Source organism: Nitrosopumilus sp. (genome assembly GCA_029862745.1).
Classification (GTDB): Archaea; Thermoproteota; Nitrososphaeria; order Nitrososphaerales; family Nitrosopumilaceae; genus Nitrosopumilus.
In genome coordinates this window covers 1-57,188 of record JAOTWS010000008.1, presented here as the reverse complement: position 1 = coordinate 57,188, position 57,188 = coordinate 1, and the positions used below count along the sequence as shown (strand labels likewise).

The window sequence follows — 57,188 nt, the reverse complement described above, 5'->3', positions numbered from 1 at the left end:
TAGGTGACAACTCTTTCTCCACTTTTCTTTACCAGTATTATTCAACTCACAAAATTCCAAAATTCGTTTTAGTAAGTGAACTTCCAGAGAACCACATGTTGCTAGAATCACTCTTGTCTGAACAATCTGGGTTTGAAGTAAAGATTATTGTTCCAAACAAAGGGAAAAGAAAAAACATCATAAATCTTATAATGAAAAATATCCAATTAATTCATTCTACAGGTACAGATCCTGGATTGGTAGAGTTAAAAGATATTCTTAACCTTCCTGTAATTCCAAACATCATTGAATGTTTTGATATCTCAAATCATGGTGAGGATTTTGCTGTGGGGTCCATGTCTAGATTTGTAGGTGGCATTCCTGATAAATCTGGATATAGAAAATTTAAGATCAAAACCGTATCTGGACGAGATGATTTTGCAATGATTGGTGAAATAATTAAAAGAAGATACTATAGGTTGTTGGAAGAAAACTCTGAACTTCCTGACTTGGTTGTAATTGATGGTGGCAAGGGACAGCTTAATGCTGCTATGAAGTCATTAGAGTCACTCGGATTAAAGTTACCATGTATCTCTCTTGCAAAGGAAAACGAGGAAGTCTACACTCCAAAAAATAAAACTCCTATAATAATCCCAAAAAACAAACCTTCGCTAAAAATTTTACAGTATGCACGAGATGAAACTCATAGATTTGGTGTGGCATACAACCGGACAATAAGAAAAAATCAAATAAAATAAGAAAAAAGGAAAAAGTTTGGTTAGTTTACTGTAACACTGCCAACCATCCAAGGATGTACCATACAGAAGTACTTGTAACTGCCTTTGTCATTAAAGGTAAATGTATAATCTGCATTTGCCATGACTAGACTACTATCAAATACACCAGAAGGTCCGTCTGCTGGACTTCCTCCAGTTACTGTATGTGCTGCTGTGTCTACATTATTCCATGTTACTTTATCCCCAGCTTTGATCGTGATGTCTGCTGGTGTATAACATGCATTGTTGCTTTCACATCCTGGAACTGCAGTCCCTACTGGGATTGCCACTTTGTGTGTTTGTGGTGCTGCTGGTTCTTTTGCTATTGGTTTAGTTTCTTTAACTTCTACTTTTTCTTCCATTTTTACTGGTTCTTTTGCAGGCTCTTTCATCTTTTCCTCGTTCACCATTGGAGCTTCTTGTTTTACTTTGTTTGCCAAATCTGCAAATGGGTCTTCTTGCACTTTTGGCTCCACAGTTTTAGCTGAAACAGTTGGAGTAGAGACTACAGGACCTGCATCTTGAACTGCACTCATAGAGAATGCAACAGCTACGCCTACGACAACAATTGCAATTGAAAATGCTATTGCTGCCTTGTCCATACTTGTCATAATTGATTTCACACTTCATGTATGCTAAATAAATCTAATCGTTTTTTTCAATTATTTCCTGCTTTATTTTTAAGATTTTCATATGTGATGCTAAATTCGTCATTAAATACTGATTTAGAATTTGAAATTTTTTTTACAAAAATTACAAATTTTCATTGAAATTTTCATATGATCGCAATAATTGTTGATTTAGTATTTTTCATGTTATTACGTAATTATTTTTTTTCATGTATATACTCCGTACTGCTATTCATGTATTATAATTAAGATATCCTCTGTTTCTTCTCTTGTTTTTAGTGTTGTCTCTTTTGTGATTAGATCTTATTTCTGGCAATGTTTTCATCTTTACTAATTACTTCAAATTCAATTTTTAATTTTCTCTGATCAATTAACTGTTTAATAAATCGTAAACGTTTTTGTATAAACACATCTTCAATTTTTAAATCAGTTGTAAACTGATCAAACATTATTTTTTCATCTAATTTTATTTTGACATTGTCTTCATTTTTTATTATGAATGTTCCAATCCCCCAAAACAAACCAATATGCAGTGCCACATATTTTGATTGTAAATTTGTCACTTTGTCTTTGTACATATCTATATGTTCTCGATTCTCAATAAACGATGAATCATCATTTTGAATGATCCATGTGATTTTTTGAGCATTCCCATATGAATAAAAAACATGGTTCAATTGTCAATCAAAAAGTGGTCTTTTGTTAATATATTTTGAATCCTTCACTTATGATCAAAGATTGAAAGGTTTACGTATGCTTGAGTCACATGCATTCTTCTCGAAAATGGTTGATGAACTAGTAGAATTCTCTGAATATGATCCAGAATTAGCAGACGGAATTAAATGGCTGGATGATCAGGCACAGAAAAAAGGTATTACATTTTATGATATGGTGTTTGAAGTGTTGTACAAACATGATGTAAATTCAAAAGCAAAAGAATGGCTTAATACCAGAAATTAAAATTATTTTCTCAAGTCCAGTGTTTTGTATTTACATCCCTCGGGCCCACAATATTTTCCAACATAGGTTGCTTTTGGTCTGTATAATGCAGGCTTTGGTGCCGCCTCTGCAAATTTTTCCTCAATAATATGAGCTGCCCATCCAACAACCCTTGCAATTGCAAAGATTGGTGTGTTAAGATCCATTGGAATTTTTAGCATATAGTATAAGGATGCACTATACAAATCTACGTTTGGATATATGTCTCTGCCTTTTTGTGATTTCATCTCAGCGATGGTCACGGTTTCAATTTTTTCTGTTATTGCAAACCATGGTTCTTTTGTTTTTTCAGCAAGTTTACGTGATAGTTTCTTTAGCACTTGTGCTCTAGGATCATAAGTTTTGTAGACTGCATGACCCATTCCCATAATCCTTTCATCCTTGCTCAATTTTTCTTTAATCATCTCTTTGACTTTACTGATATCTCCAATCTCTAGAAGCATTTTCATAACTTCTGTGTTGGCACCTCCATGAAGTTCTCCACTTAAGGCGCCAATTGCAGCACTGCATGCAGAATACATGTGTGCTCTAGTTGATGCAACTTGTCTTGCTGTAAATGTTGACGCGTTGAAAGTGTGGTCTGCATGTAGAATCAAACAAACATCAAAAATTCTCTCAACTTCTGGATCAGGTTTTTTGCCTGACATCATGTATAGAAAGTTAGCTGCATGACTTAACGTTGGATCAGGGTCTACTATCTCTAATCCATTTCTTATTCTATTCCAGCTTGCAATGATTGTTGGGACTTTTGCAATAAGGTTTATTGCCTTTTCATAACTTGCCTCTTTATTTGCAAATTCTTCGTCATAATATCCTGCAAGCGCTGCAACAAATGCCTGAAGCATATCCATTGGATCTGCGTCTTTTCTCCAGTTTTTCATATTTTTTTGCATCTGTTTTGGGATTAATCTTGCATCAATCAATTTTGTATTGAATTCGTTTAATTGTTGCCTGGTTGGCAGGTCATCATAAAGAAGCAGGTATGCTGTTTCTTCAAATGTTGATTTTGTGGTTAGTTCTAAAATATCATATCCTCTGTAAATGAGCTTGCCTCTTTCGCCATCAATGTTTGAGATCTTAGTATCAGCTACTTCGATTCCTCGCAAACCAATATTTTTGGTCTCCATAGCAAGTATGTAGGAATTCTTCTATTATATTTCTTCCAAAATCATATCTATGGGGTTTAGTAATTAGTTTAATATGCATCCAAATTTGGTAATACCCAAGCTTAACTAGAATGAGACAACCCAAGTTAACTTTGAGGTAAAAAAAATAGAAATATTATCATTTTAGAATTATGAAAATATTATATGCACCCTAATAATCAGTAATAATACATTTTGAAGGGCATAATGTATTTGCAATTTATCTGATTAGACATTGAAAAAATAATTTATTTTTCTGGAAAGAATAATTGGAAATAATGAAAGAAATAATTGTTTCCACGGGAAACAATGGAAGAAATAATTAGAAACTATTTTGCTTCCTTGGATGATTATCCGAAATACCAAAAAACTTCAGTGTAGTATAGTCAAACTGGAATTTAAGAATTTGAAAAAGAATACTTTTCATTACATTTCCCACATCTATCATGAACACCTAATGCAGGTTTTGTTAATCCACATAGCCCACAATAACGCATTATTCCCATCTCCACTAATTTTTCAGAACACTTTCGAATCTCATCTGAATCATGATGATTTTTTGCTTTACCACACATTGGACAAATTTCGTCTCCAAAAACAGATTCTGGTGGCTCACTCATCAATACTGTGAATTGGCAATGATTTAATATTATTTCTATCTGTGTTATTGCTAAAACAAAGATGATTTATTTTTATTCAAAAGATTTGAAGTACTTATGAATATCACGATTTTAGCTTGATTTATTGAAAATATCCTACATTAAACATTTTGATGATCCTACAAATGAGAAATTCACAGAATTTCATAGATTACTACATGACATGGTGGTGCTGCAAGTAACTCAAAGAACACGATAAACATTTCCAGTTGTGGAATGTAAAGGAGCAAAATTTCACCTTAAGGACATCAACGCATGTATACCTGAACCTAATTTTATCCTCAGAACTAGTTGGTAGATTCTCTACAAGTACATTCCATGCTAATAAGATTCTTCATGAACGTCCAATATGGTTTAACCAATATTGTGATTTTTTTGATAATTTTCTTTATTTTGATTGGATTTACAGTATCTACAATTACCGATGATCCTATCTTTTCAGATAAATTATCTGACGCCATCTGCTAATATTTTGCAACCCCGTTAGTCTAATATGACAACTTTCGGTCATAAATGAGAATTTTTAATCAAAAATTAAATGACTCCCAAAGAACGAGAACGTCTAAAAAAATTAGATAACTTGGTGCTTGGAGCATCATCTGAAGAACTAAAAAAAATTCAAGAAATTGATCAGCAAACTCAGATGGATGGGTTGTCTTTTTATGATATTTATCTTGATTCCAGCTCACTGATAAATCGACCTATTCGAAAGTCTTTCAGAGAACTTTGATTTCTCATTCTTACTTTAAATGAGGGTCTGTAATTTTTATGAATATATTGGTAGCATCAAAAATTAAAACAACAGTAAAGAAAAAAACAACACCTACCACTAAAAAAACAGTAACTAAGAAACCTATTGTTAAAAAAACACCTAAAAAAATACCTAAAAAAACAACGGTCAAAAAAACTACTCCCTCACAACGTACTAAAGTAATTTGTATATCTCACAAGGAGGATGCAGATGGAATCAGCTCAGCTGCTTTGATTAGACAGGCTTTTGGCGGTGACGCCATCCTTGTTGATTACCCTGGCCAAATGGAGGCATTACACCAGGTAGCCTCAGATGAAAAATTAAAATCATTATTTATCTGTGATTTAGGTTTAAGCAAGAAAACACAAGATGAGTTTATCGATATTATGAAGGCTTTGCGAAAAAATAAGGTCTCTGTAACTTATATCGATCACCATGACATTGATCCTGATGTTGTCAAGGCTCTACAGAAAATTAAGGTCAAAGTAATTCACGATATCAATGAATGTACCACCGTTCAGGTTTACACTGCTTACAAATCAAAATTAAATGATCATGCCTCTTTTGTTGCTACATGTGCTGCTATTACTGATTACATGGAAGATAGACCTCTTGGTTCAAGATTGCTTCAAATCTATGATCGACAATTTGCTTTGATTAGTGCAACTGTTTTGACTTACAATATTGTGGGCCATCAAAAAGAACCTGATTATTTATTGTATCTAGTTGAGGAGTTAGCCGAATCAAAATTCCCACATGATATTCCTAACACCTTTGAATTTGCACAAATCCAAGTAGAAAAACTATCTCAAATGATTGCCAAAGTTAAGAAAGGAATGAAAACTATGAAGAATCTTGGATATATGGAAATTTTGGATGCTGGCGCAAGTGGAGCTGTTAATTTTGTAATGGGTTTGTCTGGAAAAGACGTTGGCGTTGCATACAAAGAAAGAGTTGATCATGGTATTTATGCTGTTTCAGTTAGAGGTTCAAAGAATTGTAAAGTTCATTTGGGCAAGATTGTCAATATCTTGGCAACTGATCTTGGTGGTTCTGGAGGTGGTCATGATAAAGCATGTGGTGCAGTAATTCCAAAACCAAAGATAAAAAAATTCATTACAGAATTAAATAAAAAAATCGCTTAATCTAGTTTAATTATAAAAGTCACAAAATCGTTTTTGCTTTTAGATGCAAATTTAGTAATTACAGCAATCAATATCTCTTAACTTTACTACATTGATAATCCCAACATTTGTTAAATTCCTACATTGCCTGACATCTACTCAACCGATTTATTCTCTTATGGTCTGCTATATCCTATTTGTTGCTTGTCTATGTTAATTTCAATTTACCTATTTTCTCTCTTGTGACCACTTGAACGAAATTATTTCTTATGATATCATATGCTGTGGTTCTAATCGTCTCTGTTTTTTTATCTCTCTCCAATAAAATAATTTTTCTCTTTGAATCTTTTAATGTATCTCTGTTTTTTTGGATCTAGTATCTAGATAAAATACTAATTTTTGATTTTGATGAAATCATTATCATTGTAAATAATGAAATACCTAAAACCAATGATGCAACTACCCCAAACTCTGGGATTACCAAACCATCTTTGATTTCAACTTGAATTGATTTTTTGTATTCTGATGATGTTCCTTGGTTAGCAGTAATTGTGTAAATTCCATCTTCCTTCCATAGTGATCCTCCTGCTTTAATTTCTAATTCAAAGTCTCCGTGTATTCCCGGTGTGATCTGACCAATTGATATTAAATTACCTGCCGGAGAATTTACAATGAAAGTAATGTCTGTTCCTCTGTAACTAGTATTTCCTTTAATCTTGATAGTATCTGAGCCGTTTACTGCATCAGCTTCCAATGTGATCCCTGTTTTTGGTGAACTACCATTTTCAACAATTTTGGGTTCTTGGGTTGGTTGTATTATACTCCTTGGAATTCCATCCTGTGTTACTGTAAACTGTGTCTTTGCTATAACTTGTGTTTCTTCATGACTTGCAGTTATAGAATATGTCCCATCTTTGAAACTTGGAAGGGTTGGCTGGATTATCTTTCTGAATGATCCATCATCCTTTATTGTCACTAATGGACTGTATACAACAATCCCTTCTGGATCTGTTACCGTAAGTTTTACTGGTTTGTATTGAGACACTTCTGTTATTTTTCCTGTGATCAAAACTGCGTCTAAAGACTTGATGTTTTCCTCAGAAACGCTAACCTCTATTGTTGATTCTGCAAAAGCCGAGGATGAAAAGATTGAAACTGCAATTAACATCAAAAATGGAATTTTTAACATGAAAATTCTAAATATTGTCGATATATGAATGATATCTATGATTTTGCGGTAATATTCATAAAATTGAATTTATTTTTGATTTGAAAATTCAACTATTGCATCAATTTCTGTCATAGAATTTAATGGTAAATTAGCTACACCAACTGCGATTCTAGAATGCTTTCCTTTCTCTCCGAATATTTCAAAAAACAAGTCCGAAGCTGGATTGATAACTTTGGGTTGCTGAGAAAATTCTGGGGCTGAATTTACAAATCCTGATAATCTTACTATTTTTGTCACTTTATCCAGATCGCCTAACTCTCTTTTTATCTGAGCCAAGAGGTTGATTGCACACATTCTTGCAGATTTTTGGGCTATTTCTAAATTTTCTTCAGATACTTTGCCTGTAAAAATTACCTTGCCATTCTCCATTGGAATCTGTCCTGAGATGAACAATAAATTACCTGTCTTTACTGCAGGAACATAAGATCCTGCAGGAGTTGGTGGGGTTGGAAGTTTAACTCCTAATGAATCGAGTTTTTCTTCTATCATAACATGATGCTGTTTTTTGGTGATTTTAGTTTTTACTTATAGAAAATGGTAAACGCTATCTGTACATAAGGAAAAACACAACTAAAATCAAGAATTGTATAAGATTGGGTTATACATGCAACTCTTTTATTAATTCTAATACATCATCAATAATTTTTTTGTGGTCTGTATTGATATCAACTGTTATCATTACGAGATGTTTTTCGTCAACAGGAAAGCTTATCCGCTTTAATTTTTCATATTCTGCCATTGCATATTTTGTTGCACCCAGTTTGTGCTCTACATTTTTTCTAGTACCCATCTTTGTACGGCATAAAAATGCATCATCTTGATCTCCTCATCATTTAATATTGGTACTACATTTTTTTGAAATCCACCACAAATTTTTTCACCAGTACTGGATAAAATTACGGAATAGCGAATAGAATCAATTCTCATTAATTTATTGTAAAATGAGTCACAGTCCATTTGATATTTATCAAATAAAATTACTTAAGGCTTTTACTGTCATAAAATCAAAAATAATTGATTTATCCATGACTTTAAGACACAATCTTTTTTTTTGATTTAGTTTTTACTTATCTTTATGTGAACTTTTTCACCTTTGCTTGAATTATTCTGATAAATAGTTCTGGTCTTATATCCCTGGCTTTGTAGACATCCATCTAGAATTGATACCCATGGCAATGAATGGCCACTGTTTAGTTTTGATTCAATTGTAATGTTTTTAGTATTTGCTTCAAAGTTAACATGCCCAGAACATGTAATTTGCATTACTGCATCAATTATTTCTATAACCTCTTCAAGTGATCTTGATTTCAAAGAGATTCCATTTTTTTCTAGCATTTTGAAAATTCCTAATTCTGGTTTTTTTGATATTATTGATGCACTAAGAATATGTGACAAACCTGTCTCGTTAACCGTTTTTATTATTTTGTAAATCTCTTGGGCGTCTGTTTTTGACATGTCTGCAAGAGCTTTAGTTTTAATTGCATTTTTCCAAATATTAGAAAACATTCTTTCTTGATTTATTCCCAGAATCTCAGTTGATGAAAAAATTGCACCTTTGCCATTATTATTATTTATCATTAACAATTCTGTCTCATCAAAAATAAAGCAGTTTTGACTAATTTCAGATACTCTAATTTCTACCCCCTCTGGAATTGCTCTGAATGCATCTGAACCAATTTGTATTGGGGTGACAAGTACTTTAACATCCAAACTACGACGCAAAACTGCTAGCATCTGCTCCTTGCATTCGGCGAGCAATCCAAATCCCCATTGATCTGTCATTATCTTGATTGATGATTTTGAACCTTCAATCATCGTTTGAAGTTGAGTTACTACATTGTTTGCGCTCATGTGGAAATATCTTCTCTCTTCAGAACCCCTTGATTTTCTACTTTCTTCACTTGCCTTCTTTAAATTTGAGATTAATGCATTCATTGCATTTACCTTGTTGATTTGCTCGTGGATGATTTCATCAAATGCATCTTCTGGTGCAATTGCAGTACACATGATTGGCTTGCTTTTTGAAATTATTACCAGTTTTTTGCTTTCTAATTTTAACAAAGTTGGATAGACTTTTGTTCGTGGGATCTCTGAGTGATATGCCAGTTCCCCAGCTGAAATAGATCCTTTGGAAATTAATGCCACATATGCCTGTGCCTCGTATTTACTAAGCCCAAATTCTTCCAAGCTTACTGTTAAGACCTTCTCGTTTACCATGTATTCCCTTGATTAGTTATTAGGTAAAATTGAGAGCTAAATTCCTTTACACAAATACTCAAAAATAATCCAAATTGTATCTGCATACAGGTGTAACTATGGTTACTAAATTAGATGATACATTGTCCTGATATACAAAATCTAGAATGACTATGTAATGTTGGTAAAATATAGTATTCCATTACGACAAGAAACAATCTCCCATTCCGTTACACTTGTTCCTAGATTAGAATACTCACTTAATTTGCTAAATAATATAATTGAAATCCTTGAGGAAAAACGCAATGAAATAAAAGAGTCAAACAAGTTGCTCCTTTTAGATTTTGATGAATATAATAAAACTCATCTTAGTGCCATAAAACTAGAACAAATAATGGTTTGTTCACTTGATATTATATTGCACATAAAACATAGAGCAGAATATATCTCTGGAATTGGTAATATTCCTGAAGTTCTTCCTGTATCTATTCATATGATTAGAACTGTTAGCGCACAACTTTTTGATATTATCCCTCTTTGCAGCCAGAAATTATCTGAATTATCTGTTCACCTTGGTAGTATTGTACTTGATTCAGCTGTTCTCACAAATGCTAGATTTGATTTTAGTCAATCAAACAAAGAATCTTCCATAATACTTGATGAAGTAAAGTTGATGGCAGACTCTAAATTAAGTAAGCAATACCCTAATGTTGATTTTTCTAAACTGTGAATAACTAATCATGTTAAACTCTATTCGTCATTTCTCAAAGGACGTTAACATCATAAAGACAATCTCTTCAAAAATTGACAAGAAATTATCTAATACCAAGCCATCCGAAGATCATACCATTGATAATCTCACTTTTGAAGAGTTACAGGATTTAAACAAGCTTGTCAGCATTGCTGATTTTATGCTATACAAATATTCAGAGAAAAAAGAACTCCACGCAATTTTACAATATTTCAACTCTGTCATCTCTGATACTGCAAACTCGATAGTTGAGATAGACGATGAGGTATCTGAACTAATACTGGCAGCTGAGGATTCTATAAACAAAGTCAAGGACATGCATACCAGTATCTCAGAGAAATCTGATTTTAAGAAAAAATATCATGACGGACCTGACTATAATGAGTATGAAACAAGTGCAATAAATTTAACAACTTTTGTTAGACAGATTCACACCATAGGATACCTAGAAAAATATCAAATGGATACTAAGTAGGTAATTAAGATGAGTTTAGCGCCACAAGAATTAGAAAACACAGCAAGCAAATATGCTTCTGAAGCCATCAAATGTGACTCACAAGGTGCTCGTGGTATGGCAATTACTCACTATCAAAATGCCATAGACACTCTGGTTAAACTATTACAACTTTATCCAAACAGCAAACTAAATCAAATTTACAAAGACCGATGTAACTCTTACCATAACAGAATAGGTGCACTGCAGCAGACACATGGTGTAGAACCTGCAGTTGATCCAAAGGCCACCGAATCTGAACAAAAGGAATCTGTTCAAAGACAAGAAAATGAAAATGACTTTGAAGAATTAATCATGAAAGAAAAACCTGATGTTACTTGGGACCAAGTAATTGGATTAGATGATGCTAAAAGCGCGCTTCGCGAATCTATTGTATATCCTACAAAGAGACCTGATTTGTTTCCTTTAGGCTGGCCAAAAGGAATGCTACTTTATGGTCCTCCAGGCACTGGTAAAACAATGCTTGCAGCCGCAACTGCAAACGAGATGGATGGTTATTTCATTAATGTTGACGCATCATCAATGATGAGTAAATGGTTAGGTGAGGCAGAAAAGAACGTTTCAAAACTATTTGCAATGGCAAGACAACATGCAGAAAAAGAAGGTAAACCTGTAATTTTGTTTGTAGATGAAGTTGATTCTTTGCTTGGTTCTAGAAACAGTGAAGTAGGTGGAGAGGTGAGAACTAAAAATCAATTTCTGACTGAGATGGATGGTGTAAACAGCAAAGGCAAACAACTGATGTTGTATGTGATAGGTGCTACAAACAAACCTTGGAGTCTTGATTGGCCTTTCCTTAGGAGATTCCAAAAGAGAATTTATGTATCTCTTCCAACACAAGCAGCAAGAGAAAATCTGTTTAAACAATACACTGAGCCACTTAGCAAAAATTACAATGTCAATAACACCGAACTTGCAAAATTGTTTGACGGATACAGCGCAAGTGATATCAAGGATGTTTGTCAGGCAGCGCAAATCAAAACAGTCCATGAAATTTTCAATGATCCAGATTATCATGAACCAATTGAAGGTGAGACGCCTAGACAACCAAGAGAATTGACAACAGCTGATTTCAAAGATATTATGGCAAGACGTAAACCCAGTGTCTCACTTGAAATGATTCGCGCATATCACAAGTGGAGCGAAGAGTTCCAGGCACTTTAGACGCTTACTATGATCGCGATCAATTTTTTCAATTTTAATTCTCGCATAAAACTTAAATTCGCTTTCTAGCGGACTTATCGAGGGTCACAATTACTACAAAGAAATCAAACCACGCAAAAAAGTTTGGAAAACTGATTTTTGCTGATGGAACTGTTCTTGACGGTGAAGGTTTTGGTTATTCTACGGTTATTTTTGGTGAAATTGTCTTTAATACTGGAATGGTGGGATATACAGAAGCTCTAACAGACCCTTCATACAGCGGACAAATACTTACCCTAACGTATCCGCTAGTTGGGAACTATGGTGTTCCTGACTCTTCGATTACAGACATTGATGGAATCCCAAAATTCTTTGAATCTGATAAAATCCAAGTTCGGGGGTTAGTAGTGCATGAATTGTCACTTACTGCAAGTCACTGGAATCTTGCCATGACTCTGGATGAGTGGTTATATAAAGAAAAGATTCCTGGGATCTCTGGAATAGATACTCGCGAACTAACAAAGAAGATTAGAACCGGCGGTGTCATGATGGCTGCATTGGTTGTCTCTGACTCTCAAATAGATACTAAGGATATAAAAAAACGGCTTGCGACTGCCACTAAATATGAATCTGAACAATTCATGGATGATGTTTCAACAAAACAAGAAAAAATCTATGGCAATGAAAGTAAGTCCGTTGTTGTAGTTGACACTGGTGCAAAAAATGCAATAATACGAAATATTCGAGAGATTGGTTATAAGGTAATTCGTGTGCCATGGGACACTACATATGAAAAGATAATGTCATATCATCCAAAAGGAGTTGTACTTAGTAGTGGTCCTGGCGATCCTCAAAAATGCCCTGACACAATTTATACTGCAAAAAAATTAATTGATAATAATATCCCTACGTTAGGGATTTGTTTAGGTGCACAAATTATTGGAATCGCAGGAAACACTGATACTTACAAACTAAAATATGGGCATCGTGGACAAAACAAACCTTGTGTCAACTTGGAGAACAATCAAGTTTATGTTACTAGTCAGAATCATGGATATGGAATAACTCCAGAATCCCTTGCTAAGTCTGAATTTAATTTATGGTTTACAAATGCGGACGACAAAACAGTTGAAGGAATAAAACACAAAAAACAAAAGTGTATTGCAGTACAATTTCATCCCGAAGCTGCACCTGGTCCTTATGATTGTAAGTTCGTCTTTGAAGAGTTAAAACATCTTATGGAGGAAGGAACATCTGCCAAAGAATGAATCGTTAAAGAAAATTCTTGTACTTGGAAGTGGGGCAATAAAAATCGGAGAAGCCGGCGAGAGTCGCTAAAAACGACCGTCAATTTGACTACTCCGGAAGCCAATGCCTCAAAGCCATACGAGAAGATGGACTGAAGAGTGTTTTAATTAATCCAAACATTGCTACAATCCAGACAGATACTAGATTCGCAGATCAAGTGTATCTCCTTCCTGTAAACAAAGAGTACGTTGAATCTATTATCGAAAAAGAAAGACCAGATGGAATTATGCTGGCATATGGTGGTCAAACTGCTCTTAACTGTGGGGTTGGTCTAGAGCAATCTGGCATACTTCAAAAGTATGATGTAAAGGTACTTGGAACGCAAATCAAAGGAATACAAAGAACCGAAGATCGTCAACTCTTCAAGGACTCTATGTCAGAATGTGATGTCCCTGTTCTAAAAAGTAAAACTGTCACAAATTTTGAGGATGCAAAAAAGGTAGCTGAAGAACTGACATACCCTGTGATAGTTCGAGTCGCATATACTTTGGGTGGACGAGGAGGCGGAGTTGCATATAATGAAATTGAACTACACGAAATTGTTGAACGAGGCTTCAAGGCAAGCATTGTTGGTCAAGTTCTAATTGAAGAATACATTGGACACTGGAAACAAATAGAATATGAGGTGATGCAAGATTATGATGGAAATAACGTAATTGTCTGTAACATGGAAAATATTCTTTCCATGAAAGCACACACTGGTGATAACATTGTAGTTGCACCGTCTCAAACAATTGACAATCATGAATATCATATGTTGCGTTCTGCTGCATTGCGTGCAACAAAGCATGTTGGAATTGTTGGAGAATGCAACATCCAATATGCCCTTGAACCATATTCTGATAAATACGTTGCAATTGAAATAAATCCAAGGCTTTCACGTTCTTCTGCACTTGCAAGTAAGGCCACTGGATATCCGCTTGCATACATGTCTGCAAAAATTGGACTAGGTTACAATTTGTCTGAACTAGTAAACAGAATTACAAAAAATACTACAGCTTGTTTTGAACCCTCACTTGATTATATTGTATGCAAACATCCTAGATGGGATTTTGAAAAATTTGAACTCGTAAACAGAAAACTTGGACCTACAATGAAATCCGTTGGTGAAGTAATGGCAATCGGAAGAACCTTTGAGGAATCATTTCAAAAAGCAATTCGAATGTTAGATATTGGAAATGATGGATTAGTTCTTAATCGTGCAAACGGAAAAACATATTCTGAAGAAGAAATCGAATACAAACTATCTCACCACGATGATCACATTATGTATCATGTTGCAATCGCACTGAAAATGAAAATCTCTGTTGAGAGAATTTATACACTTTCAACTATTGATCCTTGGTTTATTGAAAAAATAAAAAACATAGTAGATATCGAGTCAAAACTAAAGCAGTCAGATCTTGACGAATCACTTCTTTGGGAGGCAAAAAAAATGGGTTTCTCAGACAAGCAAATTGCTCGAGCTAAAGAAAAATCCCCTGATGAAATACGTTCATTGCGCAAGAAATACGGAATTTTGCCCTCTGTAAAACAAATTGATACCTTGGCAGCAGAATGGCCTGCAGTAACAAACTATCTGTATCTCACATATGGGGGACACTCGAATGACGTCATAATACCTCCTGACGAAAAAGGAATAGTTGTACTTGGTGCTGGTCCTTACCGAATTGGAAGTAGCGTTGAATTTGACTGGGGCACTGTCAATATGGTGTGGGGGTTGCAAGAAAATGGTGAGAAAAGTGTCTCTGTTGTAAACTGCAATCCTGAAACAGTATCAACTGATTATGATATCTGTACTAGACTTTACTTTGAGGAATTAACTGAAGAGAGAATTTTAGATATACATGAATTTGAGCATCCAAGAGGAATAATCACATGTGTTGGTGGACAAACTGCAAATAACCTGACACCTGGACTTGCAGAACATGGAATCAACATCTTGGGAACCACTGCATATGATGTTGATAGGGCCGAGAATCGCTCAAAGTTTAGTGCAGAACTTGATAAACTTCACATACAACAACCGCAATGGCAAGCATTTACAAATCTTAACGAGGCAAAAAGTTTTGCACAAGATGTCGGATTTCCAGTAATTGTAAGACCCTCATATGTTTTATCTGGTGCTGCGATGAAAGTTGTCTGGTCACAAGATCAACTAAAACAATATGTTAAGGAAGCAACAGATGTATCTCCTGATCACCCTGTAGTGATTTCAAAATTTATGTTAAATTCACTTGAAGTAGATGTTGATGGAATTTGCAATGGAAAAGAAGTAGTAATTGGTGCAATAGTTGAACATATTGACAGTGCAGGTGTTCACTCTGGTGATGCAATGATGTGTATTCCACCTTGGCGTTTGAGTAACAATATTATTGAAATCATTAATGATTACACAAAAAAGATTGCACTGACATTTAATATCAAGGGTCCGTTTAATTTACAGTTCTTGATTCATGATGATCACGTTTATGTAATTGAGCTAAATATCAGAGCATCGCGTTCAATGCCTTTTGTATCAAAACTAGTCAAAACAAACTTGATTTCACTTGCAGCCAAGGCAATTTTGGATAAACCCTTGCCTAAAATACCTGAAAACAAGTGGCAGAGAATCCAGAATTATGGAATAAAGGTACCACAGTTCTCCTTTATGCAATTGCAAGGAGCAGATATTGCACTAGGAGTTGAGATGCAATCTACTGGTGAAGCCGCATGTTTTGGAAACAGCTTTTATGATGCACTATCAAAAGGCCTGATATCAGTAGGATATACTCTTCCAGAATCTGGCACTGCACTTGTTACAGTTGGTGGTTCACAAAATAAAGAAAAACTAGTATCTACAATTGCAAGACTCAAACAACTTGGATTTGAAATTCTTGGAACTGAACACACTGCTGAATTCTTTAAAGAAAAAATCGGTGAAGTTCAAATAGTTCACAAAATTTCAGAACCTACAAGAAAACCAAACATTGCAGATCTTCTATATCAGCGAAAGATTGACTTTATCATAAATATTCCAAGTACCTCAACACTGGAAAAATATGTTGGAATGCTAGATGATGAATATCAAATAAGACGCAAGTCTTTGGAATTAGGGATTCCAGTATTAACTACAATTGAATTGGCAGACTCTTTTGTAAAAACTCTGGAATGGCTAAAGAATAACAAACCTACCATTGAACCAATTGAGCCTTATGATAATTACACATGATATTAAACTGGAACCCTAAGATATCTTTTCAAATATCTTATGTCAAAATGGGCTATGTTGTCTAAATTGTATCATTTAAGGTTAAATTGGACAAAATCACAATGTTGTCGTTACTCATTGACGCCTGCATAAAGTATGTTTGATTAAATCACTTGATCTATGATTGATTCATTCCCAATAATTACTCCATCAAGTGTAACTATCCTCGCAGATAAAACTGGTTTTATCTTGTCAATAATTGGCGAGATTGATTTTTTGTATTGTTTTCTATGTGTTGCATAAAAATATCTGTTAAATGATGGGATGATAGTGATTTCAATCTCTCCTGATCTATTTGGAAATATCTTTTCTTTCTCTGTCTTTATTGATACCCAGACCCTTTGGCCATTCATTATAGAGTCTTCCTGGAAAAATACTGGATGAATATGTCCCATAATTATTTTGTCTACGTGTGAAAAATTCTCTGAAGGCATTGTATGTCCATGTGTCAGCAACATATTGTCTTCTACCATTCCAGCTGAACTGATCATTGAGATGTTATCTGGAACTAATCTCTGAATGTTTGCATCATGATTTCCTGGAATTAGTATGACATCACACTTTTCTTTAACCTCTTTGAAGAATTTTGGGATTTCATCCCATTCATTTCTTGAAATACTTTTAATGCTCGACTTTATGTCTCCTAATAAAATTACCGAGTCCGGCTTTTCAGATTCTATCATCTTTGATAATTCTTGAATCGTTTCATTTATTGTGGAATTTTTTCCTACAAAAATTTTATTTGATGTCATGCTATTTTCAAACCCAATATGTAAATCTGTGATCACTAGATTTTTTTTCTTTCCTTCTATTATCAATGCAGGTCTTGCTGGAAGTATTCTGATTTGTGGCATCAAAGTTATACCTTGGATACATGATTAAGTCTTTATGACTCAAGATCTAGGACGCATTCAATCAATAGTTTCTGAAAAGCGGGTCAAACTACATGTTTTTGAGCCTAGTCAAAGAAAAATCTGGACTGTGGTTGGTGTGGGTGATGAATACTGGTTAGATCCGGATGATCATTATTGTTCTTGCCCTGGATTTTATTTTGGACAGTTGGCAGGAAAGATTACTTGCTATCATCTCGAATCTGCAGAACTTGCAAGAAAAGAGAATCAAGTTGATAAAATTATTTTTTCTGATGAAGAGTTTTCTGATTTTCTTTCAGGATTAATTTCTGATTTGTAATGATTTGTTATTCGAACGTGTTAATTACTAGCAAAAACATACAAAATCATGGATGATGACCAACAAAATTCTGAAATTGAAAAAATAGCAAACCTAATGGTTCATGATAATATTTCATTTGATGAACAGAATGCTTCTAAACTAGAAAAATACAAAAACCTAATCAAAAAAGACTGTGGTATTGATGATGAAGAAGCAATGAAGTTGGTTTTTGAAGCCCTGCTGTATAGAAAATTAAAAAGCTCTGACTCAGGTGGTCTGCTTGAGAAAGGTACTGATTTTGGTGCTGGATTCAGCTAACTATAACGGAACAGTGTCTATATCGTCTTTTGATACGCCTTTCCAAAGGCCGATCATTCCTTCCGGCTCTACTTTTTCTACCTTGGTAATTTGTTGAATTTTTATATGATCTGGATTTGGTGGCATCCATAACATTGCCATATAGTCGCCCACATTCCCAACCTTACTTGGTAATGCCATCATAATTTTCTCATTTGCAAACCCCTTTGAGGCAAGAGCCTTGCTTGCTTTTTCTTTAAGATCCATTCTTCCATGCAGGAACAAATAGATGTCCTTTCCAGTATCAATTTTTGTCATAAATTGACTAGTTTTTTCAGAGTAAATCAATCTTTCCTGATCTCATGTGCCAAAAAGGGTTAAATTAGAATGAACGAAATTCATAACTGTGAAAATCTTTACTGTTGGCAGCAAATCCTTTGTTACAAGTTTCCAATTGGCCGGGATTCCAGGTATTATCTCTGATACTCCACAAAAAGCATTGACTCAAATCAGAACACTAACTGATGATTCTGATGTTGGTCTGGTATTAGTAAGTGATGATATCACAGAATCAATCGGTGATGAATTGACATCACTGAGGGCTGAAAAGTCGACTCTTGTATTTTCACTTCCTGCAGCAGGAAGTGAAAAAAATGAAGTCGACTATAGATTAATGCTTAAAAAAATTCTTGGTGTATAGTTCTTTTAATCTACTTATAATCAGCACTTTAATACTCTACCATGAAAACTGCATCTGTAAAAGAATCAGGTATAATTTCTATTGATAATGTAGAAACACCCAACCTAAGATCTGGAGATATTCTAGTTCAGATGGAGTCTTGTGGTATATGTGGCTCTGATTTGGAAAAAGTGTTTGGTCACTATGGTCAACCATCAATGCGTTTAGGTCATGAACCTGCTGGCATAGTTTTAGATGTTGGCTCTGGTGTAACTCAATTTAAAAAGGGTGATAGAGTTTTCACACATCACCATGTTCCTTGTTATGATTGTCATTTGTGTAAGCATGGAAATGAAACGATGTGTGTAAAATACTATGAAACTAATCTATCTCCATGTGGTTTATCAGAAAAATATGTTGTTCCATCTTGGAATGTTTCACATGATGGTGTCTTGAAAATTTCTGATAAAACTAGTTTTGAAGAGGCAGCTATGATTGAGCCACTAGCATGCTGTGTTAGGGCTTGGACTAAATTCCAATACAAAGAAGGCGACTCAACTGCAATATTTGGTGTTGGTCCTACAGGTATGATGCATGTAATGTTGGCTCACGCAAAAAAGTTTTCAAAAATTTTCTGTTTTGATGTAAATAACTTTAGACTAAACTTTGCAAAAAAGTTCAACATAACACTGTCCATTAACTCTATGGATGAAAACAGAAAACAAAAGATTCTAGACCACACTGATGGACAAGGTGTAGATGTAGCAATTGTAGCTACAAGCAGTCTTAAAGCACTAGAGGATGCAATTGGAATGGTTCGTAAGGGAGGTTCTGTCATGATGTTTGGTGTTCCATCAAAAGGCGCAATGATGAATTTGGATATGAGTGTAGTTTACTCTAAAGAGATCACTTTAGTTACTAGCTATGCCGCATCTGACAAAGATACTGCTGAAGCGTTGAATCTAATAGAATCGTCTCAGATTGATGTGAGGCAATTAATAACTCACACTTACTGCATAAATGATTCTCAAAAAGCATTTGATCATGCACGTACAGGTGAGAATGCAATGAAAATAATTATTACAAAATGAGAAAGGCTTAAGAAAGGTATTTCGTTTCAAAAAAAATTGAAGATATATGGATTGGGGATTACAAAACAGATTATCTAGTATAATTAAACCTCAAAATAACCGAGCACTGATGCTTGCAGTAGATCACGGCTATTTTCTTGGTCCAACTGAAAAATTAGAAAATCCAAAAAAAGTCATTGCGCCGCTTTTGAAATATTGTGATTCCTTGATGGTCACTCGTGGTGTTCAGCGAACATCTGTTTCTGCAACCACTGATACTCCAATGGTGTTGAGAGTTTCTGGTGGTTCTAGTATTATTGGTGAGGACTTATCTCAAGAAGACATCACTGTCTCAATTCAGGATGCAATTAGACTTAATGCAAGTGCACTTGCAATGTCTATCTTTGTTGGCTCAAAATATGAATATCAAACTATTGTGAATTTGGGAAAATTAGTGAGTGAGGCTGAACAATACGGAATTCCAGTTTTGGCTGTAACTGCTGTTGGGAAAGAACTTGGAAAGGATGCACGCTATCTCTCACTTGCCTGTAGAGTTGCAGCAGAACAAGGGGCACATATTGTAAAAACATACTATTGTGAGAATTTTGAAAAAGTTGTTCAATCATGCCCTGTACCAATAATTGTTGCAGGTGGAAAGAAGATTCCTGAACGCGATGCTTTGCAATTGACATTTAATTCTATCAAAGATGGTGCAGTCGGTGTTGACATGGGACGAAATATCTGGCAATCCGATCACCCAGTTGCAATGATTCGTGCAGTAAGATCAATTGTACATGGAAACTTAAATGTTGATCAAGCTTTCAAGCTGTACCAAAAACTAGTTAGCGAGGAACCAAAAAATAATCCTAATCAAAACAAATCAAAGAAACCAAAGAACAATCCTAATCAAAACAAATCAAAGAAACCAAAGAACAATCCTAATCAAAACAAATCAAAGAAACCAAAGAACAATCCTAATCAAAACAAATCAAACCCTAAAAATAAATAGAATATATCAATTAATTTTTGATAAATGAATATGTACAATTTTCCATGTTGGTTGCTTGGCTAGTACAAATGTTGCTCGACCATTAACTATCATGTGCTCACCAGTGAATGCTTTGTTATCTACTAACATTCCTTTCTGAATTAATTCAAAAGCTACTACTGCTACATCTCCAAATATACTAAATTTTGGATTTTTGATTTCATAAGTATAGTCTGATATGCTTACAAATCTTAACTCTTCTAATTCAATTGTATTTTGATAATCTTTCAGATCATAAGGTGGTAAATCACTAAAGCTTGAAAACCTAGGGTCGTTTAGATGAATGTCTTTTAGAACCTCTAGATTCTTTGTTACTCCTGCTTCAAATAACGATTCAATAATTCTTATGATTTTTTCATTATCTGTCAAACCAATCATTCAAAATATAAAAATTCTTGGTTTAAATCTTCTGTATACTTGTAAATAAAATTATGATTATTTTAGATAATCTTTATTAGTTGTAAATTGATGGTTTTTGTTGATTTCAATGAGTATCAAATTAACTGGATTTCTTCGCAATTACTTACCTCATCTAGCTTCACTGTAATAGGTGCTCAAATTTACTAACTTAAAATTATGGAGATTGATTTAATGAATAAAATGGAAAAAATGACAGGCGCAAAGGCCTTGATGGTCGCAATGGAAAAAGAAGGCGTCAAAGAAGTATTTGGATTACCTGGAGGTGCAAATCTTCCAATGTATGATGAATTTGCTAGATGTAATATTAGACATATTTTGGTAAGACACGAGCAATCAGCTGCTCATATGGCAGATGGTTTTGGTAGGGTCAGTAGAAAACCTGGTGTCTGTTTTGCAACGTCAGGACCTGGTGCAACTAACATTTTAACAGGGATTGCAACAGCTCAAGCTGATTCTTCTCCAATGATTGCAGTGACTGGCCAAGTACCCGTGGCAATGATCGGACGAGATGCATTTCAGGAAAGTGATATTATTGGAATGGCTAATCCTGTTGTAAAGTATGCATTCCAACCAAGAACAGCTGCTGAAATTCCTGAAGTTGTAAGAAAAGGATTCTTTATTGCAGAAACTGGTAGACCCGGACCTGTACTAATTGACATTCCAAAAGATGTTCAACAAAATGAATCTGAAATGATTTTTCCAGATGAGTTTCAAATTCGTGGTTATCATCCATGGGCTGATCCTGATATTGCTAGTGTTGAAAAAGCAATTGATATGCTTGTTAATTCTGAAAAACCAATTATTTTAGCTGGTGGTGGTACCATTATCTCATCTGCATTTGCTGAACTCCAAGCAATAGCTGAAACTTTGATGCTTCCAGTAGTTACTACTTTCAAAGGCAAGGGTGCATTTCCTGAGAACCATCCTTTGTCATTAGGTCCAATTGGGATGCATGGACATGCAGAGGCAAATAAAATGATGTCCGAAGCTGATTGTGTATTGGCAATTGGAACTAGGTTTTCTGACAGATCGGTTGGAACATTTGAGGCTTTTGAAAAGAGATTAAAAATTATTCATATGGATGTTGATCCTGCAGAGATTGGCAAAAATCAAACCGCACAAATTGCAGTAGTAGGTGATGTTCGTGCATCCCTTAGAATTATGGTAAAATTACTTTTACAAAAGTCAATGAAAAAATCTGAAGAAAGTACATGGATTAAACATGTTAAAGAGACCAAAGCATACTGGAGCGAAAATTTGAAACTCCATCCAGGTGAGCTTGGTGCTGCAAAAATTTTGAGAAAACTTCGAGAGCTATTACCAAAAGAATCTATTGTAACTACTGAAGTAGGACAACACCAAATGTGGGCATCTTTGTTTTATGATGTAATTCAACCTGGAACTTTCTTTAGCTCTACTGGTCTTGGTACGATGGGTTGGGGATTTCCTGCATCTATTGGTGCCAAAGTTGCAAAACCTGATGTTCCTGTTGTTGATATTGCAGGTGATGGTAGTTTTAGTATGACTGAAAACTCGCTTGCGACTGCAGTTTTAGAAGATATTCCAGTAATTGTACTTATTTTAAATAACTCTTCATTGGGTATGGTTGCTCAATGGCAACGAACTTTCTATGATAGACGTATGATCGGAGTTGATCAAGGTCATTGCCCTGATTATGTTAAACTTGCTGAATCATATGGTGCTCAAGGAATTCGTGCACAGTCAATGGATGAGCTTGACAAGGCAATCAAAAATGCATTGAGCAGTAATGTTGCAACTGTTATTGACATTCCAATTGATCCTGAAGAAGATGTATTGCCATTTGTTGCACCAGGAACTTCTCTTTCGGATATGATCTTACCATCTTAGTGATTAACAATGTGGGCAATTCTTTCTATTCTTGTTGAAAATAAACCTGGAATCTTGTTTAAGGTAACTCATCTTTTTAGGTCTAGGAACTTCAATATTGACAGCATCTCAGTAGGAGTAACTGATAATCCTGAATACTCTAAAATGACCATCACCACCATTGGTGATGAAAAACAGATCGAACAGATTGTAAAACAGCTTGATAAAATGATTGATACTGTTAAAGTTGAACACTTGGATAAGCATAAAACCGTATATCGAGAACTTAGCCTTTTTAAGATAAAACTACGTAATGCTAATGATAGTATGGAAATTAATAAAATGGCAAACGCATATGGTGCCAAAGTTCATGATGCAAAAAAGGATTCAATCATGGTTGAATTGACTGCAACTCCTGACCAAATTGCAACATTTGAGGAATTGGCAAAACCATTTGGAATCATTGATGTTGCACGAACTGGTGTTGCAGCTTTGCAAAGGAGCGAAGAATGAAGATCAGAATATTTGATACCACCCTAAGAGACGGAGAGCAAACCATTGGTGTATCGTTGTCACCTGATCAAAAACTTGCAATTGCAAAAAGACTTGACGAATTAGGTGTTGATGCAATAGAGGCTGGATTTCCAGTGATATCTGAAGGGGAATCAAAAGCAGTCAAGATGATATCTGATGAAGGACTGTCTTGTGAGATTGCAGGATTGGCAAGAACAAACAAAAAAGATATTGATGCTGCAGTTAATGCAGGGCTAAATTACATTCACACATTTATTGCAACTTCTGACATTCATTTGGAATACAAACTCAAAATGACTCGAGACCAAGCACTTGCAAAGGCAGTTGATGCAGTAGAATATTGCAAGTCACGAGGATTACAAGTAGAGTTTTCAGCTGAGGACGCTACTCGAACTGACCGGGAATTTTTGAAAAAGGTATTTGGTGAGGTTGCAAAAGCAGGAGCTGATAGAGTCAACATTCCTGATACTGTAGGATATGCAACTCCTGAATACATGGCAGAAATTACTCGAGATACAGTAATTGCAACAAAACTCCCAGTAAGCGTTCACTGTCATAACGACTTTGGATTGGCAGTTGCAAACTCATTGTCTGGCATTCATGCTGGTGCAACATGTGCACATGTTACGGTAAATGGAATTGGAGAACGTGCGGGTAATGCATCCCTTGAGGAACTTGCAATGGCATTACAGTGTTTACCACATGAGCAAAAATATGAAACTAACATCAAGTCTGAATTAATCTATGACGCATCCCGTTTTATCTCGAAGACTGTTGGAATTAAGGTTCAGCCAAATAAGGCAATTGTAGGAAATAATGCGTTTGGTCATGAGTCTGGCATTCATACACACGGTGTATTGAGTAACCCTCTTACCTATGAGCCAATCAGCCCTGAACTAGTTGGAAGAAAGAGACAACTACATGTTGGAAAACATGCAGGAATTCATGGAATGAATGCAATGCTTGAAGAATTTGGAATAAAAACCACTGAGGACCAATCAAAACAGATTCTTGAGAAGATCAAAGTACTAGGTGATCAGGGGAAGCAGATAACCGATGTTGAGTTGTTATCCATTGCAAGTGATGTCTTGGGAGAAAAAGGAATCAAGAGAATTGTTCACCTAACTGGCTTTTCAGTATCAACTGGAATTGGAACAATGCCTTATGCATTTGTAAAGCTAAACATTGATGGGAAAGACTATATCGGAACCAACTATGGTGTTGGTCCAGTAGATGCAGCACTCAATGCAATCCAAAAGATTACTGGGAAGATTGCTGAATTGACAATCAAAGACTATGGCTTGGCCTCAATCTCTGGAGGCTCTACTGCATTGTGTGAAGTAACCGTTACTATAGAGGACGCAAATAGAAACAAGGTCTCATCAAAATCAGTCGGCGAGGACATTGTAACCACAAGTGTTCAAGCAGTGATTGATGGAATTAATAGAATGATGCTCAAAAACATACTTCATGAAAAGCAGTATAGCTAATTCTTTTGTGATGGTATGGTGTACAAAATCTCGTTAATTACTGGGGATGGAATTGGTCCTGAACTCTCTGAATCTGCAGTATCTGTACTAAACACTATTCATGACAAACTTGATTTGAAATTTGACGTTACAAAATTATCTGCCGGTGACAAGGCTTTATCTGAGACAGGCAAGGCATTGCCTGATGATGTTGTTTCTACAATAAAAAACTCTGATGCGTGTCTTAAGGCACCAGTTGGTGAGAGTGCAGCTGATGTAATTGTGGTATTAAGACGAACCCTTGACTTGTATGCTAACATCAGACCTGCAAAGTCATACCCACACATGCCTGCATTGCGTGATGATATTGACATGGTGATAGTTAGAGAGAATACTGAGGATCTTTACACTGGAAAGGAATTCAGTCTGGGTAATGCAGCAGTCGCATTGAGAATAATCTCAGAGACTGCATCAAAGCGAATTGCAAAGTATGCATTTGAGACTGCCATGCAGCGTGACTCTATGAGAAAGGTAACATGTGTTCACAAGTCAAATGTCATGCGCGTAACTGATGGCTTGTTTGCAAAGACATGTATTGATGTATCCAAGGGTTATCCTGATGTTACATTTGAGCAGATGTATGTTGATGCATGTGCAATGAATCTGATTCGTCAACCCGAACAGTTTGATGTTATTGTCACAACAAACTTGTTTGGTGATATCTTGTCTGATGAATCGTCCCAAGTGGTTGGGGGATTGGGAATGGCCCCAGCTGCCAACATTGGAGATAACTTTGCACTTTTTGAGCCAGTTCATGGTGCTGCATTTGATATCGCAGGACAAAATATTGCAAACCCCTCGTCTTTTTTACTGTCAATTAAGATGATGTTTGACTGGCTTGGTAATAGGCATAATGATTCCAAATGTATTGAGGTAGGCAAACGACTGGAATCTATCATCTTTGATTTGGTAAAGAATGGTGTAAAGACTAAGGATATTGGAGGCAACAAGACCACTTTGGAGTTTACAAGACAGATTACTGACAATCTCTAAAAATGGTATCCTCTCTTTTTACGCCTAGGTTTGTGCTATGTTTTGAAGGTGTACTGAACATTCAGCAACACAGTTTGATGAGTAAATAAAATGATATTCTTGCTGTTGTTTCTAGCCTGATGGTGAAATTATTTTGATTTTTGTCATTTTGTGCACATTCAGTACGATCAGTTGATGACTGCGGTAGTAAAATGTAAGATTTGTAATGCAATTCACGAATCACCAATACAATCCGTTTTGACCACAATGGAATTCATCAAGGCCAAAGAAAAATCAGAACTTTTTGAAAATATGTGGAAATGTCCAAAATGTGGAAGAATGTCAATGTACAGTAGTTTTGATTATTTTTGGCAAGAAGCATGAAAATCAAATTTTTGATTTAATTACTAGAAAATCAAACACTGGAAAAATATTCTACTATGGAATGTTGATTACTAACGACAAAATATTTTTTCAACAATACATTTGAAGAAATTAAATTCAAAATAAAACAAACAATAATTTAGTCTTTCAATCAATGTTTACCATTGATTAAGAAATGAAGAAATCTATATTTTTGCAATATAGAAATAATTGATTGGATCATGAGGAAGTTGTTTGACTTCAACTTTTGAGAACCCTGCATCATGAAGCATCTCTGTAGCCTTTTCTCTCCCCCACATGGCTCCTAGTCCTTTACCGTTAAGTGCTAATGAGACAGTCATACAGTGTAAACAGGAGATGGTGTAAAGAAATGGAGCTAATGTATGCTGCATGTTATTTTCAAGTTTTGAAGAACCTGCAATATCTTGCATTAAAAATACTCCGTCTGGTTTTAGAGAACGACAAATATTCTCAAGAACTTTATCTGGATGAGCTTGATCATGAATTGCATCAAATGCAGTGATAAAATCAAAGTAATCTGCATGATCAAAATGTGTTACATCTTGCTGTTCAAATGTTACATTTTTTAATCCAAGTTTTGTCATCTCGTCTCTTGCATTTGCTATTCCTTCAGCTGAAAAGTCATACCCGTGAAAATGAGAACTAGGAAAATTCTTTGCCATGAGATTAATTGCTCGTCCACTACCACATCCGACATCTAGTACTTGAATGCCTTGAGAAAGCTTATTTGTGACTCCCGAAACAATTGGTAAAATACCATCGATTAATTCAGCAATAACAGTCTGATTACTTTCTTCTGCCATCACATCATGAAATCGGTGATATGATTCGTATGGAACCCCACCACCATTTTCAAAACAATGGATAATTTCATCCTCAACTCTTGCCATAACTGGAATGAATTGCATCGATGTTGCAAAATTAAATGAACCATTTCGAGTTAAAAAATCTGCTTTTTCTTTAGGCAGGGAATATAGTGCTAATTGAGGGTCATAATCAACAATCTTGGAAGTAACTAAAGCCCCTAGCCATTCTCTCACGTATCTTTCATTAAGCCTTGCTCTTAATGCAATGTCATTACTGGTAGAGGGGGGAATCTCTGCCATCACATCAAACAATTTTGTTCTATGGCCAATTGAAAGCATTAATGCTAATGCAGATTTATTCATAATGTCTAACATTTGTTCATCAAAAGTAGTCATCTTGTTTTGTTAGACATTAAACATTTTAATCATTTACTATGATAAAATAAAATACTCTTAATCTAGCAGTAAGAATATGATGATTGCTGTAACATTTAAGATCTAAAAATAACTTGATTCAAATTTGATTAGGAATATAGCGTGCGTGGGGGATTAGTTATGGTATTCAGAATAAGACTTACGTGGAAATATTTTCAATATGTAATTATTCACGAAAAATAATTTCAAATAATTCTCTAGTGTAAATTAAAGATTAATTCAAACTAATGTGATCTTAAATATTAATTCATGATTAAAATGAATTTTTGATACTTGAAAAAGGAACAATATTTTATTGAACTGTAGAATGTTTGGCTCCAACCGGAGTAGGAAAGCAACTTGTATCTAGAAATGCTCCTGATTTTGAGGATTAAATTAAACTCATGAGGCTATCCGGTCCCAGTGACGTATGCGTTAAGGATACTGTTTATTTCAAAGGTATCTCAGAATGGATTGAGATTGGTTCTTAAGATGTGCTGCATTATGTTGCGGATCACCAAGAAAAGTTTGATACGTTAGAGGTATACTTTAGTAGTTCAGAGTAAAATAATTAAAAAATTTACAACGCTATTCTCCAATCCCATTGATCTTTTCATCTATTTTTGATATTTCTTTGAAAATTTCTTTGGTGTGTGATGATTCAGACTTGTGGTCTATCATAGGTTTGGGATAATTCAGCATATTTTCAGGATATTTTGTATCTAATCTGTGAATAACTTTAGATGAGATATTTTCTAGTTCTGGAATCTCTCTCTTTATGTAGATGCAATCCGGATCAAATTTTTGTTGCTGAAGCCATGGATTGAATATCCTAAACCATGGTTGGGCATCGCATCCAGTGGATGCTGCCCATTGCCAATTCCCGATATTTACACTTGGATCGTAATCAATCAGTTTTGATGCAAAGTACTGCTCGCCCCATCTCCAGTCAATATGCAGATCTTTTGTGAGAAAGGATGCCACAATCATTCTCACTCTATTGTGCATAAATCCGGTTTCGTTCAGTTCCCTCATTCCAGCATCTACGATTGGGAAACCAGTTTTGCCTTCACACCATTTTCTAAATGCCCTTTTGTTTCTACTCCATGGAATTTTTTGGTATTTTTTGTTAAATTCATCTGAAAAACTATGCGGATAATGATGCATTATATACGTGAAAAAATCCCTCCAATGAAGTTGTGCAATTAGTGTATGGGTTGACCCCAAATCCTGTAAAATTCTATGATAAAATTCCCGTATGGAGCAGGTTCCAAATCTATTATGAGCAGATAACATCGAGGTGCCGTTTATTGCAGGATAATTTCGATCAACGTCGTAATTTTTTAGATTTTTTAGATTATTCAACAATGACACGCATGATTCTCTTCCTCCTCTGAATGAGGCTTTGTGATTATTTTTTTCCATATGACTTTCTAGGTTGCCACTTGAAATCTCTAATTTTATCTCTTGATTTGAAAGATTAGAAAAATCATGGTTTTGTGGTTTTCTTACTGATAATCCTCTTGAAGTTGAGAAATATGATGTGAAAACCTTGTATGGCTCTCCTTTTAGAGTCTTGATCTCATCTACATCATGCAAGAGTAGGTCGTCTGTTGAAATAAAATCAACCTTGTGTTTGCTGCAAACTTTTCTAATATCTCTGTCTCTCTTTTTACTAAATTGCGTGTAATCAGTATTTACAAAAATCGCATCAATTTTTATCAGATTAATTAGATTTTCAATAATTTTTTCTGGTTTCCCTGAAAGAATATGCAAGTATGACTCGTTGTTTTGTAATTGTTTATCAAGATCCACCAGGCATTCTCGAATAAACTGAAGTCTGAACTTGCTAAATTTTGGATTAGATTTTTTCAATAATTTTGGATCAAGGATAAAACAGGGAATTGTTTGGTTAGAGGACCTACTAGCCTCAATCAAACCAGTATTGTCAACTACTCTCAGATCCCGTCTAAATAAAAATACAGATTTTTGATATTTTTTCATGATAAAGTATATCTAATATTTTTTATCGATAAAGTTACAGAAATATTAAATGACAAATTTTATTCTACCTTTACTCTTGATGTCATCCAATTACTATAAATTTATTCATTAAATAAAGCAAGTCTATTAAATTTCAACTTTGTATTTTCTCACCAATTATTTCAATTTTCTTAGTTCCCCGGGTAAAGTTTACAGTCACCTTGTTGCCCTCTATGTAGGAATCCATCCATTCTTGACCATCGATCAAAATCATAAATATTTCACTTATGATCTGTGGAGAAATACCAATCACCAAAGTACCATCGTTATATGGATTTACCTGTATAATTAGAGAATTGAATTCTTCATTGACATATGCATTATTCACAAAAGTTTCAGAGACTTTGTATGCAACACAATAATTATCTCTGATTAAAATTTCACTGTCAGTGCAGTTTACTGTTTGCCTGATATCCTGTGATTGCAATTTCATATTTGAAATATATTCTGATTCTTCATTTGGAATTTCAGAACAGAGTCTGTCACCACAAACAATTCTTGATGTTTTAGAGTCATATTTTCAACCTTCTTTTCCTTTAGCCTTCATTGGAAAAGAATCTTAAACTAATTGGATTCCAATTAATGAATTCAGAATTATTGTGATAACTAGAACTCCGAAAGTGCGTTTATTGTCAGAAATTGAAATTTTAAATCCTACAAATCTTTTCTTGTTTCATCATTTTTAATACTTTAGAGAAATTAGATGTGGTGCTAAGTAAAATACAAAATAACAGATAAGTGCATGTTGTTTTTTGATTTCAACAAAATATTTCCATATGATTCAAAAGTCGTCTGCGCCTTATTTATTGGCACTAGAATTAATCTTACCACTAGAATTAATCTTACCCCTAGGTTAAATACCATAAATTGATTAAAATAATCATGGCAGAAGAACAAGAATGGGCAAATTTACTGGCCGAAATTTTTGACAAGCTTACGCAAAAGCATGCCTCAATCACTTATGATTTTGAAAATCTTGAGATGCAAGGTAAGATCGAAAAAGACGGCAAGACAATCCCTACAGGCACGGTTTCCTTAACTGGAAAACTGACTATTACAGCAAAATGAGGTGTGGATGAAAATGAAAGATTTTGATATTCCCGCCAATTTTTTATCTTTTATACAAAGTGGAAGTCTAAAGGTTGCATGTGATGGTGCCCCATCAATTACCTTTCTTGCCGAAGGCAACTCTCGAATTATCGACATCATTGACATTCCAATTGAGATTGAAAAAAGACCTGGTCTGATAAAACAATTATCAGAAGCAAAGGATCTTGCAAAAAATCTAAAACAGCAAAATATTACACTTGAAATAAGATTGCATGGAGAACCTGTGCTCAAGCTCGGTGAGAAGGCAAATCCAAAACTTGCAAAGATTGTAACGCTAAGTAATAGTATTGAAATAACTGACTTGAGAAAACTGAAAAAACTCAGTGACGTTTTCTAAGAATGGGTTAGCAGATATGTCATACAATGAATCACAGATAGAAATATCTCGGTAGTATGTATACTCTGCTGCAAAAAACAAATCTTACAAGATAATAGTTAACCTTCGTATTCTGACTCTTTGACAACTTTTACGTCGTGTTTGAAACCTCACTTATTATTGACAATCAAAACGAATTGATAGCAATAAGAAATTTCATCTGTGCTTTATTATCATCCATATATGTAATCGCATCACACAATACGTTCCATAAAATAATCAACTACAGGTACAATGGGAAATTCATTTGATGTTCTATTATTTTTCAATATTTTCAGCATACCATTTTTCAACCAAATCAACACATTCCTCATACCTGTTTTTCTTATCTAATGCATCAGACTTTCCATAATTGTTTTCACAGTGATTTAATCCTGCTTGGTATGTTTGTTGTAAATTCTGTGACTCATCAAATGGTGTTTCTATAAACATTGGGAAGGTCTCTGAGATAATTCCGTTTACTATAAACAACGCTGCAAATAACAGCGGTACTCCAACTGCAAGTATTACAAAAATTTGTCTCATGTTGTTATAACGTCAGTATAGGTAAAATAGAACTCTTTTGTTTCATATTTAAAATTAGCACTAGTTGGACAGGTTATCTTTATAGTAAAATATGGATAGCAGTAACAAACAAGCCTGAATCCCATTCGGGTTGGTTGCAAAAGACATTCGAGATAGAGTGACAGGGGGTTCTTTTCAATTAATCCAGTAGTGATTACAAAAGTGATTTAAATTATCAATAATATTTTGAAAATTAGCAATGATTTGTTAAAAAAAGAATAGATTTCAAAACTTGATAACTTTTAAGAAATAATCTTTACTAATTTTTTTTAAAAACTAATTTATGGTGAACATTATTACCACCAGAATTATTATTTACCACTAGTTAAATATCACAATCAAAAACAAACTATGAACGGCTGGCTGTCGCCTGATTACAATAGTTTCAGGCCTTAAACTGATACTGAGAACAAAGTTGGCTTCACTGCATTGGAATCAGAGCAAAACTGTCACTAGAATACCCTTGTTTCTGGCCTTAAGTTTTGAAAACCTTTTTACAATTTTTTATTGCCTCACATGACATTTTTCAACTAGAAAAAATCTACCACTATTCTACTGGGTAGAAGTTTCTGATGTTTCACATTCTAGAGGAATTCAGATATAGATGGAAAAATCTGCAATACTACAATAAATCTAGAAAAAAGAAATCACATCAATTTCTTGCTTGTGTGAATGTTGAAATTTATGATTATAGAATATTTCTGTTCAAATCAGTAAAGCATTTGTGCTGTCATTCCTAGTCTTGATGTTTTGTAGAACTGAATTGGTTGTTACGTGCACTTTCTAATCTAAACAAATATTGAATGAGTTATTGATTTTATAACATCGAAACATTCCTAACGCCAGTCATCTATGGCATATCTATCTGCAATATTATATGCATCATTGTTTGGCTTATGCAACGATACGCCTAGAAAATCAATTGAGAAATTTTGCTTTAACATATACTGGTATGCATTATAGCGGCCTGCATTGACTCCTCCTGTCAGAAAAGAAAGTCCTTTTGCGATGGTTAATTCTTCACATGCTTTTAAAAGATTCATGAAATTGCTTTGTGATTCTGAATCTGCCTTTACTGCACCAAACTTTACATAACACTTGTCATTTCCAGCTTCGGTATTGGTTCCACAATGACAAGTGGCAAACCCTGCAATCTCTTTATTTCTATCAAAGAGAATCACTGTATCTCCATAATTCATCTTGTCTACTGCCTTTATTTCTAATTCTAGCTCAAGACCAGGGTAAATTGTATTTGTAACTTGATTGCATCCCTCAAGATACTTGTCTTGATTTTCCTCACAGTCTGAATATTTTACCCATGTAAATTTGGAATTTGAAATAACAGATTTGGGTTCTATTTTTTTTGACATTACTGGAATTAAAAATCTGGGATGGTATCCAAACTTTCTGTATAATCTGATGTGTTTTGGACTGTTTGCAAAAGTCATGGCTCCTGAATGGGTCACCTTCCATTTCTCAAAACATTTCATTACAGACTCCATTAGCATGCTTCCTGCCTCCTTGCCCCAATATTCAGGATGAACGGTTAGAGGTCCAAATATTCCGACACTACCCCAGTGAAGCCCAAAATTAGAGCCTATCATTTTACCATCTAATTCAGCTACAAATGCCGCAGAAGGATCAGCATTGTATCGTGTATTGGCATATCTTGCATCTAAACGATAGTCTTCAGGATTATCGTAACCCAAAAAAGTCCCAAATGCTAATCTGATTATCCTATCTGCTTCTTGTAGATCTTCTTTGATCATATGACGAATTATGATGTCACTCATTTGCTATGACTAATTCAAACAAAGAGATAATATCTATTAATGGAATATATCTCCACCATTTTTAGTCATTGTGAAACTTATTACTTGACATAAAGTAATTTTTTGTTGTGTTGCTAAAGAATATAGTTATTGCAATAGTGCCGATTATTACTGTCTTGGTTTTAGGAAGCGTGTTATGGCAAAATAGTGGATTACCTAATTCTAATTACCCATGTGCTTTAACAGAAAACAATGTTGAGGGACCCTATTACATTGCAGATGCACCTCAAAAGGAAAAACTAGGTGAATTACTAGAGGGAGAAAAACTGATAATTTCAGGACACGTGTTTGATTACAATTGCAATCCCGTACCAGGTGCAATAATAGACATCTGGCAAACGGATTCAAAAGGTAATTATTATTTTGAAGATTTTACTCTTCGAGGAAAAATACATGCCGATGAGAATGGATTATATCATCTTGAAACGATATTTCCTGGAAAATATTCTGAATCAGGTGTAGTCAGACCCTCACATCTTCACGTAAAGATTTCATCTCCTGAAGGAGAACCACTTACAACACAACTCTATTTTGCTGGCGATGAACACCATGATTGGTTAGTAAAGCCTTCCTTGATCTTACAGATAAATGAAACAGATGGAATAAAATACTCTGAATTTGATTTTACTATTACCCCCTGATTTTTCTATGAATGTTAAATTCATTTTTTTGACTAGAGTAATTATGATATCTAGTTGAGATTTCAGACTTTAAAAATGGTTCAAAGATTACTCAAGGGCATTAATTGTTGCTTGTTGTCTGTGTGCAAAGATTTTTTTGAGTTTGTCTAGAGCATACCATCCAAACATTTTTCCAATAAAACCATACTGTAGTTCAAATTCAATCTCATCTATTACCTTGGTCTGCGTCTCGCTTATTTTATGAAAAACATGAGTGTGTCTCCAGTGTTTGAATAACGCATTACTCATTTCATCTACATATGTGTATGGTTTACATGCAGTGATCTTGGTTTTCCAAGTTATTCTGGTCATTATCTTGCTTGAAAAATAAGCAGTCTGGCCCTGTGTAATCTTATTGTTGCTTGATTCTATTATCTTCAAATCCAATCTTTTTGGGGTAATTATTTCTAAATGGTGTAAATCCGTATAAAAATCCCATACCTTGTCAATAGGGGCGTTTAAAACAAAAGAGTGGTAAAAGGTATTCAACAGTATTGAAATTTTTTACTCATAATATATCTCCAAGAGGCAGTATTACCAGTATATTCATCAATTATTCTTCAGTTATGATTAACCTTGTGATGATGTGATTCTAGTCTTGTACCTCTTGTTTGTTTGTGATTATCCGTTTTCTTTTGTCAATATTGGTTGAAATTCCAAAAACCTCTGATGGATAAAGGATTCAAAGCACATATTATGTCATTTTGTAATGAAGTCACTTTGTAGAATTGTTAATCATATATTGGATATGAGACTCCGACAGACTTGATCTTCACATTATCAAAGATATCTTCTACCTTTTTGATAATTTTTCTATCATCAGAATCGGATTCCGCAATTATAACTATCAATAAATCTCCTTTTTCTGGAACAGTGATTAACAAAAAATTTGTTCGTCGTAACGTGGCATAATCTGTTTCGCCTAATACACTGTCTAGTTCTTTTCTTTTTTGGAAAATGTTATTCATTAATTCATAAATGATTTTAGATTTGTCACTATCAATTAGAAATTCAACACTATCTTTGAATCCCCCTGCCACTAATTTACCATATCTATTAAGTACCCCCACATGAAATACTTTTTTTTCTTGTGCAAGTTTTGCACATGCACGCTCTAATGAATTCACTTCATCTTCAGTTAATTCAGTCATTGATGGTTTTCTCTCTTGTTATGATTTATTTCTTTATCTTTATTCTAACTTTTAACTAGAGTTTTGCATGTATGTCATTCTTAAAACTTATCTTAGTAAAAACAATAATCTTCTGCTATTACATCATCTTTGTAACATCAAGATGAAATTCAATCTATAAATTATTTTTTTAATTATGTGTTAAATATGGATAGAATATGTTAAATGAAATTAATTGTCAATGACAACATTTTATCTAATGTAAAATGAATCCTCAAGTAGGTCTGATTGCGTAAAAAAATAGAGATGATTCTGTTGTCAAACTGTCTAAGGATGAACTAAAAATACTTGTGTATTACATATATGATTGATGGAGACATCACGTTTATCTAAAAAATATTTTAAAATTAAAACATCAACTTGCAATCAAAAATCATGAAATTATACACCTGACTCAAGATTAACTGCATAATCCCCACTATCTTTGAAAATCCTAATATCTCCTGATTGAAGAGATTGATCAGATTTTCGGAAGAAAATATCACACATCTTTCCAATCGGTAATTTTTTTATCTCTTCTACGGTAAACATTCCTTCTTTTATCAATTTTGCAAAGTAACCTTTCTTATAAAGAGATCGTACATAATTTTCTACATCTGGTAGTTTGTTTGAATCAATTGTTCGAATTATCATGTTATGTGTAATGTCATCATTGTTCATATCCACTTAAATATGTAAATTCTGATATATGCTTTTTTGAATATTTTTAATCTTTTTAATATATATGAAATAACACCTACTATATTCAAACACATGGTAGTTGCGTTTGTAACTCATAATGTAAAACAATCCTTTTTTGTAGGATTGACTATGGCAAAAAAATTTGATGGTGATTTAACACTAATTGATTTTGTATAAAAAAATCCATTCGTATTTCATTTCTTTGAGATTATGATGATGGTGCAAGATGTACAGTGAAATATGCCACAAAGATGCTCTGCTTGTTCCGTTTGCAAATACAATTTGAGATTAACCCGTCAGGGGTCCTATCTCAAAGTCAGTATTTACCCAGACATCTTTTCACGATATTACAAAATCCATACATGGTTTAGAATATGACCTTTAATGAAAGGAAAAAGCAAATACAAAAAATGTATTTTTAGAAATTATTGTATTGGTTATAATTTTCATGATTGTACTTAAAATGAGTAATCAATCATGCTTATCAGACAGTACATTTCTATGGTCTATACCTAGCAGCAAACGTATTTGATTCTTTACTTTGAAGATCTTTTTTGTACTGGTCTGCAATCAAACTTCCATATACTATCAAATCTCTACTCATAGTTTCAATACGAGATAGGATGTTTTTGTTAGTGATTTTTCCTTGTTTGTCAAAATCCTGATCAGAATTTACTGAAACACCATACGGCATACTCCATCCATAACATTGTCTTACGGCGGTTCTCATCTGGTCCATGACTGTAAGGCCTTTTTCATGTGATGCACAAATATATCCAAATGTCTTTCCTGCAAAATCAGACCAGAAAAAATCCAGAAAGTTTTTCATTACTCCAGACATAGAACCATGATAATCAGGTGATGCTAGAATAAAGGCATCTGCCCATTTTACATACTCTGTTACTTTGTTAAGTTCAGGTGAACTGTTTTGTTCGGGGTGATACATTGGTAATTGTGTCTCTCGTAGGTCTAGTAATTTTGTTTCTGCGCTTTCCCTTTCTGCTTTTTCCAATGTCAATTTTAGAACGTATGTACTGTAGGATGACTCTCGCATACTAGAGGCGACACCTAATATTTTTAGACCCATCTTATATGGAATTAATTATCACATGTTATATTTTTTGAGTTGCACATGGATTTGGTATTGAATATACCGTGTCTTGAATTCATAAATTAGCGTTGGTTATTTTGTTCATGGTGTGTAAATTCACATGTATTAGATACAAGACAAACAATCTACTGGAATAATCAGCAGATAAAAAATAATATAGATAAGTTACAATTGTTAGTGTCTATTTGGATATAAAGTAAATTTTTCTCCAATAGACGATTAGTTTCTACACTTGTCGCATATTGCTTCAAATGTTTCGTCATGCAATACAAGAGATACGCCTGAAGTATAGCATTTTGAGCATAATCCTATCATGGAACAATAAATTATTATAAATCAGATTAGAACTGTTTGATTGAAAATTTATTCGATCTGGGTCAATGAATGTTAAGATCTGAAATTATCTACTTTTTTCTTGGAAATCAGTACATGATAAAAGAATTCTTTGGATTCATTTGGGATTTAGTTACTGGTAACTGATTCTCTTTTTTTCTTTTTCATAATTTTATATTCCTTAAAACTGAGATGGATCCAGAAAAATCTTGTTTGCATTGTTCATGGTACAGTCTAATATTTTGTACCTCACTGACTTTTGTATGGAATTTCATTTGATTTATTCATGACTTCAAAATCAATCACAACTGTAGTTTCATCCAGTGGAAAAAAGACTCTGGATGATCTTAGTAAGGGTGTCAAAAAACTGCATACTGATTACGACAAGCAGCTAAAAAATGCAAAAACAAGAGCAAGACTGCGTCAAGTGTTTCAAAAACATAGACGTGATCACCAAAATCTATTGAAAAAACATCTCAAAGTAGAAGAGATGACAATCAAGAAATTAGGAATTCTCTTAGATCAGGAAGAATAGTCTTTAAGCATACAAATCCGTTTTTTATTTTTTTATTTTCAACACAGTTATGAGTAGATTTGATATTTTATTATATGAGACAAACTCCATCTTTTCAGAACCGTAAACCATTCACCTTATCTGTTTGCATACCTGTGAAGAATATTACTACATTCAAATATCGTCAAAGATGAAATCCCAAAATAAATCAAAATAGACCCTCATAATTCAGTAAGGATCTACCTTGACAGAATTGGTGGAACTGTAAATCTATATGCACTTGTTGCTGCGTGACTTTGTTATAAAATAACTTGGTTCTCTCCAACTGATTGATATCTAATCACTGCAAGAATCTTGGTACCTTTTTTAGAATATATGATATTGAAATTCTGCATGGGCCTATTACTATTATCACAAGACAGCTTGCAAGTAATAATATATCAAGTTCTGTTCCTCCCTGTCCTGTAAAATTCTCGGCACCCTTTACAACAAAGATTGCTCCTAACATCACTATAGCCAATATTGATGCAGAGATTCTTGTCAGACCTCCTATGATCAGCAGTATACCTGGGACAAACTCTGCCAGTGCAATTGGAAACTGCATCTCAGGTGGTAACCCTAGTCTCTCCAAGAATCCCAGAAAACCAGGTTCAAACTTACCTAGTGAATGCATGATAAATATGAGGCCAACTGTGATGCGTACACCAAAATGCGCTACGTCATGAAATAGAGTATGTCGTATCACCGATTCTGTCATGACTGAAATAAACTTAGGTTGCTGCAATAAAATGTATTGGGTACAAGTTGTTAACAATACTTAAATCTAAAGATAGTGTACTGTAGAATTAGATGAACACCATAACCATTACTTTTGCAGTAATAGCACTAGTTGCAGTATTTTCACTTGCCTTACCATTTGATACTGCAGTGGCACAGGCTGATGACCCTGTTTCTGATGGTGGAGAAGATACATACAAAGATAGAACACATGAGGGCAAATCATGTCCAAACAAGGAAAAGAAATCCGCATCTATAAACCAGTCCTCATAGAATCTTTTTTAGATGATTATTGCTTCTACTCGAAAAATCTATAATTTAGTTAACTCTCGATATGGCAAATTTTTTAACATATGGTTTTTTGTTAATGGTAAAACCAACACATGATGGTTTATCATACATATCATTATTCTAAATTCAAGATGTAGTAGAGTCTTACAAAAAAGCATTTGATGGAATTGTTTAACTAGATCTTTATTTTCATAAAATATGAGTTGAGGTTTTATCCAATACTTGTTAGCAGTGTTTGTGATGCTGGGAATATTTACAACAATTGTGATTTCTGATTCTTACTCTATTTCTATTCCGTTTGATTTTGTCAATATAATGAGCCAAAGTGATGGGTATACTACTATAACTACAAGTGGGGAGATCTCTGCAACGCTTGAGCCTGATTCTGTAGTGATGGTGCTTGTGATAAACGGCCTGCCATCTGAACTCCCAAAGGCATTGGATAACTATAATCAGAACATGGCTGACATTTCAGAGGATCTAGAAAAAGAACTTTTGGATTTTTGATGATGTGTCGATATCATATATTCAGACAAACTTTGATGGTAATAGATTTGGCTATGCAGGTAAAGTAAACTCTGCTGATTCCTTTGTTGCATACATGTCGTTTCCAATCAAGGCCGAAATGACAAAATACGAAAACATATCCAGAGAGATTACAAATCTTGGATTGAGAATAGACGACATTAGGATCTCACAAATCCCAACTCATTTTGTTTCTATGGAAAAAACAACTAGTTTTCCTCTTTTCCTACTGACAAATCTTGCAACTCTTTCCATAAATCCGTATTTTTGTTTCCGTAACTCAATTACCTTTTCAAATATGTCGTTTGTTACAAATTGTCCAGTTCCTGAAATCCATTCTCCAGTAGATTTACCATTGAATGTACACAAGGCAATTTTGACTGATTTGTTGTTTCTCAGACGTTTTATTTTTCCAGTGTCCTCTCTTGTCACCACATGTATTGTGTTATCAAGTATGACAAACCATACAGGAGTTCTTACAGGAATGCCGTTTTTTCTGTATGTCTCAAGTGAGATGTATTTTTTATTGTGCCAGTCTTGGATTTCAAACATATGCTATCATATTTTTTCATTAATTTAGACATTACATTTTACAATTTCATGCTGCAGAAACTGATCCAAGATGCCTGAGCGTGTATCGTTTACCGCCTGTCTATATACGCTGTCAAATGTGAGGTTTGTGTCACCGTCTTTGTCATCAAGGCAGTTGATGTTGATTTTTGCAGACTCGTAGACATTGAAATCATTCTCTAGATCAAACTAAGAATCCTTGTTGGAATTTGTTGAAGGTGTGTATCTTGATGTACATTGTTTTATTAAATTCTAAGAAGTAAAGTGTCAACAGTATGGAATTCTTTGGTCTCTATGATGTTGACTGCGGCTGAAAACATGTATCTTCCATCAGAATACCTTGCATCTATTTCCACATCAATGTGAGGTGATTGGGAAAAAAGATCTTCTTTGTTTTATCATAATAAAACCCGAAAAATTCACAATCAGAAGAATGAAAATACTTGCAGAATAGAAATTTCTAAAAACCTGAAACTACACATAATGCATATTATTTACTAATCTCAATTATTTTTCCATCCGTAATAATACTGTAAGAGCGGATAATCACATTTTTTATTGTTTTACAGTCTGAAGTACACTTATCAAGTGCAAATATATTTTTCGGAAATTCATAATGATTAGTTTTTCGCATTCTTGAAATTCCATATCTTATCAGCTCTTTCAGACATTCCTTTCCTCCGTATGCCTTGTTCTTTGTGACAAACCATGACATATCTGTTCCATCATAATCTTTAGGAAATATTACTTCTTTGAGTTCCTTACCACGTACTGTATAATGTCCCACCATCACCACTTTTCCACCAAGCAATCTATTCACAAGTTTGGCATATAATGTGCAAGAAGTGCACAGATTATCATAAATCACAATTGGGTAAAGCACAATATTGTTAATCCTTTGTAAAATTTGTAGTTTGCTTAAAGTTATCTTGATGAGATTGACATATATCTGTAAATGTTCTATGTGCCTCTTGCTTTGGATTTATTATCTAACTCTTGTTTTATTCAAATCATGGGTTAATACGTCATCCCTATTAGTGAAATGGAAACTGAATTTTTTATCCAATAATATTTGTGGATGCACGTTATAGTTTGTAAGCAAAACAAACTCTATTCATTCTCCAAAGACAAGTCTTACCAAGAAATAAGGGATTGAAGATATTGTAGGCTTGAAATACAAATAATACTATCTCGAAAAGATCTTTAATTGAGATCCAACTGATGTACTGCAGGTCTGATACCTATTTTCCACCTAGACCAATTTTGAATATAGGAATAAAATTATACATCATACCATCAGATCTGTCCAAAACTGCACCTTCTAAGATGGATCGTTCTAATTCCTGCTAGATAGAGTAAAACATTCAATATACTTATGAATTTTATATTTGGAATTTAATTCATATCATGAAATATCTTATAATTGTCATCCTGATTTTGATTTGTTTTACAAGTCTAATTACAATAAATTATGTATCTGCACAGTGTACATATGATCCAAGTAATACACTTGTACCCTGTGATGATTCTAATGCATCTATAATACTAGAACCACGCAAAGATAAACTTGAGAATATTGATGGAAAATTATTTCATATTATTGGTCCTTTTACCCTAGAATCTGAATCCAACAATACGATTCGTTTAGATGACGTGGAATTTACTCTTTCTTTTTATCCAAATACATTGCTTACAAAAGGACATGTTTTGATAACAATCACATTTGATGATGGGTTGGAAGAAAAGATTTCAAAAATTGATACCTCTATTCCTTTTGTTGAATTTACTGAACATGTTGATCCAAAAGCAGGAGTAATGCGCAATGCAAATGGCACATTTAATTTTCTACTAAGTGTTGAAGAGCAATCTCTTTCACCACTAAAACAAATCCAATCCGGTATTGCTTTAATTGATGTTAAATGTAATGATGACAAAATCCCTGTTTACAAACATAATAGAATGCGTGTTGCATGTGTAACTGAAGATACCAAAAACACCTTATTTCAAAGAGGATGGGTTTTGGTAAAAAATGAGCAGAGCAGTTCATCATTTTCTGTAATTTCTGATGAAAAGAATGTAGCAGATGGCCCTAGATTAAATATTACAACCGAAATTATCGATGGAAGGAAATATCTTGTGTTTCATGGATATGGATGGCACATACTACACAACGTGGAAATTACAATCAAAAATGATGATGAAAAAATAACCTCTATTAGAAGTAAGACAAATGAAAATGGAGTATTGTATATGCCATGGTCTTTACCAGACAATCTTCCATCTGATTTGTATACAATCTTTGCAACTGATGGGGTAAATCAGAATGAATCTACAATTTCAATACCTATGTATGTTATAGATCAATCTAGATATGACTCGTCTGAACTTGAAGTTGGGATTACTGGAGAAAAACAAGTAAGACGTGGTACAACTCACATTATAGAAATACAAGTAAATAAAGATAGAATTCCTGTCAATGATGCTCAAGTCTTTATCTCTATAGAGGATTATGGAGGAGATATTATACGAGAATTTCATGGTCGCACAAACCAGCAGGGTAATTTTGTGTTTTCATGGGAGATTCCAAAAAAGTTCGACGATATCAAAACACTTTTGGCATTTGTTGATGTCACTGACGGGATTTCATCAAAAACAGAATTGTTTAAATTTTATGTGTATTGCCTTCCTGGAGAAAAAAATTGTAAGGTAAAAGGAAATTGAATTTAGTTTTATAAATTATAATCGTTATTTTATAATTTCTATTTGATTTTAATTATATCTAGTAACTTTAGGATCTGATGTAAACAGATCTTGATTTTTTAAATTTAACACAAAACAATTATGTAGAATCTAATTTAAATAAATTTTATGAGACATGGAGAAGAAATAGAAGAGCATCTAGATAAAATTTACTTGGATCTATTGGATTCACACGAGACAAAAAAAGATTATAAAAAATTCTTAGTTTAGATGAATCAATTAGATTTGTAGGTAGAATCAAGGAAAAAAAAATCATTGCATTTGTTAGAAGGGATGATTCAGAACCACTTCTTGATGATGAGATGAGTAATCTGGCACACTATCAAATATCTGTTAAGGCAAGTATGGAGGCAGTATTTGATGATTCATTAGGAAAGACAAATTGGATGATTACCTCAAAAGAACTTGTAAAACTGATCACTCTATTTTTAGATGATGGATTACTAATTTTATCAATTGACAGTGAAGGAGATCATGATATAGTAATTAAAAAAATTCAAAGTCTAAACATGGAACTCTAAAACTACCTGAATTCAAATTTTGTTACTTTTTGAATAATATGATTTTCTGTATTTGTAAGATTATCCAGTTTCACAAGCCAAACTGTGATCATTCTCCCTTAGTCTGATTTTTACATTAATGGCCAAATAGCAGTATTTACAATACTCCATGGGTATCAAGAACAAATTTTGCGATTTAGAACAAATAAAAATACTATGGTGATAGTTAGATCGTATGAGTAATTTGGATGCTTCCATAGGAAAAATACTACTGGATCTACAATTAGAAGATCCAGACACTTTTAAAAAACTCATGAAGAAAGCTCAAAAAGAAAATCCTGAACTATTTGAAGATAGTATGTATGAAGAAATAAGAAAATTTGAAGAGTATAGTCCAATTATGGATGAAAATAATTAAAAAATTTCTGATTAAACCAAAAATGGATATTAAGTCATACTTCGCTATAGCAGGATTGTATATGCTACTATATTATAGAGAAAAAACAGTAGAGTCATCTTGTATGATGTATAGATGACAGGCTATGATGATTTGGTTCAAATTATAATAAAACCCATATTTTTCCTTAGATGCAGAATTACCTTTACAGTCATTTGCAGATGATCATGCTATCCACAATTCTATTACTAGAACCTATACTGTAATAGCTGAAGATACAACACTTGAAATTGCTCCTGGTACTAGAGTTGAGGCCTGGACCTATAACGGTACTATACCTGGTCCAACATTAAGGGCAACAGAAGGAGATCGTGTAATTATTAATTTTATCAATAATGGAAAGCTTCCTCATACTATGCATTTTCATGGAGATCACAATGAAAAAAATGATGGTGTATTCCAAGAAATTCTACCAGGGGGATCGTATACCTATGATTTCATTGCAGAACCTGCGGGACTATTCATGTATCACTGCCATGTGATGCCTGTATCTGAGCATATTCGAAATGGTTTGTATGGTGCATTCATTGTAGATCCAAAGGAAGGATTGGAGCCTGCACGAGAATATGTCTTAGTCAAAGGAGAATATGATCTAGAAGATCAGGAGTTTTGGAATCCTGATTATGTCTTTTTTAATGGATATGCTGATCAATACTGGTCCAATCCATTACCTGTAAAAACTAACGAATTGGTAAGGCTATACTATGTGGACATGGGTGCTATTGCTGCTTTCGGGTTTCATATTCATGGTACAATATTTGACACTATAATCTCAGGCCTCTGGGAGAATGAGCCTATTCGTACTCAGACATGGGAGGTAAGTCCTGGAAATGCTACAATCTTTGAGGCAAAATGGAAAGAATCTGGACTATATCTATTCCACTTGCACGGAGTTCCAGAAGAAAAAGGAACTATGGCTTACTTTGATGTGAGGGACGCTTCCACTGATGCAGTTGACGGTGTTGATGTGGCAAAGACTAAATCAATTAACATGTGGGAATGGCAAAAATAGATTGCAATTAATTTACAACAACCAGATACTAATGGTGAAATTACAAAAATATCTGCTAGTTCATCAAGACATGAGCAACATGGTGTCCCAGTATCTACTGAAATAGATGAATCTCAAATAATTGAGACTAATCTTTGTGATGTGGAGACAGGTTCTGCAGTGCCATCATCAAACAAATCATTCAGTCCAAAATTCAATCAGGCAAACGTTGGAGATACGGTGACATGGACTAACAAAGATACTTCTGTACATACCATTACCAGTGATGATGGTCTCTTTGACTCTGGAATGATGATGCCTGGCGATACATTTGAGCAAACGTTTGATGATACAGGTTTGTATGGCTATAACTGCATGCTTCATCCATGGATGACTGGAACTGTGAAAATAAAATAGTTATTTTTCAAATGATATTTCCATCATTCTATCATTTATATTAAAATCAATTTTTCTCTCAAACACATCATTGAAAATTAATTCTAATACCGTTTTATGATATAATGACCAATTATATCCTAAATCGTGCTTTATGATGTAATTATGCAGTGAATCAATAACAGTATGATTTATTTCAAACTCCGATATCTTCATTCTTGTTTCAAACCATGAGATAAAGGACTCCATATCAATAGTTCCTTTCATAAAGTGTGCAATATCTGATACAACATTCTTGCCAATTTTGTTTGCAAGTGCCAGTCTCCTTTTTATCAAGCTTCTCAAATAATGCAGATACAATTGGTTTTGCAACCGGAATCATTCCTACCTTAGGTTCAAAAACATCCCATATTGCATATTGCAAAAATATCTTGTTTGCAAGAACGTTTAGACTAACCCCTTGATTTTCAGCCTCTTGTCGTAATTTATTCAGTACCTTAACTTCAATCCTAAACGACATTGTCTCAGATTTTTTTCTGGTTTCATTCAAAACAGTTCTGTATTGCTACTTCAAATCAACAATAATGTGTTTGTTTCTTTAATCAATTTTTAAAATATACAATACTCATGAATTTTTGCTAGGTTATCTGTCTCTGATTTTCACCGTTTAGCATAACTGTAATCATCTTCATCTAATAATAGCAACAATTACTTGATAACCTATATGGTACATTTTACATATGTACCAGTAAGTTTGACAATATTAGGATCATAAACCAAATATTGTACTGTGTTTGTTTTATTTTATGCATTTGAATTTAGTATTATCTGCAATTATGATATTTGTTTTTTCAGGTGTTTTACAGGCTAACGCTGATTCCGATTCTATTACAGTTAAGGAATGGAACATTCCAACTCCTGATTCTGCTCCACACGATATTGTGGTTGGAGTAAATGGAATGGTGTGGTTTACAGAATTTAGTTCAAACAAAATAGGCATGTTTAATCCCAATACAGAAGAGTTCAAAGAGTTTTCAATTCCAACACCCTCTTCAAGACCACATGGGCTTGTTTCTGATATTCATGGCAACATATGGTTTACAGAAGTGGGTGCCGCAAAGATAGGAAAACTTGATCCTCAGACTGGAACCATAGAAGAGTTCTCAACACCTACCGCAAATGCAGGACCACACACTCCAATATTTGCAGATGAGAATACACTTTGGTTCACAGAGCAGAGTGCATCTCAGATTGGCAAGATGGACATAACTACTGGACAGATACAGGAATTTGAAACGTTAACTGAGTCTGCAAATCCTTATGGGATAATTACAGATGATAAAGGCAATGCATGGTTTGCTGAACTACGAGGGCATCATGTAGGAAGAGTTGATGCAGTTACAGGAGAAGTTACCGAGTATGCTCTACCAACTGAGAACAGCGGCCCCAGAAGAATTGCAATTGATAGTAATGGAATATTATGGATTACACAATACAATGCAGGAAAGATAGCAAGCCTTGATCCTGTAACCAATGAGATAAAAGAATATGATACAAGCTCAAAGTCGTCAGGATCGTATGCAATATGGGTAGACCCATATGACAATGTATGGTTTAGCATGACTGGCATATACAAGATGGGAAAACTGGATCAGACCACTCAGATGATTGACGAGTATGATATGCCATCACCTGAAACACATATCAAATTCATTCATTCAGATAATGATGGAAACATTTGGTTTCCAAACTACAACAACAACAAGATTGGGGTGATATTTGCAGATGCGTCGCAAAATAAAAAAGAATCTACTCATGAAATTATGGATAATATGGGTAGTCAAGCCACATCTGTTCCAAAACAAGGTCTTGCATACTTTCCACCACCCGTAAAACAGGTTAAATCTGGAACGGAACCTGCACATGTAACATGCACTGAAGGACTAGAACTAGTGTTGAAGATGTCAAATGGTCAGCCGGCATGCATCAAGCCATCATCTGTTGCAAAACTAATTGAGAGAGGATGGGCAATACATGTTCTACCTGACTATGAAAAAAATGAGAATAACAACTCTACAATATTTGCGATAGGGGAATATGATGTTGAGACAATAACCGTGACAGACTATTTTGCAAATTCAGATGGGTATCTTGCAAAGCCTAGCACCGATGGAAAATATCCCGGAGTAATAATGATACATGAATTCTGGGGACTAAATGACAATATTAAACAGATGGCTGAAAAACTTGCATCCCATGGATATGTTGTCTTTGCTGTTGATCTGTATGATGGTCAAGTTGGAACTACTGCTGATGAGGCACGACAATTACGTAGTTCCTTTGAGCAGTCACAGTGGACTGAGAACATGAATACTGCAGTGTCTTACCTTGAAGACAATTATACTCCATCAAGTATGGGTTCAATAGGTTGGTGCTTTGGAGGAGGACAGTCTCTTAATCTTGCACTAAACAGTGATAATATGGATGCCACTGTAATCTATTACGGACAACCAGTAACGGACAAAGAAGAACTATCCAAAATAAACTGGCCCATATTGGGAGTGTTTGCAGAACTTGATTCAGGAATACCCCCTGAGACAGTAGCTAAGTTTGAATCTGCATTAAATGAGGTTGGAATAGAAAATGACATTACCATATATCCTGGAGTGAACCATGCGTTTGCAAATCCATCTGGCGATAGATATGCACCTGAAGAGTCAAAGGACGCATGGCAAAAAACATTGTCTTTTTTCGAACATAACCTGAATTAATTATTTGTATCCTACATCCTTGGTGAAAGGAATATATCTTCATTTTCTTTATTTAATAATTCTTCAATATATTTTTGAAGTGTTAAATATGGTTGGATAATTTAACATCAAAACTGTAATAATGGACATTATAACATTAGATGTGTACGTTACTGCATTAAAACATATGATTTTTGCTTTACTGTTTTTGAAGAAAGATACAACAATACATACCCAAGAATCCAACAAGTATGTTTTTGAGAGGAAAATTGTCAGTTATGGATTTGAATTAATTTCCCTTGAATTCATTATTTGAAAAAAGAAAAAAGTTATTGATCAGGAATATCCTGAACAACAAGAATGTATGGTTCACCAATTGGATATGTGTCACCGTAGTTCCAAAAGTAGACTACCTTTCCGTAGGTCTCGTCAAGGACTGGCTGGACTTTAGATATCTCTTCATCAGTTAGCTCTGGGAATGCTGCTAATGCTCTTGGAAACTCTGTCTTGTGATAGTGCCAATATGGTTTCTCCTCGTCTGGTAACTCTTGGTATTGATCAGTTGTGATGACATATTCAATTCCGTATGGCTTGTCTTGATCTGTCATTCCGTATGGGAACAGCAAACATGATGCAGTGTTGTCATCGTAAACCTTGCAGTGATGATGAACTATGGTCTGCAAAAGATGATCTGTTGAACCATGTGATTGGTTGACATCAAGATGTCTGATTGCATGTATGTGGAGATCATTGAATCCCAAAATATTGGGATAGTCAATCTGTCTCGGGTTTAGCGTCTCGTTGTAGACTGGTTCTTTACCCATCATCATCATCTTTTCTCCGTCATGTGCCATGTGAGATTTATCTTGCATCATCATTTTTTCCATCATCTTCATGTGTTCAGCAGTATCCATTGACTCCATTTTTTCCATCATCTGCTTCATGTTCTGGAACATTTCGGATTGTTTTTGTGGTGTCATTGATTTCCACATCTGCTTCATTTCAGATTGATGTTTCTTGTGAACTGAGTTCATTCTCTCAAATAGGTAATCGATGTTAATTGATACATCAGTAATAGTTGAACTTTTCGTCATGACTTTTCTCTTTTCTTCAGGAACTTCTGAGCATAATCTGTCCCCACAGACTTTTGATGAGCCTATCTCGGGTAAGGATGTCCCTTTTGATTTTGCAGCGTCTGCAGTCTGCCTCAAATCCATTGTAATGGATATTGATGCAGTCAATAGAACTGCTATACTAAGTATAGCTGAGAACGTTATTGTTCTATTCATTATATCGTGAAATATTTTTTGGTATAAAAACATCAACACGTATTCCATGATAGATTTTCAGTGGTGGGAATTGTCTGAAAAATACACAATGTTATGCATAATGAAATGATCAATAGAAACAAAATTTTAACAGAAAAGAAATTTGATAATGATTACCAATAAGCACTAGTGCCCATCCCGTCATTGTCTATTATTTGCACATCTAATGATTCCAAACCAAATACTACATAGATTGCCTTTAATCTATTTTGGTAAAGAAAGAATTTCTTTCCATCATCAGTAACTATTGAACCTGTAACTTTGAGAATTTTATTTTCTTCAAGTTCATGAACACGTCTGTATGCAGTAGTCATGGGAACATTACACTCTTTTACAAGATCAATTACAGATTTTGGCTTCTCTATTGTAACATTCATTATGGTTCTGGAATAATCATCTGACAATGCTTTCAGAATTGACTTTCTAAATTCTGAATCTTTTGCTAAAATTTTAAAATCAGCCAATCTAAAATTTTTAGCCTATGATACAATATATCTTAATTTGTAAAAAATAGATTTGGTAAATCTACTTGTCCGTTTTTTCTCTAATTTGAGCATTCCATGCATTCATTCCTCCCTCTAAAACCTGAAAGTCAATACCTTCTTGAGCAAGTGCATAAGATGCAATGGTTGCTCGATTTCCAGAACCGCAAATTACAACAACTGGCTTGTCATTAGGAATGGCATTCATACCATTTGGTTTGAAAATCTCTGCAAGTGGAATGTTCACAGCACCATCAATTTTTGATTCTAATAGTTCATCAGGTTGTCTTACATCAAGCAGGTATAGATCTTCATTAGATTCTAATCTTTTCATCAATTCTTTAGAATCAATTACAGTCTGAGAATTAGATGTTACGAGATTTTCAGATAAATTATTCATTCCACCATCAAGATAGAAAGTTTGAATTCCCATCTCCGTCATATTTTGAGCCACTTGCTTTGCTTGGGTTTCATCGTCATCAACTAAAACAAAATTATACCTTACTGCAACATCAGGTAATTTACTTTGGATGGTATTTACTCTTTTTTCAATAGTTGTAGAATCCAAAACATCATGTGATGCTCCTACCAAATGTCCTGATTGGTATTCTTGTGCATCTCTAATGTCTACAACTAAAACATGTTCTTTATTTTGAAGCAGTATCTTTAGAGTATCAAGACTGACAGCATGTTTGTCAGTACTATCTTGTGTTTGATTTAGTGTTATGGCTATTGTGCCGATAATTGTAATTCCAATTATTATAGATAAAATAATTCCAATATTTTTGAACTTCACAAATTAAACTACTGGAATGTCATTATTATACCAAAAATACATTTTTCAGCAATAGCTATCAAATGTGAGAATCGTATTTCTTGAATATATTATTTGAAAAATAAACACACAATGAGTTTTACCTATACAGTAAAAACCAAAAAATATTGATGATATAATTAGATCTTACAAAAAAACTAAGACATTAATTTTGGAGTGTTAAAAACTTTGGTGAATTCATCATATAATGCTTAGAAACAATTTCCACATTTGAAAACTACTAATGGAAAATGTCTATTTACTTTTTAATTAATTCTAACATAATGATCCGTATGTCTGCAGTAAATAATTACTCTGATAAAAAATCAAGTAAAAATATGACTTTTATCATAGCCGGAATAATTGCACTAGGAGCAGGACTACTTTTTGCATACTTGATGTTCTATACTGCGCCCGCCGAAAACATAGAAATGGTAAAGATAATTGCAGTTACAGAAGATGGGTGTGTTGCTGAAACCATGGATGGCCATGCAGTAAATATTGGCGATTGTAGTGCTAAACCAGGTCAGTATGTTTACGCTTTAGTTGACCAAAAAACAAAAGAACGTGCTTCTTTGATGAATCCGACAAATTAATTTTTTATTTTTTATTTTTAATTGATAAGGCCATAATTCAGAATGACTTTCAACTTTAACAATCATATTCTATTTAAAAATAAGCCTTAGTCTTAGACGAATCATGATTTCAAGGGATAAGACTTTGATAATTATTGCAATTGTAGTGGGTGTTGGGACTTTGGCTGGAGTAATTGGATTTATCGGTCAGGGAAATGTTAGACATGTTTCAATTTTCTGGCAGGAACGTGTAGAGCAGACTGTTGCTTTCGAAGATATTGACGGGAAGGTCCAACTCCAAGGAATTTCTGGAATAGGCGGAGAGGCAAATCCCTATTTGATTACTCGAACTAGTTTTGCATATATTTTGACCGTAATTAATAATGGTGATAAGCATCATAGGTTATACATTGAGGGGCTAGATGTACAGACAGATCTTTTAGAACCTGGACAGCATGAAACACTTACCATTTACCCTGACAAGGAAGGAATTTACAAATATTTTGATAAAAGAGAAAGACTTGAACACTTGGGTTTTCTTGAGGTAAAGACTGTAGTTCACAGTGATGAATTTGTAGGGATATGGCGTGATCTGTTATAATTTGTTTTTGTAATTTTCAAAACATTGAAATATTTTTAGGAAAAAAATACTGCTTTTTTAGGTATATGATTACAATTCATTAAAAACTAATTTTGATTCAAGGATAATCATGATTATTTTATTATATTTACAGCAACTTTTGATTTATCAAGTAAGAATCTATACTGAAAAAACTCTCTTTTGGAGATCTAGCTACTCTTGTATTAATTACTATAAGATCGATTTTGTTCGTAGGGTTTGACAAATGTAGATAAATTAATCCAGCCGTATGATATTTTCAAAATTAATATTATTTTTCCAAATTATTTTTTATGCCATCTATAATTTTTCCCTTGAGGAACCATTTACTATAGGTTTTAGTTTTTATAATGATATCTAGTGTTAAAGTTTGAATTCATCTTTATTTAATTACGTTTTTTTATAAGAAGCGTATTTTGTATTTCATTAAAACTGTTAACAAACTTTTGCTTTGCATCAAACTCATCTTTTTCAGCAATAACTATCTCGGTTGGAGACAGCATTACATCTTTCACTACTAATGGAGAACTAAGTCCAAGCAGTTCACAAAGTATGTTGAAGAGATTTTCAAATTTTCCCTCATTACGATATTTGTAAACTGTTCTTCCTTCTATTATGACTGGGTTTGGATCCAACGGGATTATGATGTTTTGTGATGTAATCTCCGCCAGAAATTTATCAAGCTGATCATGTACTAGTTGTTCTATTCTTTGTTTTTCATCTTCTAGATTCTTCTTTATCTTTTCTAGTTCTGAAAACTTATCATCATATGAGGATCCTGTCATTTTAGCAAAAATGGATTCAGTAGATCGTTTCAATGGGATTTCATGTAATCTCATGTTGACATCTGACAGAGAAGGCTCTATACCTACAAGTATCTTTCTGTTCTCTTGAATTTGTATGGCCAGATCTTCTAAAAAATTGAAATCAGACATAATTACCTCCTAGCTAAACTGATGAACAACATCCATTAACCCCTGCTTGAATTCATCACTTGAAAGACCCCATTTTCCATACTCTTCTTTGTAGGCTGTCCATGATTCTTCTGCCTCTGTTGCAATCTCAAGTATCTTTGGACCTATAGCTTTTGTGTTGACTAGTGTGGTGATATTAGCTGGTTCTCCATCCATTATGGGTATTTTCACAAAAATCATTCTGGAATCTTGAATATTGAATTTGTCCTTGATTATCTGTTTAAGGGATTCACGTTCGTTAACATCAAATTCTCCTTTCACTTTAACCAAAATACAGCAAGAGTCTTTTGGACCTCCGTTATTTCGCACATCTGATTCATTTATATCAAAAAGGAGACCTTCTTCTTTCTTTCCAATTCTGGAAATTATGTCTTCCATGGTGTTATTTTTACCTCCTAACAGTTCTTTACTCCATTGACTTTCTTCAGGAACAACTGGCACTGTCCATGGTATTGCAAATTTTGGTCTTTTTGTGGGGTCCGACAAGATAAGGAAGATTCGAGATTTATCCCGGAATTGTCAAGAAGACTAAAACAAGAATATGGTCCACTAAAAATAGTTTCTATCTTTCACTCTTATCAAATTCTTGTGATTATTGGGGGACTTGCCGGCATGATACCAATTTTGATTGCTATTTCAAACATGGATCTAATTTTAGAAATAATTGATTTCTATACTGGTAGAGATTTGTCAGGGTTTGTTGGTGGTTTTAGAGCATTAGGAATTATTTCTACAGGATTGTGTTTCTTTGCAATTGTGATTTCATTTGTAATAAAAAAATCAAAGAGAGTGGGAAGAATTTTATTTTTTTTATCTTTTATGATTCTAATTTTTTCACTATTGGTTGGAATAGCCGGATTTGTAATCCTTCTATCCGCATCAATAATGGCGTTAAAGAATAGAAGATATTAAGAATAATGCAATGTAAGACCATGAAAAACTATACTATATCAAAAATGATGATTCCACATATTTTCATCTTTTATCATAATAGAATCATTTGTTGATTGTTTTTTACTTGTATTTTATCCCAAATTTGATTGCATTCTCTATTTTTTCCTTAATATTACCAATCATATTTTTTGGAAATATCTGTATCTTTAAGTGATGTAATATTTGAAAAGATAAACTCAAAAAATAAAAAGAAGGATTTGAACTTAGAGTCTTGGCATTACACTTAATCTTGATTTTGCAGATATTGCAATTATGGATATGGTTGCAATTGCTAGAATCATTGCAGCTATTGTGCCAAATTCTGGAATAACGAATGTACCTATAATTTCAATTTCATCAGTACCTGCAGGAAATGAAACACTCAATGTTCGATGTGTTTTTGTAACTGATTCATCATAGTTTACCTCTTCACCATCTACCAATACAAAAAATTCATCATCGTTATTGTTCATCTTTGCATCCAAGACAGAACGTGGTAATTCTAATGTGATAATTCCATCCTTGTCGGCATTGATTCCAATTATGAGTGAATTTGTATCCACATCAGGCATAACACTTACTACATTGCCAGATGTTATCGTGTACCCTATCATTAGATCTGTGTCTGACACCTTGATTGAAGACATGCTGGAAATCATATTTGAATTAGATGACTGCATTCCAGAACCAATTGTCATTTCACCAAGATCTGCTTTAACACCTCCACCTACAGTTGTTAACACAGAGCCTATCATCCACGGATGGACTATGCAATAATATGGGTATTCTCCCAAAGTGTCAAATGTGTGTGAAAATGTGGTTCCTGCCATAAATAACGAACTATCAAATTTTCCATCAGAACCATTTGCAGGAGTGCCACTAGTGACAGTATGGGCTGCAGTGTCATCGTTACTCCACACCACTTTGTCTCCCGGATGTATTGTTATTTTAGATGGGATATAGCATTTGTTTGTTTCCTCGCAGCCTGGAACACTAGAACCTGCAGGAAGACTGACTGTAACTTGTTCAGCAAATGCACTAGGTATTGAAACTATCATCGCAGTTATTGTCAAAAGCAAGATTGTCTTTTGTGTATTTGTTGTCATTGAAGAACAAATAATGCATAAGAATAAAAAACTTGATGTTGTATGCATCTACAGTTAGATATCTCCCTTTCAAGTATAGAACGTAATCATGACGATCAAAACAAATCATTAGTGAATAATAAGAAATAGACTAGGTGGCTATATCTTGCTGTATCTAAACCTGGTGTAGAATTGGAATCTTTATCATTTCTACTGGGTGCTTAAATACATTGTAATGAGTGTCAGCTGTCAACAGATTATCAAACGTCATATTACACATATGACATTTCCATACAGTTTTTGTTTGCATAAAAAATTGCGTTCTATTATCAGTATAAAAATATAACGCATACTTTACAAATGATGTTTATCTTGAGATAAAACTAGATGAACAGATATGTTATTTTAGGATCTAATTTGCAATTGTGTATTCCTATCTAGGCTATTTTGCTACTTTTTAAGGAAACTACGTGAGATTAGTAGTTATAGTAAATTCTACATTGTTGATCATCCAGAGGATTTTTTTATTCTTATTTTTCAATCAGTTTTAGGATGAGACATGATCATCAAAAATCCCCCTTAATTCTTCTTGAGCACACACAAAATAAAATTCAGGTTTCGCTATTCAGTATATGTATTCAGATGAATCCAAATGATGGCTTTATGATGAAAAAATTCTATGTTTTGCCTATGAATTTTCTATATCTAACTTATAATTATACCTATAAATCAATAATTTTTCTTTTTTCAAATTCTGTATCGGCTGCACCCACTTCCATCAAAACAAGCCTATCATCTTGAATCTCTACTATTTGATATTTTTTATTTGTTTTATGCAATTACAGTATTCGTGTAAAATGGTATTTATGAAATACTGATGATTAGTATGAATCATTTCTACGTGATCTTTTTAACTTTGTTCTATGGATTATCTGTGAGTCAATTTTTGTCATACAAAACATAACAAATTTTCAAGAGTCTTTTTGTAATATTCTTATATTAATCAAAAATATTAAAACTACTGTATAGTAAATTGCAGGAATTAACTATTGAAGAAGCCATTGACAGAATAGGCCAATTAATTGATACTGGTAAAGGTGATGTAGGTAGATTAGATAATATTAGAGAATCTTTAAGAAATAGCAAAACACTGTTTACTTCTGATAAACTTTATGTTGAAAAATTACTAAGTTCTTCTATTAACTTTACACATAAAGAATCCTCACAACATCCACTTCTATCTCATGTAAAAGAATTGATTGATTCTGGTTCTGGAGACCCTGGACGACTTCAATATATTTATGATACATTACTACAAGGTAAGTCTCTTTATGAATCTGATCATAATTATGTTCAGAGAAAATTAAATGAAATATCAAATAACTCTGTTAATACACATGTTGATAAAAAAACCACCATAATTCAAACTGACACACAAAATCATCCCTTAGACAAAATTACAGAAACAAGTAATACGGTGCTCAATAATTTTAGTCCAAATGAATATGATTCAAGTATTTCTAAAATTATTAGAAATAATGACGATGAAATCATGCTCAATAACATTGCATCTACCGAATCTAAAAACTCTGAACTATCGAAAATTAGACAAACAACATCTGAACAAATAAAACAATTTGAAACTGAGAAAATTATTTTAGAATCTCAAATTAAAGAGGAGCGTGAACGTATCGCTTCTGAAATAGAGTTATTTAAACAAATTAGCGCTAAAAAAGCTGAAATTGAACAAGTCAAAACTGAAAGAATTGCTATTTTAAGTCGTATCAAAAAAGAACAAGATATCATAATAAAAGAATCAAAGGAAGAAGAAGAAAAACTAATTCAAATTCAAAAAGAACAAAAAGAAATAGAAAAAGAAATCCAACAAAATCAACTTCGTCTCCAAGACATGCGAGAATCTTACAAATCCAGTTTAGATGAACAAACAAAACTGATCATGCAACTAAGAGGAGAAGAAATCAAATTAAATGATATGCAAACCCAACTTGATGAAGTCCGAAATCAAATAGAACAAGAAAAACATTCTCTTGAAAGTGAATCTATCAAACAAAAACAAAACCTTGAGAAGCTAAGGTCAGAAAAAGATGATCTTGAAAAGACCCAATCTAATTATGATGCTATCCTAGCTGAAATAGAACAAGAAAAACATTCTCTTGAAAGTGAATCTATCAAACAAAAACAAAACCTTGAGAAGCTAAGGTCAGAAAAAGATGATCTTGAAAAGACCCAATCTAATTATGATGCTATCCTAGCTGA

At 33.9% G+C, this 57,188-nt stretch carries 68 protein-coding genes (1 of these 68 running past the window's edge); 35 read left to right on the top strand and 33 right to left on the bottom strand.

Annotated elements, in window-relative coordinates:
* Positions 1-737, top strand: the final stretch of a protein-coding gene (gene uvrC, locus OEM44_09095; protein MDH3516950.1) for an excinuclease ABC subunit UvrC. 850 nt of this gene lie to the left of the window's left edge; only the last 737 of its 1,587 coding nucleotides appear in the window; the start codon falls outside the window, past its left edge; it ends in the stop codon at positions 735-737.
* 20 nt (positions 738-757) lie between these two features.
* Here uvrC and OEM44_09090 read toward each other — a convergent pair whose 3' ends face one another.
* Entirely contained in the window at positions 758-1,366 is a 609-nt protein-coding gene (locus OEM44_09090; protein ID MDH3516949.1) for a plastocyanin/azurin family copper-binding protein, read from the bottom strand.
* Positions 1,367-1,680: 314 nt separating this feature from the next.
* Positions 1,681-2,061 carry a hypothetical protein gene (locus OEM44_09085; protein MDH3516948.1) on the bottom strand — a complete coding sequence of 127 codons (381 nt, stop codon included), beginning with the start codon at positions 2,059-2,061 and terminating at the stop codon, positions 1,681-1,683.
* A gap of 76 nt (positions 2,062-2,137) precedes the next feature.
* Between OEM44_09085 and OEM44_09080 the strand changes: the two genes are divergently transcribed.
* Positions 2,138-2,344 (top strand): hypothetical protein, encoded by a 207-nt coding sequence (locus tag OEM44_09080; GenBank protein MDH3516947.1) that lies wholly within the window; start codon positions 2,138-2,140, stop codon positions 2,342-2,344.
* A gap of 2 nt (positions 2,345-2,346) precedes the next feature.
* Here OEM44_09080 and OEM44_09075 read toward each other — a convergent pair whose 3' ends face one another.
* The 3 genes from OEM44_09075 to OEM44_09065 all read right to left on the bottom strand — a co-directional run bounded on the left by OEM44_09075 (position 2,347) and on the right by OEM44_09065 (position 4,648).
* The gene (locus OEM44_09075; GenBank protein ID MDH3516946.1) at positions 2,347-3,510 is read right to left on the bottom strand and encodes a citrate synthase; all 1,164 of its coding nucleotides are present in this window, start codon (positions 3,508-3,510) and stop codon (positions 2,347-2,349) included.
* A 416-nt stretch (positions 3,511-3,926) separates the two neighbouring features.
* On the bottom strand, positions 3,927-4,148 hold the full coding sequence (locus OEM44_09070; protein ID MDH3516945.1) for a hypothetical protein: 222 nt from the start codon (positions 4,146-4,148) through the stop codon (positions 3,927-3,929).
* Between the two features lie 326 nt (positions 4,149-4,474).
* Complete coding sequence (locus OEM44_09065) at positions 4,475-4,648, bottom strand: hypothetical protein (GenBank protein ID MDH3516944.1); 174 nt, start codon at positions 4,646-4,648, stop codon at positions 4,475-4,477.
* 77 nt (positions 4,649-4,725) lie between these two features.
* Between OEM44_09065 and OEM44_09060 the strand changes: the two genes are divergently transcribed.
* Positions 4,726-4,917: a hypothetical protein gene (locus OEM44_09060; protein MDH3516943.1), complete on the top strand. Its 192-nt coding sequence runs from the start codon at positions 4,726-4,728 to the stop codon at positions 4,915-4,917.
* Between the two features lie 38 nt (positions 4,918-4,955).
* Positions 4,956-6,083, top strand: coding sequence for a DHHA1 domain-containing protein (locus OEM44_09055; protein ID MDH3516942.1), 1,128 nt, complete (start codon positions 4,956-4,958; stop codon positions 6,081-6,083).
* A 352-nt stretch (positions 6,084-6,435) separates the two neighbouring features.
* On the opposite strand, the gene OEM44_09050 is transcribed toward OEM44_09055, so the two are convergent.
* The 5 genes from OEM44_09050 to OEM44_09030 all read right to left on the bottom strand — a co-directional run bounded on the left by OEM44_09050 (position 6,436) and on the right by OEM44_09030 (position 9,510).
* Complete coding sequence (locus OEM44_09050; GenBank protein ID MDH3516941.1) at positions 6,436-7,251, bottom strand: PEFG-CTERM domain-containing protein; 816 nt, start codon at positions 7,249-7,251, stop codon at positions 6,436-6,438.
* A gap of 69 nt (positions 7,252-7,320) precedes the next feature.
* Positions 7,321-7,782: a RidA family protein gene (locus OEM44_09045; GenBank protein MDH3516940.1), complete on the bottom strand. Its 462-nt coding sequence runs from the start codon at positions 7,780-7,782 to the stop codon at positions 7,321-7,323.
* 109 nt (positions 7,783-7,891) lie between these two features.
* Positions 7,892-8,083, bottom strand: a complete 192-nt coding sequence (locus OEM44_09040; GenBank protein MDH3516939.1) for a hypothetical protein — start codon at positions 8,081-8,083, stop codon at positions 7,892-7,894.
* A complete protein-coding gene (locus OEM44_09035) occupies positions 8,062-8,250 on the bottom strand; it encodes a hypothetical protein (GenBank protein MDH3516938.1) in 189 nt (62 codons plus the stop codon). Before OEM44_09035 ends, OEM44_09040 begins: the two co-directional genes overlap by 22 nt.
* 99 nt (positions 8,251-8,349) lie before the next feature.
* Positions 8,350-9,510 (bottom strand): TrmB family transcriptional regulator, encoded by a 1,161-nt coding sequence (locus OEM44_09030; protein MDH3516937.1) that lies wholly within the window; start codon positions 9,508-9,510, stop codon positions 8,350-8,352.
* Between the two features lie 157 nt (positions 9,511-9,667).
* Between OEM44_09030 and OEM44_09025 the strand changes: the two genes are divergently transcribed.
* From OEM44_09025 to carB, 5 genes are all read left to right on the top strand, one after another.
* The gene (locus OEM44_09025) at positions 9,668-10,219 is read left to right on the top strand and encodes a hypothetical protein (GenBank protein ID MDH3516936.1); all 552 of its coding nucleotides are present in this window, start codon (positions 9,668-9,670) and stop codon (positions 10,217-10,219) included.
* Positions 10,220-10,229: 10 nt separating this feature from the next.
* The gene (locus OEM44_09020; GenBank protein ID MDH3516935.1) at positions 10,230-10,715 is read left to right on the top strand and encodes a hypothetical protein; all 486 of its coding nucleotides are present in this window, start codon (positions 10,230-10,232) and stop codon (positions 10,713-10,715) included.
* Positions 10,716-10,724: 9 nt separating this feature from the next.
* Entirely contained in the window at positions 10,725-11,918 is a 1,194-nt protein-coding gene (locus OEM44_09015; GenBank protein MDH3516934.1) for an AAA family ATPase, read from the top strand.
* Positions 11,919-12,049: 131 nt separating this feature from the next.
* Positions 12,050-13,165, top strand: a complete 1,116-nt coding sequence (gene carA / locus OEM44_09010) for a glutamine-hydrolyzing carbamoyl-phosphate synthase small subunit (GenBank protein ID MDH3516933.1) — start codon at positions 12,050-12,052, stop codon at positions 13,163-13,165.
* Positions 13,166-13,296: 131 nt separating this feature from the next.
* Complete coding sequence (gene carB, locus OEM44_09005; GenBank protein ID MDH3516932.1) at positions 13,297-16,416, top strand: carbamoyl-phosphate synthase (glutamine-hydrolyzing) large subunit; 3,120 nt, start codon at positions 13,297-13,299, stop codon at positions 16,414-16,416.
* 143 nt (positions 16,417-16,559) lie between these two features.
* On the opposite strand, the gene OEM44_09000 is transcribed toward carB, so the two are convergent.
* Positions 16,560-17,309: a metallophosphoesterase gene (locus tag OEM44_09000; GenBank protein ID MDH3516931.1), complete on the bottom strand. Its 750-nt coding sequence runs from the start codon at positions 17,307-17,309 to the stop codon at positions 16,560-16,562.
* A gap of 34 nt (positions 17,310-17,343) precedes the next feature.
* Here OEM44_09000 and OEM44_08995 point away from each other — a divergent pair, with 34 nt between their 5' ends.
* Positions 17,344-17,646 (top strand): SWIM zinc finger family protein, encoded by a 303-nt coding sequence (locus OEM44_08995; protein MDH3516930.1) that lies wholly within the window; start codon positions 17,344-17,346, stop codon positions 17,644-17,646.
* Positions 17,647-17,694: 48 nt separating this feature from the next.
* The gene (locus OEM44_08990) at positions 17,695-17,946 is read left to right on the top strand and encodes a hypothetical protein (protein MDH3516929.1); all 252 of its coding nucleotides are present in this window, start codon (positions 17,695-17,697) and stop codon (positions 17,944-17,946) included.
* On the opposite strand, the gene OEM44_08985 is transcribed toward OEM44_08990, so the two are convergent.
* On the bottom strand, positions 17,947-18,243 hold the full coding sequence (locus OEM44_08985) for a hypothetical protein (GenBank protein ID MDH3516928.1): 297 nt from the start codon (positions 18,241-18,243) through the stop codon (positions 17,947-17,949).
* An 88-nt stretch (positions 18,244-18,331) separates the two neighbouring features.
* Here OEM44_08985 and OEM44_08980 point away from each other — a divergent pair, with 88 nt between their 5' ends.
* The 3 genes from OEM44_08980 to lsrF are packed head-to-tail and all read left to right on the top strand — an operon-like array spanning position 18,332 to position 20,683.
* Positions 18,332-18,625, top strand: coding sequence for a V-type ATP synthase subunit F (locus OEM44_08980; protein MDH3516927.1), 294 nt, complete (start codon positions 18,332-18,334; stop codon positions 18,623-18,625).
* 41 nt (positions 18,626-18,666) lie between these two features.
* A complete protein-coding gene (locus OEM44_08975) occupies positions 18,667-19,695 on the top strand; it encodes a zinc-dependent dehydrogenase (protein ID MDH3516926.1) in 1,029 nt (342 codons plus the stop codon).
* A 46-nt stretch (positions 19,696-19,741) separates the two neighbouring features.
* Positions 19,742-20,683, top strand: coding sequence for a 3-hydroxy-5-phosphonooxypentane-2,4-dione thiolase (gene lsrF / locus OEM44_08970; GenBank protein MDH3516925.1), 942 nt, complete (start codon positions 19,742-19,744; stop codon positions 20,681-20,683).
* A 6-nt stretch (positions 20,684-20,689) separates the two neighbouring features.
* Here lsrF and OEM44_08965 read toward each other — a convergent pair whose 3' ends face one another.
* The gene (locus OEM44_08965; protein MDH3516924.1) at positions 20,690-21,100 is read right to left on the bottom strand and encodes a nuclear transport factor 2 family protein; all 411 of its coding nucleotides are present in this window, start codon (positions 21,098-21,100) and stop codon (positions 20,690-20,692) included.
* Positions 21,101-21,313: 213 nt separating this feature from the next.
* Here OEM44_08965 and ilvB point away from each other — a divergent pair, with 213 nt between their 5' ends.
* From ilvB to OEM44_08940, 5 genes are all read left to right on the top strand, one after another.
* The gene (gene ilvB, locus OEM44_08960; protein ID MDH3516923.1) at positions 21,314-23,011 is read left to right on the top strand and encodes a biosynthetic-type acetolactate synthase large subunit; all 1,698 of its coding nucleotides are present in this window, start codon (positions 21,314-21,316) and stop codon (positions 23,009-23,011) included.
* A gap of 9 nt (positions 23,012-23,020) precedes the next feature.
* Positions 23,021-23,503 carry an acetolactate synthase small subunit gene (gene ilvN / locus OEM44_08955; protein ID MDH3516922.1) on the top strand — a complete coding sequence of 161 codons (483 nt, stop codon included), beginning with the start codon at positions 23,021-23,023 and terminating at the stop codon, positions 23,501-23,503.
* Positions 23,500-25,014, top strand: coding sequence for a 2-isopropylmalate synthase (locus OEM44_08950; protein MDH3516921.1), 1,515 nt, complete (start codon positions 23,500-23,502; stop codon positions 25,012-25,014). The genes ilvN and OEM44_08950 overlap by 4 nt, the downstream gene beginning before the upstream one ends.
* Positions 25,015-25,029: 15 nt before the next feature.
* The gene (locus OEM44_08945; protein MDH3516920.1) at positions 25,030-26,046 is read left to right on the top strand and encodes an isocitrate/isopropylmalate dehydrogenase family protein; all 1,017 of its coding nucleotides are present in this window, start codon (positions 25,030-25,032) and stop codon (positions 26,044-26,046) included.
* Between the two features lie 174 nt (positions 26,047-26,220).
* Complete coding sequence (locus tag OEM44_08940) at positions 26,221-26,409, top strand: CpXC domain-containing protein (protein ID MDH3516919.1); 189 nt, start codon at positions 26,221-26,223, stop codon at positions 26,407-26,409.
* A 185-nt stretch (positions 26,410-26,594) separates the two neighbouring features.
* Here OEM44_08940 and OEM44_08935 read toward each other — a convergent pair whose 3' ends face one another.
* The 3 genes from OEM44_08935 to OEM44_08925 form a co-directional block, all read right to left on the bottom strand.
* Entirely contained in the window at positions 26,595-27,632 is a 1,038-nt protein-coding gene (locus OEM44_08935; protein MDH3516918.1) for a class I SAM-dependent methyltransferase, read from the bottom strand.
* Positions 27,633-28,238: 606 nt separating this feature from the next.
* A complete protein-coding gene (locus OEM44_08930) occupies positions 28,239-29,654 on the bottom strand; it encodes a DNA photolyase family protein (protein ID MDH3516917.1) in 1,416 nt (471 codons plus the stop codon).
* Between the two features lie 133 nt (positions 29,655-29,787).
* A complete protein-coding gene (locus tag OEM44_08925; GenBank protein ID MDH3516916.1) occupies positions 29,788-30,126 on the bottom strand; it encodes a hypothetical protein in 339 nt (112 codons plus the stop codon).
* Between the two features lie 449 nt (positions 30,127-30,575).
* On the opposite strand from OEM44_08925, the gene OEM44_08920 reads away from it, so the two are divergent.
* Both OEM44_08920 and OEM44_08915 read left to right on the top strand, forming a co-directional pair.
* Positions 30,576-30,761 (top strand): hypothetical protein, encoded by a 186-nt coding sequence (locus OEM44_08920; protein MDH3516915.1) that lies wholly within the window; start codon positions 30,576-30,578, stop codon positions 30,759-30,761.
* A gap of 13 nt (positions 30,762-30,774) precedes the next feature.
* Entirely contained in the window at positions 30,775-31,140 is a 366-nt protein-coding gene (locus OEM44_08915) for a hypothetical protein (GenBank protein MDH3516914.1), read from the top strand.
* A 297-nt stretch (positions 31,141-31,437) separates the two neighbouring features.
* On the opposite strand, the gene OEM44_08910 is transcribed toward OEM44_08915, so the two are convergent.
* Together OEM44_08910 and OEM44_08905 are read right to left on the bottom strand one after the other, a co-directional pair.
* Positions 31,438-31,704 carry a hypothetical protein gene (locus OEM44_08910; GenBank protein MDH3516913.1) on the bottom strand — a complete coding sequence of 89 codons (267 nt, stop codon included), beginning with the start codon at positions 31,702-31,704 and terminating at the stop codon, positions 31,438-31,440.
* 875 nt (positions 31,705-32,579) lie between these two features.
* Entirely contained in the window at positions 32,580-33,536 is a 957-nt protein-coding gene (locus tag OEM44_08905; GenBank protein ID MDH3516912.1) for a GNAT family N-acetyltransferase, read from the bottom strand.
* Positions 33,537-33,643: 107 nt separating this feature from the next.
* On the opposite strand from OEM44_08905, the gene OEM44_08900 reads away from it, so the two are divergent.
* On the top strand, positions 33,644-34,216 hold the full coding sequence (locus OEM44_08900) for a hypothetical protein (GenBank protein ID MDH3516911.1): 573 nt from the start codon (positions 33,644-33,646) through the stop codon (positions 34,214-34,216).
* An 87-nt stretch (positions 34,217-34,303) separates the two neighbouring features.
* On the opposite strand, the gene OEM44_08895 is transcribed toward OEM44_08900, so the two are convergent.
* From OEM44_08895 to OEM44_08880, 4 genes are all read right to left on the bottom strand, one after another.
* Positions 34,304-34,636, bottom strand: coding sequence for a hypothetical protein (locus OEM44_08895; protein MDH3516910.1), 333 nt, complete (start codon positions 34,634-34,636; stop codon positions 34,304-34,306).
* A gap of 350 nt (positions 34,637-34,986) precedes the next feature.
* The gene (locus OEM44_08890; protein ID MDH3516909.1) at positions 34,987-35,406 is read right to left on the bottom strand and encodes a hypothetical protein; all 420 of its coding nucleotides are present in this window, start codon (positions 35,404-35,406) and stop codon (positions 34,987-34,989) included.
* A 420-nt stretch (positions 35,407-35,826) separates the two neighbouring features.
* A complete protein-coding gene (locus OEM44_08885) occupies positions 35,827-36,105 on the bottom strand; it encodes a hypothetical protein (GenBank protein ID MDH3516908.1) in 279 nt (92 codons plus the stop codon).
* 520 nt (positions 36,106-36,625) lie between these two features.
* Entirely contained in the window at positions 36,626-37,213 is a 588-nt protein-coding gene (locus OEM44_08880; protein MDH3516907.1) for an NAD(P)H-dependent oxidoreductase, read from the bottom strand.
* Between the two features lie 643 nt (positions 37,214-37,856).
* On the opposite strand from OEM44_08880, the gene OEM44_08875 reads away from it, so the two are divergent.
* Positions 37,857-38,105, top strand: a complete 249-nt coding sequence (locus OEM44_08875) for a hypothetical protein (GenBank protein ID MDH3516906.1) — start codon at positions 37,857-37,859, stop codon at positions 38,103-38,105.
* A 319-nt stretch (positions 38,106-38,424) separates the two neighbouring features.
* Here the strand turns inward: OEM44_08875 and OEM44_08870 are convergent, their stop codons facing one another.
* Positions 38,425-38,841, bottom strand: coding sequence for a DoxX family protein (locus OEM44_08870; protein ID MDH3516905.1), 417 nt, complete (start codon positions 38,839-38,841; stop codon positions 38,425-38,427).
* Between the two features lie 92 nt (positions 38,842-38,933).
* Here OEM44_08870 and OEM44_08865 point away from each other — a divergent pair, with 92 nt between their 5' ends.
* Both OEM44_08865 and OEM44_08860 read left to right on the top strand, forming a co-directional pair.
* Complete coding sequence (locus OEM44_08865; protein MDH3516904.1) at positions 38,934-39,134, top strand: hypothetical protein; 201 nt, start codon at positions 38,934-38,936, stop codon at positions 39,132-39,134.
* 258 nt (positions 39,135-39,392) lie between these two features.
* Complete coding sequence (locus tag OEM44_08860; protein ID MDH3516903.1) at positions 39,393-39,659, top strand: hypothetical protein; 267 nt, start codon at positions 39,393-39,395, stop codon at positions 39,657-39,659.
* A 51-nt stretch (positions 39,660-39,710) separates the two neighbouring features.
* Here the strand turns inward: OEM44_08860 and OEM44_08855 are convergent, their stop codons facing one another.
* The 3 genes from OEM44_08855 to OEM44_08845 all read right to left on the bottom strand — a co-directional run bounded on the left by OEM44_08855 (position 39,711) and on the right by OEM44_08845 (position 41,037).
* Positions 39,711-39,839 carry a hypothetical protein gene (locus OEM44_08855; GenBank protein ID MDH3516902.1) on the bottom strand — a complete coding sequence of 43 codons (129 nt, stop codon included), beginning with the start codon at positions 39,837-39,839 and terminating at the stop codon, positions 39,711-39,713.
* Positions 39,840-39,860: 21 nt separating this feature from the next.
* Positions 39,861-40,229, bottom strand: coding sequence for a PPOX class F420-dependent oxidoreductase (locus OEM44_08850; protein MDH3516901.1), 369 nt, complete (start codon positions 40,227-40,229; stop codon positions 39,861-39,863).
* Positions 40,230-40,737: 508 nt separating this feature from the next.
* Positions 40,738-41,037 carry a hypothetical protein gene (locus OEM44_08845; protein ID MDH3516900.1) on the bottom strand — a complete coding sequence of 100 codons (300 nt, stop codon included), beginning with the start codon at positions 41,035-41,037 and terminating at the stop codon, positions 40,738-40,740.
* A 617-nt stretch (positions 41,038-41,654) separates the two neighbouring features.
* Between OEM44_08845 and OEM44_08840 the strand changes: the two genes are divergently transcribed.
* The 5 genes from OEM44_08840 to OEM44_08820 all read left to right on the top strand — a co-directional run bounded on the left by OEM44_08840 (position 41,655) and on the right by OEM44_08820 (position 45,372).
* The gene (locus OEM44_08840) at positions 41,655-42,968 is read left to right on the top strand and encodes a hypothetical protein (GenBank protein MDH3516899.1); all 1,314 of its coding nucleotides are present in this window, start codon (positions 41,655-41,657) and stop codon (positions 42,966-42,968) included.
* A 341-nt stretch (positions 42,969-43,309) separates the two neighbouring features.
* A complete protein-coding gene (locus OEM44_08835; GenBank protein ID MDH3516898.1) occupies positions 43,310-43,528 on the top strand; it encodes a hypothetical protein in 219 nt (72 codons plus the stop codon).
* Positions 43,529-43,742: 214 nt separating this feature from the next.
* Positions 43,743-43,925, top strand: coding sequence for a hypothetical protein (locus tag OEM44_08830; protein ID MDH3516897.1), 183 nt, complete (start codon positions 43,743-43,745; stop codon positions 43,923-43,925).
* 244 nt (positions 43,926-44,169) lie between these two features.
* Positions 44,170-44,976 (top strand): multicopper oxidase domain-containing protein, encoded by an 807-nt coding sequence (locus OEM44_08825; protein MDH3516896.1) that lies wholly within the window; start codon positions 44,170-44,172, stop codon positions 44,974-44,976.
* Between the two features lie 141 nt (positions 44,977-45,117).
* The gene (locus OEM44_08820; protein ID MDH3516895.1) at positions 45,118-45,372 is read left to right on the top strand and encodes a plastocyanin/azurin family copper-binding protein; all 255 of its coding nucleotides are present in this window, start codon (positions 45,118-45,120) and stop codon (positions 45,370-45,372) included.
* Positions 45,373-45,601: 229 nt separating this feature from the next.
* On the opposite strand, the gene OEM44_08815 is transcribed toward OEM44_08820, so the two are convergent.
* Positions 45,602-45,901 (bottom strand): hypothetical protein, encoded by a 300-nt coding sequence (locus tag OEM44_08815; GenBank protein MDH3516894.1) that lies wholly within the window; start codon positions 45,899-45,901, stop codon positions 45,602-45,604.
* Between the two features lie 256 nt (positions 45,902-46,157).
* Between OEM44_08815 and OEM44_08810 the strand changes: the two genes are divergently transcribed.
* Positions 46,158-48,122 carry a dienelactone hydrolase family protein gene (locus OEM44_08810; protein ID MDH3516893.1) on the top strand — a complete coding sequence of 655 codons (1,965 nt, stop codon included), beginning with the start codon at positions 46,158-46,160 and terminating at the stop codon, positions 48,120-48,122.
* Between the two features lie 308 nt (positions 48,123-48,430).
* Here the strand turns inward: OEM44_08810 and OEM44_08805 are convergent, their stop codons facing one another.
* From OEM44_08805 to OEM44_08795, 3 genes are all read right to left on the bottom strand, one after another.
* Positions 48,431-49,390, bottom strand: a complete 960-nt coding sequence (locus OEM44_08805) for an OBAP family protein (GenBank protein MDH3516892.1) — start codon at positions 49,388-49,390, stop codon at positions 48,431-48,433.
* Positions 49,391-49,542: 152 nt separating this feature from the next.
* Entirely contained in the window at positions 49,543-49,893 is a 351-nt protein-coding gene (locus OEM44_08800; protein MDH3516891.1) for an ArsR family transcriptional regulator, read from the bottom strand.
* A 61-nt stretch (positions 49,894-49,954) separates the two neighbouring features.
* The gene (locus OEM44_08795; GenBank protein ID MDH3516890.1) at positions 49,955-50,707 is read right to left on the bottom strand and encodes a rhodanese-like domain-containing protein; all 753 of its coding nucleotides are present in this window, start codon (positions 50,705-50,707) and stop codon (positions 49,955-49,957) included.
* Positions 50,708-51,018: 311 nt separating this feature from the next.
* Between OEM44_08795 and OEM44_08790 the strand changes: the two genes are divergently transcribed.
* Positions 51,019-51,321: a hypothetical protein gene (locus OEM44_08790; protein ID MDH3516889.1), complete on the top strand. Its 303-nt coding sequence runs from the start codon at positions 51,019-51,021 to the stop codon at positions 51,319-51,321.
* Between the two features lie 103 nt (positions 51,322-51,424).
* Positions 51,425-51,901 (top strand): cupredoxin domain-containing protein, encoded by a 477-nt coding sequence (locus tag OEM44_08785; protein ID MDH3516888.1) that lies wholly within the window; start codon positions 51,425-51,427, stop codon positions 51,899-51,901.
* A 404-nt stretch (positions 51,902-52,305) separates the two neighbouring features.
* Here the strand turns inward: OEM44_08785 and OEM44_08780 are convergent, their stop codons facing one another.
* Together OEM44_08780 and OEM44_08775 are read right to left on the bottom strand one after the other, a co-directional pair.
* A complete protein-coding gene (locus OEM44_08780; GenBank protein MDH3516887.1) occupies positions 52,306-52,854 on the bottom strand; it encodes a hypothetical protein in 549 nt (182 codons plus the stop codon).
* 9 nt (positions 52,855-52,863) lie between these two features.
* Complete coding sequence (locus tag OEM44_08775; GenBank protein MDH3516886.1) at positions 52,864-53,379, bottom strand: hypothetical protein; 516 nt, start codon at positions 53,377-53,379, stop codon at positions 52,864-52,866.
* Between the two features lie 30 nt (positions 53,380-53,409).
* Here OEM44_08775 and OEM44_08770 point away from each other — a divergent pair, with 30 nt between their 5' ends.
* Positions 53,410-53,805: a hypothetical protein gene (locus OEM44_08770; GenBank protein ID MDH3516885.1), complete on the top strand. Its 396-nt coding sequence runs from the start codon at positions 53,410-53,412 to the stop codon at positions 53,803-53,805.
* Between the two features lie 245 nt (positions 53,806-54,050).
* Here OEM44_08770 and OEM44_08765 read toward each other — a convergent pair whose 3' ends face one another.
* Entirely contained in the window at positions 54,051-54,932 is an 882-nt protein-coding gene (locus OEM44_08765) for a PEFG-CTERM sorting domain-containing protein (GenBank protein MDH3516884.1), read from the bottom strand.
* 1,012 nt (positions 54,933-55,944) lie between these two features.
* On the opposite strand from OEM44_08765, the gene OEM44_08760 reads away from it, so the two are divergent.
* Positions 55,945-57,188, top strand: a 1,244-nt coding sequence (locus OEM44_08760; GenBank protein MDH3516883.1) for a hypothetical protein, incomplete at its 3' end; no start/stop codon positions are given.

What these genes read in the sequence shown, in the direction of transcription:
- OEM44_08915 (MDH3516914.1), top strand. Translation starts at nt 30,775, where the DNA reads ATGAAAGATTTTGATATTCCCGCCAATTTTTTATCTTTTATACAAAGT.
- OEM44_08985 (MDH3516928.1), bottom strand. Translation starts at nt 18,243, where the DNA reads ATGACAAAAATTGATACTGGAAAGGACATCTATTTGTTCCTGCATGGA.
- OEM44_08945 (MDH3516920.1), top strand. Translation starts at nt 25,030, where the DNA reads ATGGTGTACAAAATCTCGTTAATTACTGGGGATGGAATTGGTCCTGAA.
- OEM44_08930 (MDH3516917.1), bottom strand. Translation starts at nt 29,654, where the DNA reads ATGAAAAAATATCAAAAATCTGTATTTTTATTTAGACGGGATCTGAGA.
- lsrF (MDH3516925.1), top strand. Translation starts at nt 19,742, where the DNA reads ATGGATTGGGGATTACAAAACAGATTATCTAGTATAATTAAACCTCAA.
- OEM44_08785 (MDH3516888.1), top strand. Translation starts at nt 51,425, where the DNA reads ATGATTTCAAGGGATAAGACTTTGATAATTATTGCAATTGTAGTGGGT.
- OEM44_08845 (MDH3516900.1), bottom strand. Translation starts at nt 41,037, where the DNA reads ATGGTGGGACATTATACAGTACGTGGTAAGGAACTCAAAGAAGTAATA.
- OEM44_09055 (MDH3516942.1), top strand. Translation starts at nt 4,956, where the DNA reads ATGAATATATTGGTAGCATCAAAAATTAAAACAACAGTAAAGAAAAAA.
- OEM44_08975 (MDH3516926.1), top strand. Translation starts at nt 18,667, where the DNA reads ATGAAAACTGCATCTGTAAAAGAATCAGGTATAATTTCTATTGATAAT.
- OEM44_09045 (MDH3516940.1), bottom strand. Translation starts at nt 7,782, where the DNA reads ATGATAGAAGAAAAACTCGATTCATTAGGAGTTAAACTTCCAACCCCA.
- OEM44_08885 (MDH3516908.1), bottom strand. Translation starts at nt 36,105, where the DNA reads ATGAACAATGATGACATTACACATAACATGATAATTCGAACAATTGAT.
- OEM44_08805 (MDH3516892.1), bottom strand. Translation starts at nt 49,390, where the DNA reads ATGAATAGAACAATAACGTTCTCAGCTATACTTAGTATAGCAGTTCTA.
- OEM44_09075 (MDH3516946.1), bottom strand. Translation starts at nt 3,510, where the DNA reads ATGGAGACCAAAAATATTGGTTTGCGAGGAATCGAAGTAGCTGATACT.
- OEM44_08890 (MDH3516909.1), bottom strand. Translation starts at nt 35,406, where the DNA reads ATGACTGAATTAACTGAAGATGAAGTGAATTCATTAGAGCGTGCATGT.
- OEM44_08780 (MDH3516887.1), bottom strand. Translation starts at nt 52,854, where the DNA reads ATGTCTGATTTCAATTTTTTAGAAGATCTGGCCATACAAATTCAAGAG.
- OEM44_09080 (MDH3516947.1), top strand. Translation starts at nt 2,138, where the DNA reads ATGCTTGAGTCACATGCATTCTTCTCGAAAATGGTTGATGAACTAGTA.
- OEM44_08950 (MDH3516921.1), top strand. Translation starts at nt 23,500, where the DNA reads ATGAAGATCAGAATATTTGATACCACCCTAAGAGACGGAGAGCAAACC.
- OEM44_09090 (MDH3516949.1), bottom strand. Translation starts at nt 1,366, where the DNA reads ATGACAAGTATGGACAAGGCAGCAATAGCATTTTCAATTGCAATTGTT.
- OEM44_08935 (MDH3516918.1), bottom strand. Translation starts at nt 27,632, where the DNA reads ATGACTACTTTTGATGAACAAATGTTAGACATTATGAATAAATCTGCA.
- OEM44_08870 (MDH3516905.1), bottom strand. Translation starts at nt 38,841, where the DNA reads ATGACAGAATCGGTGATACGACATACTCTATTTCATGACGTAGCGCAT.
- OEM44_08865 (MDH3516904.1), top strand. Translation starts at nt 38,934, where the DNA reads ATGAACACCATAACCATTACTTTTGCAGTAATAGCACTAGTTGCAGTA.
- OEM44_08860 (MDH3516903.1), top strand. Translation starts at nt 39,393, where the DNA reads ATGCTGGGAATATTTACAACAATTGTGATTTCTGATTCTTACTCTATT.
- OEM44_08920 (MDH3516915.1), top strand. Translation starts at nt 30,576, where the DNA reads ATGGCAGAAGAACAAGAATGGGCAAATTTACTGGCCGAAATTTTTGAC.
- OEM44_09040 (MDH3516939.1), bottom strand. Translation starts at nt 8,083, where the DNA reads ATGGGTACTAGAAAAAATGTAGAGCACAAACTGGGTGCAACAAAATAT.
- OEM44_09070 (MDH3516945.1), bottom strand. Translation starts at nt 4,148, where the DNA reads ATGAGTGAGCCACCAGAATCTGTTTTTGGAGACGAAATTTGTCCAATG.
- OEM44_08835 (MDH3516898.1), top strand. Translation starts at nt 43,310, where the DNA reads ATGAGTAATCTGGCACACTATCAAATATCTGTTAAGGCAAGTATGGAG.
- OEM44_09000 (MDH3516931.1), bottom strand. Translation starts at nt 17,309, where the DNA reads ATGCCACAAATCAGAATACTTCCAGCAAGACCTGCATTGATAATAGAA.
- OEM44_08905 (MDH3516912.1), bottom strand. Translation starts at nt 33,536, where the DNA reads ATGAGTGACATCATAATTCGTCATATGATCAAAGAAGATCTACAAGAA.
- OEM44_09050 (MDH3516941.1), bottom strand. Translation starts at nt 7,251, where the DNA reads ATGTTAAAAATTCCATTTTTGATGTTAATTGCAGTTTCAATCTTTTCA.
- OEM44_09025 (MDH3516936.1), top strand. Translation starts at nt 9,668, where the DNA reads ATGTTGGTAAAATATAGTATTCCATTACGACAAGAAACAATCTCCCAT.
- OEM44_08880 (MDH3516907.1), bottom strand. Translation starts at nt 37,213, where the DNA reads ATGGGTCTAAAAATATTAGGTGTCGCCTCTAGTATGCGAGAGTCATCC.
- ilvN (MDH3516922.1), top strand. Translation starts at nt 23,021, where the DNA reads ATGTGGGCAATTCTTTCTATTCTTGTTGAAAATAAACCTGGAATCTTG.
- OEM44_08925 (MDH3516916.1), bottom strand. Translation starts at nt 30,126, where the DNA reads ATGAAATTGCAATCACAGGATATCAGGCAAACAGTAAACTGCACTGAC.
- OEM44_09035 (MDH3516938.1), bottom strand. Translation starts at nt 8,250, where the DNA reads ATGGACTGTGACTCATTTTACAATAAATTAATGAGAATTGATTCTATT.
- OEM44_08790 (MDH3516889.1), top strand. Translation starts at nt 51,019, where the DNA reads ATGTCTGCAGTAAATAATTACTCTGATAAAAAATCAAGTAAAAATATG.
- OEM44_09015 (MDH3516934.1), top strand. Translation starts at nt 10,725, where the DNA reads ATGAGTTTAGCGCCACAAGAATTAGAAAACACAGCAAGCAAATATGCT.
- OEM44_09060 (MDH3516943.1), top strand. Translation starts at nt 4,726, where the DNA reads ATGACTCCCAAAGAACGAGAACGTCTAAAAAAATTAGATAACTTGGTG.
- OEM44_08940 (MDH3516919.1), top strand. Translation starts at nt 26,221, where the DNA reads ATGACTGCGGTAGTAAAATGTAAGATTTGTAATGCAATTCACGAATCA.
- OEM44_08850 (MDH3516901.1), bottom strand. Translation starts at nt 40,229, where the DNA reads ATGTTTGAAATCCAAGACTGGCACAATAAAAAATACATCTCACTTGAG.
- OEM44_08855 (MDH3516902.1), bottom strand. Translation starts at nt 39,839, where the DNA reads ATGTCGTCTATTCTCAATCCAAGATTTGTAATCTCTCTGGATATGTTT.
- OEM44_08830 (MDH3516897.1), top strand. Translation starts at nt 43,743, where the DNA reads ATGAGTAATTTGGATGCTTCCATAGGAAAAATACTACTGGATCTACAA.
- OEM44_09020 (MDH3516935.1), top strand. Translation starts at nt 10,230, where the DNA reads ATGTTAAACTCTATTCGTCATTTCTCAAAGGACGTTAACATCATAAAG.
- OEM44_09065 (MDH3516944.1), bottom strand. Translation starts at nt 4,648, where the DNA reads ATGGCGTCAGATAATTTATCTGAAAAGATAGGATCATCGGTAATTGTA.
- OEM44_08840 (MDH3516899.1), top strand. Translation starts at nt 41,655, where the DNA reads ATGAAATATCTTATAATTGTCATCCTGATTTTGATTTGTTTTACAAGT.
- OEM44_08990 (MDH3516929.1), top strand. Translation starts at nt 17,695, where the DNA reads ATGGATGATGACCAACAAAATTCTGAAATTGAAAAAATAGCAAACCTA.
- OEM44_08995 (MDH3516930.1), top strand. Translation starts at nt 17,344, where the DNA reads ATGACTCAAGATCTAGGACGCATTCAATCAATAGTTTCTGAAAAGCGG.
- OEM44_08810 (MDH3516893.1), top strand. Translation starts at nt 46,158, where the DNA reads ATGCATTTGAATTTAGTATTATCTGCAATTATGATATTTGTTTTTTCA.
- OEM44_08765 (MDH3516884.1), bottom strand. Translation starts at nt 54,932, where the DNA reads ATGACAACAAATACACAAAAGACAATCTTGCTTTTGACAATAACTGCG.
- OEM44_09030 (MDH3516937.1), bottom strand. Translation starts at nt 9,510, where the DNA reads ATGGTAAACGAGAAGGTCTTAACAGTAAGCTTGGAAGAATTTGGGCTT.
- OEM44_08875 (MDH3516906.1), top strand. Translation starts at nt 37,857, where the DNA reads ATGACTTCAAAATCAATCACAACTGTAGTTTCATCCAGTGGAAAAAAG.
- OEM44_08910 (MDH3516913.1), bottom strand. Translation starts at nt 31,704, where the DNA reads ATGAGACAAATTTTTGTAATACTTGCAGTTGGAGTACCGCTGTTATTT.
- OEM44_08965 (MDH3516924.1), bottom strand. Translation starts at nt 21,100, where the DNA reads ATGATTGGTTTGACAGATAATGAAAAAATCATAAGAATTATTGAATCG.
- ilvB (MDH3516923.1), top strand. Translation starts at nt 21,314, where the DNA reads ATGAATAAAATGGAAAAAATGACAGGCGCAAAGGCCTTGATGGTCGCA.